Annotated in this window: 47 protein-coding genes (1 of these 47 cut by a window edge); 18 read left to right on the top strand and 29 right to left on the bottom strand. The window is 67.6% G+C overall.

What is annotated here, in order from left to right; all coding sequences use genetic code 11:
* Nucleotides 1–90: 90 nt before the first annotated feature.
* Nucleotides 91–2,493 (bottom strand): ribonucleoside-diphosphate reductase subunit alpha, encoded by a 2,403-nt coding sequence (locus ACW5IY_RS00990; RefSeq protein WP_049409985.1) that lies wholly within the window; start codon nt 2,491–2,493, stop codon nt 91–93.
* A gap of 530 nt (nt 2,494–3,023) precedes the next feature.
* Here ACW5IY_RS00990 and ACW5IY_RS00985 point away from each other — a divergent pair.
* Nucleotides 3,024–3,860 carry a DUF2884 family protein gene (locus tag ACW5IY_RS00985; RefSeq protein WP_049435479.1) on the top strand — a complete coding sequence of 279 codons (837 nt, stop codon included), beginning with the start codon at nt 3,024–3,026 and terminating at the stop codon, nt 3,858–3,860.
* A 102-nt stretch (nt 3,861–3,962) separates the two neighbouring features.
* On the opposite strand, the gene zapE is transcribed toward ACW5IY_RS00985, so the two are convergent.
* Together zapE and ACW5IY_RS00975 are read right to left on the bottom strand one after the other, a co-directional pair.
* Nucleotides 3,963–5,063 carry a cell division protein ZapE gene (zapE, locus tag ACW5IY_RS00980; RefSeq protein WP_029380119.1) on the bottom strand — a complete coding sequence of 367 codons (1,101 nt, stop codon included), beginning with the start codon at nt 5,061–5,063 and terminating at the stop codon, nt 3,963–3,965.
* A complete protein-coding gene (locus tag ACW5IY_RS00975; RefSeq protein ID WP_049435477.1) occupies nt 5,060–5,731 on the bottom strand; it encodes a CocE/NonD family hydrolase in 672 nt (223 codons plus the stop codon). The genes zapE and ACW5IY_RS00975 overlap by 4 nt, the downstream gene beginning before the upstream one ends.
* 43 nt (nt 5,732–5,774) lie before the next feature.
* Between ACW5IY_RS00975 and ACW5IY_RS00970 the strand changes: the two genes are divergently transcribed.
* On the top strand, nt 5,775–6,632 hold the full coding sequence (locus ACW5IY_RS00970; RefSeq protein ID WP_049435476.1) for an EamA family transporter: 858 nt from the start codon (nt 5,775–5,777) through the stop codon (nt 6,630–6,632).
* Between the two features lie 61 nt (nt 6,633–6,693).
* On the opposite strand, the gene ACW5IY_RS00965 is transcribed toward ACW5IY_RS00970, so the two are convergent.
* The 3 genes from ACW5IY_RS00965 to ACW5IY_RS00955 form a co-directional block, all read right to left on the bottom strand.
* Entirely contained in the window at nt 6,694–8,139 is a 1,446-nt protein-coding gene (locus tag ACW5IY_RS00965; RefSeq protein ID WP_049435475.1) for an ExeM/NucH family extracellular endonuclease, read from the bottom strand.
* A 208-nt stretch (nt 8,140–8,347) separates the two neighbouring features.
* Nucleotides 8,348–8,866, bottom strand: coding sequence for a c-type cytochrome (locus ACW5IY_RS00960; protein WP_005407662.1), 519 nt, complete (start codon nt 8,864–8,866; stop codon nt 8,348–8,350).
* Nucleotides 8,867–9,071: 205 nt separating this feature from the next.
* On the bottom strand, nt 9,072–9,686 hold the full coding sequence (locus ACW5IY_RS00955) for a TetR/AcrR family transcriptional regulator (protein WP_049435473.1): 615 nt from the start codon (nt 9,684–9,686) through the stop codon (nt 9,072–9,074).
* A 161-nt stretch (nt 9,687–9,847) separates the two neighbouring features.
* On the opposite strand from ACW5IY_RS00955, the gene ACW5IY_RS00950 reads away from it, so the two are divergent.
* Genes ACW5IY_RS00950 through ACW5IY_RS00940 form a run of 3 tightly spaced genes read left to right on the top strand, consistent with a single transcriptional unit; the run spans nt 9,848 to nt 14,656 of the window.
* Nucleotides 9,848–11,011, top strand: coding sequence for an isovaleryl-CoA dehydrogenase (locus ACW5IY_RS00950; protein ID WP_049435471.1), 1,164 nt, complete (start codon nt 9,848–9,850; stop codon nt 11,009–11,011).
* A 10-nt stretch (nt 11,012–11,021) separates the two neighbouring features.
* Nucleotides 11,022–12,632 (top strand): carboxyl transferase domain-containing protein, encoded by a 1,611-nt coding sequence (locus ACW5IY_RS00945; RefSeq protein ID WP_049435470.1) that lies wholly within the window; start codon nt 11,022–11,024, stop codon nt 12,630–12,632.
* Nucleotides 12,633–12,640: 8 nt separating this feature from the next.
* Nucleotides 12,641–14,656, top strand: coding sequence for an acetyl/propionyl/methylcrotonyl-CoA carboxylase subunit alpha (locus ACW5IY_RS00940; protein WP_457326871.1), 2,016 nt, complete (start codon nt 12,641–12,643; stop codon nt 14,654–14,656).
* Nucleotides 14,657–14,675: 19 nt separating this feature from the next.
* Here the strand turns inward: ACW5IY_RS00940 and ACW5IY_RS00935 are convergent, their stop codons facing one another.
* Nucleotides 14,676–15,842 (bottom strand): putative peptide maturation dehydrogenase, encoded by a 1,167-nt coding sequence (locus tag ACW5IY_RS00935; RefSeq protein WP_049435467.1) that lies wholly within the window; start codon nt 15,840–15,842, stop codon nt 14,676–14,678.
* 138 nt (nt 15,843–15,980) lie between these two features.
* Between ACW5IY_RS00935 and ACW5IY_RS00930 the strand changes: the two genes are divergently transcribed.
* Nucleotides 15,981–16,277, top strand: a complete 297-nt coding sequence (locus ACW5IY_RS00930; RefSeq protein WP_010487062.1) for an NHLP-related RiPP peptide — start codon at nt 15,981–15,983, stop codon at nt 16,275–16,277.
* A 7-nt stretch (nt 16,278–16,284) separates the two neighbouring features.
* Here ACW5IY_RS00930 and ACW5IY_RS00925 read toward each other — a convergent pair whose 3' ends face one another.
* The 4 genes from ACW5IY_RS00925 to aceB form a co-directional block, all read right to left on the bottom strand.
* Nucleotides 16,285–18,783: a putative peptide modification system cyclase gene (locus tag ACW5IY_RS00925; protein WP_049435465.1), complete on the bottom strand. Its 2,499-nt coding sequence runs from the start codon at nt 18,781–18,783 to the stop codon at nt 16,285–16,287.
* 4 nt (nt 18,784–18,787) lie between these two features.
* Entirely contained in the window at nt 18,788–19,828 is a 1,041-nt protein-coding gene (locus tag ACW5IY_RS00920; RefSeq protein ID WP_019337655.1) for a GGDEF domain-containing protein, read from the bottom strand.
* 417 nt (nt 19,829–20,245) lie between these two features.
* Nucleotides 20,246–21,547: an isocitrate lyase gene (gene aceA / locus ACW5IY_RS00915; RefSeq protein WP_019661879.1), complete on the bottom strand. Its 1,302-nt coding sequence runs from the start codon at nt 21,545–21,547 to the stop codon at nt 20,246–20,248.
* Between the two features lie 64 nt (nt 21,548–21,611).
* Entirely contained in the window at nt 21,612–23,234 is a 1,623-nt protein-coding gene (gene aceB / locus ACW5IY_RS00910) for a malate synthase A (RefSeq protein WP_049435463.1), read from the bottom strand.
* Between the two features lie 110 nt (nt 23,235–23,344).
* Between aceB and ACW5IY_RS00905 the strand changes: the two genes are divergently transcribed.
* The gene (locus tag ACW5IY_RS00905; protein ID WP_024956234.1) at nt 23,345–24,313 is read left to right on the top strand and encodes a LysR family transcriptional regulator; all 969 of its coding nucleotides are present in this window, start codon (nt 23,345–23,347) and stop codon (nt 24,311–24,313) included.
* Between the two features lie 313 nt (nt 24,314–24,626).
* Complete coding sequence (locus ACW5IY_RS00900) at nt 24,627–25,535, top strand: LysR substrate-binding domain-containing protein (RefSeq protein ID WP_049435461.1); 909 nt, start codon at nt 24,627–24,629, stop codon at nt 25,533–25,535.
* Nucleotides 25,536–25,618: 83 nt separating this feature from the next.
* Here the strand turns inward: ACW5IY_RS00900 and ACW5IY_RS00895 are convergent, their stop codons facing one another.
* Nucleotides 25,619–26,875, bottom strand: coding sequence for an MFS transporter (locus ACW5IY_RS00895; RefSeq protein ID WP_049435460.1), 1,257 nt, complete (start codon nt 26,873–26,875; stop codon nt 25,619–25,621).
* A gap of 124 nt (nt 26,876–26,999) precedes the next feature.
* Entirely contained in the window at nt 27,000–27,626 is a 627-nt protein-coding gene (lepB, locus tag ACW5IY_RS00890) for a signal peptidase I (RefSeq protein WP_049435459.1), read from the bottom strand.
* 257 nt (nt 27,627–27,883) lie between these two features.
* On the opposite strand from lepB, the gene ACW5IY_RS00885 reads away from it, so the two are divergent.
* Nucleotides 27,884–28,285 carry a hypothetical protein gene (locus ACW5IY_RS00885; protein WP_049410017.1) on the top strand — a complete coding sequence of 134 codons (402 nt, stop codon included), beginning with the start codon at nt 27,884–27,886 and terminating at the stop codon, nt 28,283–28,285.
* A gap of 3 nt (nt 28,286–28,288) precedes the next feature.
* Nucleotides 28,289–28,735 carry a 3-dehydroquinate dehydratase gene (locus tag ACW5IY_RS00880; protein ID WP_004153636.1) on the top strand — a complete coding sequence of 149 codons (447 nt, stop codon included), beginning with the start codon at nt 28,289–28,291 and terminating at the stop codon, nt 28,733–28,735.
* Nucleotides 28,736–28,889: 154 nt separating this feature from the next.
* Here the strand turns inward: ACW5IY_RS00880 and dcp are convergent, their stop codons facing one another.
* From dcp to arfB, 3 genes are all read right to left on the bottom strand, one after another.
* Nucleotides 28,890–31,046: a peptidyl-dipeptidase Dcp gene (dcp, locus tag ACW5IY_RS00875; RefSeq protein ID WP_049435457.1), complete on the bottom strand. Its 2,157-nt coding sequence runs from the start codon at nt 31,044–31,046 to the stop codon at nt 28,890–28,892.
* A gap of 111 nt (nt 31,047–31,157) precedes the next feature.
* Nucleotides 31,158–31,718, bottom strand: a complete 561-nt coding sequence (locus ACW5IY_RS00870) for a lysophospholipid acyltransferase family protein (RefSeq protein WP_224329368.1) — start codon at nt 31,716–31,718, stop codon at nt 31,158–31,160.
* Nucleotides 31,719–31,764: 46 nt separating this feature from the next.
* Nucleotides 31,765–32,196 (bottom strand): alternative ribosome rescue aminoacyl-tRNA hydrolase ArfB, encoded by a 432-nt coding sequence (arfB, locus tag ACW5IY_RS00865; RefSeq protein WP_019337436.1) that lies wholly within the window; start codon nt 32,194–32,196, stop codon nt 31,765–31,767.
* Between the two features lie 134 nt (nt 32,197–32,330).
* On the opposite strand from arfB, the gene ACW5IY_RS00860 reads away from it, so the two are divergent.
* Nucleotides 32,331–32,858, top strand: coding sequence for a DUF2059 domain-containing protein (locus ACW5IY_RS00860; RefSeq protein ID WP_010487093.1), 528 nt, complete (start codon nt 32,331–32,333; stop codon nt 32,856–32,858).
* Nucleotides 32,859–32,928: 70 nt separating this feature from the next.
* Here the strand turns inward: ACW5IY_RS00860 and ACW5IY_RS00855 are convergent, their stop codons facing one another.
* The 4 genes from ACW5IY_RS00855 to ACW5IY_RS00840 all read right to left on the bottom strand — a co-directional run bounded on the left by ACW5IY_RS00855 (nt 32,929) and on the right by ACW5IY_RS00840 (nt 36,651).
* Nucleotides 32,929–33,672 carry a pseudouridine synthase gene (locus ACW5IY_RS00855; RefSeq protein WP_049435455.1) on the bottom strand — a complete coding sequence of 248 codons (744 nt, stop codon included), beginning with the start codon at nt 33,670–33,672 and terminating at the stop codon, nt 32,929–32,931.
* A 107-nt stretch (nt 33,673–33,779) separates the two neighbouring features.
* Nucleotides 33,780–34,358 carry an O-methyltransferase gene (locus ACW5IY_RS00850; RefSeq protein ID WP_010487098.1) on the bottom strand — a complete coding sequence of 193 codons (579 nt, stop codon included), beginning with the start codon at nt 34,356–34,358 and terminating at the stop codon, nt 33,780–33,782.
* A 5-nt stretch (nt 34,359–34,363) separates the two neighbouring features.
* On the bottom strand, nt 34,364–36,019 hold the full coding sequence (ubiB, locus tag ACW5IY_RS00845; protein ID WP_010487100.1) for a ubiquinone biosynthesis regulatory protein kinase UbiB: 1,656 nt from the start codon (nt 36,017–36,019) through the stop codon (nt 34,364–34,366).
* Entirely contained in the window at nt 36,016–36,651 is a 636-nt protein-coding gene (locus tag ACW5IY_RS00840) for a ubiquinone biosynthesis accessory factor UbiJ (RefSeq protein ID WP_010487102.1), read from the bottom strand. The genes ubiB and ACW5IY_RS00840 overlap by 4 nt, the downstream gene beginning before the upstream one ends.
* A gap of 452 nt (nt 36,652–37,103) precedes the next feature.
* Between ACW5IY_RS00840 and ddlA the strand changes: the two genes are divergently transcribed.
* Entirely contained in the window at nt 37,104–38,198 is a 1,095-nt protein-coding gene (gene ddlA / locus ACW5IY_RS00835; RefSeq protein ID WP_049435454.1) for a D-alanine--D-alanine ligase, read from the top strand.
* 143 nt (nt 38,199–38,341) lie between these two features.
* Here the strand turns inward: ddlA and ACW5IY_RS00830 are convergent, their stop codons facing one another.
* The 3 genes from ACW5IY_RS00830 to oleC all read right to left on the bottom strand — a co-directional run bounded on the left by ACW5IY_RS00830 (nt 38,342) and on the right by oleC (nt 41,227).
* Entirely contained in the window at nt 38,342–38,497 is a 156-nt protein-coding gene (locus ACW5IY_RS00830; RefSeq protein ID WP_004153593.1) for a DUF1328 domain-containing protein, read from the bottom strand.
* An 82-nt stretch (nt 38,498–38,579) separates the two neighbouring features.
* Nucleotides 38,580–39,572: a 2-alkyl-3-oxoalkanoate reductase gene (gene oleD / locus ACW5IY_RS00825; protein WP_049435453.1), complete on the bottom strand. Its 993-nt coding sequence runs from the start codon at nt 39,570–39,572 to the stop codon at nt 38,580–38,582.
* Nucleotides 39,569–41,227, bottom strand: a complete 1,659-nt coding sequence (oleC, locus tag ACW5IY_RS00820; protein ID WP_049435451.1) for an olefin beta-lactone synthetase — start codon at nt 41,225–41,227, stop codon at nt 39,569–39,571. The genes oleD and oleC overlap by 4 nt, the downstream gene beginning before the upstream one ends.
* Before the next feature lie 104 nt (nt 41,228–41,331).
* Here oleC and ACW5IY_RS00815 point away from each other — a divergent pair, with 104 nt between their 5' ends.
* Nucleotides 41,332–41,763: a YkgJ family cysteine cluster protein gene (locus ACW5IY_RS00815; RefSeq protein WP_029380125.1), complete on the top strand. Its 432-nt coding sequence runs from the start codon at nt 41,332–41,334 to the stop codon at nt 41,761–41,763.
* A gap of 76 nt (nt 41,764–41,839) precedes the next feature.
* Here ACW5IY_RS00815 and ACW5IY_RS00810 read toward each other — a convergent pair whose 3' ends face one another.
* The 4 genes from ACW5IY_RS00810 to ACW5IY_RS00795 form a co-directional block, all read right to left on the bottom strand.
* A complete protein-coding gene (locus tag ACW5IY_RS00810; protein WP_049435450.1) occupies nt 41,840–42,730 on the bottom strand; it encodes an alpha/beta fold hydrolase in 891 nt (296 codons plus the stop codon).
* A 140-nt stretch (nt 42,731–42,870) separates the two neighbouring features.
* Nucleotides 42,871–43,887 carry a 3-oxoacyl-ACP synthase III gene (locus tag ACW5IY_RS00805; RefSeq protein ID WP_010487115.1) on the bottom strand — a complete coding sequence of 339 codons (1,017 nt, stop codon included), beginning with the start codon at nt 43,885–43,887 and terminating at the stop codon, nt 42,871–42,873.
* Between the two features lie 102 nt (nt 43,888–43,989).
* Nucleotides 43,990–44,307 carry a DUF4156 domain-containing protein gene (locus ACW5IY_RS00800; RefSeq protein WP_005407628.1) on the bottom strand — a complete coding sequence of 106 codons (318 nt, stop codon included), beginning with the start codon at nt 44,305–44,307 and terminating at the stop codon, nt 43,990–43,992.
* 178 nt (nt 44,308–44,485) lie between these two features.
* Complete coding sequence (locus tag ACW5IY_RS00795) at nt 44,486–47,335, bottom strand: M16 family metallopeptidase (protein WP_049435449.1); 2,850 nt, start codon at nt 47,333–47,335, stop codon at nt 44,486–44,488.
* A 415-nt stretch (nt 47,336–47,750) separates the two neighbouring features.
* Between ACW5IY_RS00795 and ACW5IY_RS00790 the strand changes: the two genes are divergently transcribed.
* Nucleotides 47,751–48,227 (top strand): XAC0231 family protein, encoded by a 477-nt coding sequence (locus ACW5IY_RS00790; protein WP_049435448.1) that lies wholly within the window; start codon nt 47,751–47,753, stop codon nt 48,225–48,227.
* Between the two features lie 68 nt (nt 48,228–48,295).
* Nucleotides 48,296–48,775 (top strand): tRNA (cytidine(34)-2'-O)-methyltransferase, encoded by a 480-nt coding sequence (locus tag ACW5IY_RS00785; RefSeq protein ID WP_049435447.1) that lies wholly within the window; start codon nt 48,296–48,298, stop codon nt 48,773–48,775.
* A gap of 99 nt (nt 48,776–48,874) precedes the next feature.
* Here the strand turns inward: ACW5IY_RS00785 and ACW5IY_RS00780 are convergent, their stop codons facing one another.
* On the bottom strand, nt 48,875–50,038 hold the full coding sequence (locus ACW5IY_RS00780; RefSeq protein ID WP_049435445.1) for an acyl-CoA dehydrogenase family protein: 1,164 nt from the start codon (nt 50,036–50,038) through the stop codon (nt 48,875–48,877).
* A 257-nt stretch (nt 50,039–50,295) separates the two neighbouring features.
* Between ACW5IY_RS00780 and ACW5IY_RS00775 the strand changes: the two genes are divergently transcribed.
* Both ACW5IY_RS00775 and ACW5IY_RS00770 read left to right on the top strand, forming a co-directional pair.
* Nucleotides 50,296–51,972, top strand: coding sequence for an electron transfer flavoprotein-ubiquinone oxidoreductase (locus tag ACW5IY_RS00775; protein WP_049435444.1), 1,677 nt, complete (start codon nt 50,296–50,298; stop codon nt 51,970–51,972).
* Nucleotides 51,973–52,037: 65 nt separating this feature from the next.
* Nucleotides 52,038–52,439, top strand: coding sequence for a c-type cytochrome (locus ACW5IY_RS00770; RefSeq protein ID WP_049435443.1), 402 nt, complete (start codon nt 52,038–52,040; stop codon nt 52,437–52,439).
* Here the strand turns inward: ACW5IY_RS00770 and ACW5IY_RS00765 are convergent.
* On the bottom strand, nt 52,433–56,029 hold the full coding sequence (locus ACW5IY_RS00765; protein ID WP_457326870.1) for an ATP-binding protein: 3,597 nt from the start codon (nt 56,027–56,029) through the stop codon (nt 52,433–52,435). The genes ACW5IY_RS00770 and ACW5IY_RS00765 overlap by 7 nt on opposite strands.
* A 74-nt stretch (nt 56,030–56,103) precedes the next feature.
* On the opposite strand from ACW5IY_RS00765, the gene ACW5IY_RS00760 reads away from it, so the two are divergent.
* A protein-coding gene (locus tag ACW5IY_RS00760) for a response regulator (RefSeq protein WP_010487129.1) crosses the window boundary here: on the top strand, nt 56,104–56,313 show its beginning. It continues 429 nt past the right edge of the window; 210 of the gene's 639 nt are visible here — the first part of the coding sequence; its start codon is at nt 56,104–56,106; the stop codon falls past the right edge of the window.

The following is a 56,313-nucleotide window of genomic DNA, read 5'->3' as shown; positions in this document are numbered from 1 at the left end:
GGTGTTTCCGTGCTGCAGCCGAGCATGGCTCGGCTCTACAGGTGCGAGGTGTTCGAGTGCCGACCAACGGTCGGCACCCACCGCGCGGTGTTACTGGCAGGCCTCGCAGGCTTCCGGGTTTTCCAGCGAGCAGGCGATGGCTTCGTCCGGGCTGAACACCTTGGCCGGGGCCGCGCTGCTCACCGTGGTCTTGGCGATCTTGGTGGCCGGGCGCGAACGCAGGTAGTAGGTGGTCTTGATGCCCTGCTTCCAGGCGTACATGTACATGGAGGACATCGCGCCGATGTTCGGGCTTTCCATGAACAGGTTGAGCGAGGCCGACTGGTCGATGAAGGCGCCACGCTCGGCGGCCATGTCGATCAGCGAACGCATCGGCAGTTCCCACGCGGTGCGGTAGACCTCGCGCAGCGTTTCCGGAATCTGCGCCACGCCGGCGATGGAACCTTCGGCCAGCTTGATGGCATCGCGCATGTCGGCGGTCCACAGGCCCAGCTTCTTCAGTTCGTTCACCAGGTAGCGGTTGACCTGCAGGAAGTCACCGGACAGGGTCTCGCGCTTGAACAGGTTGGACACCTGCGGTTCGACGCACTCGTAGCAACCGGCGATCGAGGCAATAGTTGCGGTCGGGGCGATCGCGATCATCAGCGAGTTGCGCAGGCCGTGTTCCTTGATGCGCTCACGCAGGGCATCCCAGCGTGCGGTGTCTTCCGGCACCACGTTCCAGGCGTCGAACTGCAGTTCGCCGCTGGCGGCACGGGTGTCGTTGAACGACGGGTGCTTGCCGCGTTCCTGGGCCAGCTCGCAGGAGGTTTCCAGCGCGTGGAAGTAGATCGCTTCGGCAATCTTCTTCGACAGGGCGCGGGCTTCGGCGCTGTCGAACGGCAGGCGCTTGCGGAAGAACACGTCCTGCAGGCCCATGCAGCCCAGGCCGACCGGACGCCAGCGCAGATTGGCGCGGCGGGCGGTTTCGATCGGGTAGAAGTTCAGGTCGATGACGCGGTCGAGCTGGCGCACGGCCAGGCGCACGGTCTCGGCCAGCTTCTCGAAGTCGAACTCGTTGTGCTCGTCGAAGTGGTTGCCCAGGTTGATCGAACCCAGGTTGCACACCGCGGTTTCATCGTTGGAAGTGACTTCCAGGATTTCGGTGCACAGGTTGGACAGGTGGATCACGTTGCCCGGACGCAGGGTCTGGTTGCTGGCGCGGTTGCACTTGTCCTTGAAGGTCATCCAGCCGTTGCCGGTCTCGGCCAGCGTACGCATCATGCGGGCGTACAGCTTGCGCGCGGAGATGGTGCGGTTGGCCTTGCCCTGGGCTTCGGCCTGCAGGTAGGCCTGCTCGAAGGCTTCGCCGAACAGGTCGGTGAACTCCGGCACGACGCGCGGATCGAACAGCGACCATTCCTGGTCGGCTTCGACGCGCTTCATGAACAGGTCCGGCACCCAGTTGGCCAGGTTCAGGTTGTGCGCACGGCGGGCTTCGTCACCGGTGTTGTCACGCAGCTCGAGGAAGTCCTCGATGTCGGCGTGCCAGGTTTCCAGGTACACGCAGGCCGCGCCCTTGCGCTTGCCGCCCTGGTTCACCGCGGCCACGGACGAATCCATGGTCTTCAGCCACGGCACGATGCCGTTGGAGTGGCCGTTGGTCGACTTGATCAGCGAACCCCGCGAACGCACGCGGGTGTAGCTGACGCCGATGCCGCCGGAGAACTTCGACAGCTGGGCGATGTCGCCGTACTTGGAATAGATCGACTCCAGCGAGTCCTGCGGCGAATCCAGCAGGAAGCACGAGGACAGCTGCTCGTGGGTGGTGCCGGAGTTGAACAGGGTCGGGCTGGACGGCAGGTAGTCCAGGTTGCCCATGCGCTTGTACAGCGCCAGGGTCTCGGACACGTCCTCGCTCAGCGCGCTGGCGATACGCAGGAAGAACTGCTGCGGGGTCTCGATCACCTTGCGGGTGTGCGGGTGGCGCAGCAGGTAACGGTCGTACAGGGTACGCAGGCCGAAGTAATCGAAGTTCAGGTCCAGCGAGATGTCGATGGCATCGTTGAGCTTGCGTGCGTTGGTCTGCACGAAGTTCAGCAGGCGGTCGTTGATCAGGCCCACTTCGTGGCCACGGCTGACCGACTGCGAGAAGGCGTAGATTTCCTGGCCCGAGACTTCCTTGGCGATGTAGTTGGCCAGCAGGCGCGCAGCGAGGCGACCGTACTCGGGCTCTTCACCGATCAGCAGGGCGGCGGTGCGGATGGACAGTTCGTCCAGCTCGCGGGTGGTGGCGCCGTTGTACAGGCCGGAAATGGTGCGGGTGGCCACGCGCATCGGATCGACGGCGTGCAGGCCTTCGGAGGAACGCTGCACCGCGCGCACGATCTTGTTCAGGTCCACCAGTTCGGTCGTGCCATTGCGCTTGGTCACACTCATCGCGTTGGCCGTCGGCGGCGACGTCAACAGGAATTCGCTTTCCTTCTCGATGGTGGCGCTGGATTCGGTGGTCACGGCGTGTGTCCTCTTGGCGTGATTGGTGGGTGCTCGATGCATCGGGTGACGCAGCCCGGGACATGACAGCCCAGGATGGCAGGACGGCGTCGCAGGGGATGAGACCCTGCGCCTGCCACTGCCGTTGGCGATCGCGGATGGGTACCCCTGGCACCCCCTGGAATTGGGGTTGCTGCGACCGACGGCCACAAGATAGTGGGGGTAATGGGGTCCGTCAACGCCAAATGTAGTGAAATTCGGCAATCCCTTGCGCCGCAAGGATCGTGCCATCGGCGCCCGGATCAGACGCTTCAGACCTGCCGGAACGGGCTGCGCAGTCAAGCCCGAAAGGCGTCATTGCGGTGGTACAACGCACCGCGAAAACGGAACAATGACAGCTTCACATGACAGTGATGAAACTGGCTAGGGACAACCCTGTGGATAGGTGGTGGGCAGCCGGTGGGAATCCGGTGGACGGGTGACTTCCGGCCGGTGACGCGCTCGGGCGGGCAGCGGATGCTGGCCACTCGCTCCCGGAAAAGGATGCTCCGATGCACTTGTGGTTGCCCGCGCTGGCCCTGCTGCCTGCCCTGTTCATTGCCCCGGCGCTGGCCGCCGAGGGGCCGGACCTGCGTTCGGACCAGTGCGGCATCCATACCGACTATGACGTGCTGGTGGACAGCGGCGGCATCTGGCTGCGGCATGGCCCGCAGGCGCCGCATGAAGTGGTGTTCCACGATGGCGAGCTGAGCCTGGACGGCACCATGGTGCCGGTCAGCGCCGCCGACGCCGCCCGCCTGCGGCAGATGGAGGCCGGTGCCCGCCAGTTGATGCCGGCGGCCACCGCACTGGCCCACGAAGTCTCCGGGGTCACCTTCGATGCGCTGGACGCTGCCTTCGAGGCCATCACCGGCAAGTCCCGCAACCGCCAGATGCGCGCGATGCGCGGCGAGATGCAGGACTGGATCGACGCCAGCCTCGGCCGCGGCTACTGGGAGCAGGACGCGTTCGGCGATGGCTTCGACGCGCACATCGAGCAGATGGCCGAGACGATGGCCACGTCGATGACCCGCAGCGTGCTGTGGCAGGTGTTCACCGGCCGCGCCGGGGCCATGGAGCGCCGCGCCGACCGGCTCGATGCCGAGGTCGACCGCCGCATGGAAGCGCGCAGCCAGCAGCTGGAAGCCAAGGCAATGGCCCTGTGCCCGCTGGTGCGGTCACTGGCAGAGGCCCACGATGCGCTGGAAGTGCGCTACCAGGGACAGCCACTGCGGCTGCTGGAACGCGGTGAGAGCGTGCGGGTGGAGCACGGCAGCGGTTCGGGGCTGCATGTGTCGGCCGGACCGGATGAGCGGCCGCGTGACGACTCCTTGGCGCCCTCCCGATAACCACGCGGCGCTGTTGTAGAGCCGAGCCCACGCTCGGCTGCTTTTCGGCACATTATGCAAAAGCAGCCGAACGTGGGCTCGGCTCTACAAACAGCACTACCCTCACGCCCGGTGCGGGGTACCCAGGTATTCAGCGCTCTGCATTTCGATCAGGCGCGAGGCGGTGCGCTCGAATGCACCCTGCAGGCGCTGGCCGGTATACAGCTCGATCGGCGAGGTGCTGGCGGTGCATACCAGGTTGACGTGGCGGTCGTACAGCTCGTCGATCAGGTTGACGAAGCGGCGCGCGGCGTCTTCGTTCAGGCGATCGAATGCCGGAATGCCGCCCAGCAGCACGGTGTTGAACTCGTGCGCGATCTCGATGTAGTCCGAGGGCCCGCGCGGGCCCTCGCACAGGGCGGCGAAGTCGAACCAGGCAATGCTCTTGCCACGGCCGCGGACCGGAATCTTGCGGCCCTCGATCTCGATGTTGCCAGCCTTGGCCGGTTGGCCGCCACTCAGTTCGTTCCAGCGCGTGGCCAGCCATTCATCGCTGTCGGCGGCCAGCGGTGCTCGGTACACCGGCGAGCGGGTCAGCGCGCGCATGCGGTAATCCTCGGTACCTTCGGCGTACAGCTCCACGCAGAAGCGCTGCAGCAGGCCGATCGCCGGCAGGAAGCTCTCGCGCTGCAGGCCGTTGAGATACAGGTTCTCCACCGCGGTGTTGGAGGTGGTGACCAGGGTCACGCCTTCGGCAAACAGGCGCTCCAGCAGCCGCGCTAGCAGCATCGCATCGCCGATGTCGGTGACGAAGAACTCGTCCAGCACCAGCACGCGCAGGTTGCTGCGCCACTCCTGGGCGATCTTCGCCAGCGGGTCGCTCTGCCCCTGGTGCTCGCGCAGGCGCTCGTGGACGCTGCGCATGAAGCGATGGAAATGCGTGCGGTACTTCTGCTTGATCGGCAGGCCGTCGTAGAACAGGTCGACCAGGAAGGTCTTGCCGCGGCCGACGCCGCCCCAGAAGTACAGGCCCTTGACCGGCTCGGGCTTCTTCCAGAACGAGGACAGGCGGTCCAGCCAACCGTCCTCGGCACTGTCCAGCAGGCCCAGGTGGATGCGGTCCAGCTCGGCCAGCGCCGCGTGCTGGGCCGGGTCGTTCTGCCAGTCGCCACGGGCAACCCCTTCCGCGTACCGCTGCGACGGGGTCAGCTCGGTTGCACTCATGCCGCTGCGCCCAGCCAGTGCTTGACGCCGTGGGTCAGTGCGCCGCGCAGATCGATCAGTTTGCGATGGAAGAAGTGGCTGGTCTCGGGCATGCGCACCAGCTCATGCGGGAAGTCCAGCGTGTCCAGCCACTGATAGACGGCCTGCGGGTCGACGATCTCGTCCTGCTCGCCCTGGATCACCAGCCAGCGGGCCGGCGGTGCGATGCCATCGAAATCCCAGCGGCCGGCCGGCGGCGCGATCGAGATCAGTGCTTCCGGCTGCAGCGCGGCAGCCGCCTTCAGCGAAACGAACGAGCCGAAGCTGAAACCGGCCAGCCATAGGCGGTCGTCCGGGCGCTGGCTGCGTACCCAGGCGGCGACGGCCTTCAGGTCATCCTGCTCGCCCACGCCGCCATCGAAGGTGCCAGCCGACGCGCCAACACTGCGGAAGTTGAAGCGCACCGTGGCGATGCCCAGCTCGCGCAGGGTAGTGGCGGTCATGGTGACCACCTTGTTGTGCAGGGTGCCGCCCTCAGTGGACAGCGGGTGGCAGACGATGGCCACGATCGGCTGCACCGGCACATCGGCCTTGGGCAGGTCGACGACCACTTCCAGCGGGCCGGCCGGGCCGTCCAGTTCGAGGCAGGCGGTTTCGCCGGGGGCGACGGGGAACGAAGGCTTGTGCATGGCACCATGATACCGTCCCCTGCCCCTGCCCTGTGCCCGCCCCATGCTCTACCTGTCCTTGGCCGTGATCTGCAGCGTGCTGGTTTCGGTGGTGTTGAAGGTGGCCGGACGCCGCCAGCTGGATGTCGCGCAGATGGTCACCTGGAACTATCTGGTGGCCGCGACAATGACGGCGGTGGTGCTGCAGCCGCCGCTGGACGCGCTGCGCGCGCCGCATGCGCCATGGCTGTCCTTGCTGGCGCTGGCGGTGGTGCTGCCGTCGATCTTCCTGGTGCTGGGCCGCGCGGTGGCGGTGGCCGGCATCGTCCGCAGCGACGTGGCGCAGCGGCTGTCGCTGCTGCTGTCATTGGCCGCCGCGTTCCTGTTCTTCGGCCAGACCGCCACGCCGTGGAAGTTGGTCGGCCTGGCGCTGGGCCTTGTCGCCATGGTGGCGATCAGCCTGCGCCCGCGCGGACCGGCGGTGGCGTCCTCACCCAGTGGCTGGGGCTGGCTGCTGGGCGTCTGGGCCGGGTTCGCGGTGGTCGACGTGCTGCTCAAGCAGGTGGCACTGTCGGGCACGCCGTCGATGGCGGCGGTGCTGGCCAGCTTCAGCGTGGCCTTCGTGCTGATGCTGGCACTGCAGCTGTGGCGGCACTTCAGTGGCCGCAGCCGGCTGGCCTGGCGCAACCTCGGCGCGGGTGCACTGCTGGGCCTGCTCAATGGCGGCAACATTCTTTTCTATGTGCACGCGCATCAGTCGATGCCGGAGAGCCCGGCCACCGTGTTCGCCGGCATGAACATCGGCGTGGTGGTGCTGGGTGCACTGGTGGGCGTGTTCGCGTTCGGCGAGGCGACCACGAAGTGGAACCGCGCGGGTCTTGCGCTGGCGGTGCTGGCGATCGGGTTGATCGCCTGGGGATGAGCGTGTGCATCGGGGTCGGAGCCCATTCCAACGGAATGGGCTCCGACCCCGGCGTTGGGCGTTATTTGTCGAAGCCCAGCAGCAGCGGGTCGTGGTCGGAGCTGCGCCACGGGCCCTGCACGTTGCGGCCCTGGTAGCCGCTGGCGTCCTGCTCGTCGGCGTTGCTGTGCCATTCGGCGGCGCCGCGCAGGCGCTTGGCCATGCCCGGGCTCAGCAGCGCGTGGTCGAGGCGGCCGGTATAGCCGTTGTAGACGTAGCTGTAGGGATGCTCGACCTTGGCGACCTTGAACGCGTCCTGCCAGCCCAGGTCATGCAGGGTGCGGATCGGGTCTTCCATCGCGTAGGCATTGAAATCGCCGAGCAGCACCGCGTCCTTGGCACCGGTACCGGTCGGGTCGGTCTGCAGCCAGGCATGCAGCTGCTGCGCCGAGGTCACGCGGGTGGCGTTCCAGCAGCCCTGGTTGTCGTTGCGGTCGGCGTCGGCACCGGCGGCGTCGCGGCAGCCCTTCGACTTGAAGTGGTTGGCCACCACCACGAACGGCGCGCCGTGCTTGCCCTGGAAGGCCTGCGCCAGCGGCACGCGGCTGTGCTCGACGAACGGGCCACCGGTCAGCGTGGCCGGCTTGCCGACCGGCTGCAGGCGCGCGCTGCGGTAGATGATGCCGACCCGGATCGGGTTGTCGCCGGGGCCGTTGCCCGCGTCGACGAAGCGCCAGTCGCCCTGCGCACCGCGGTCCCGGTTGAGCGCATCGACCAGTTCGGCGATGGCCGACTGCGGACCGTAGCCGTCGTTCTCCAGCTCCATCAGCGCGGCGACATCGGCGCCCAGCGCGTTGACCGTGGTGACCAGCTTGACCACCTGCGCCTTGTGCTCGTCCAGCGTGCGCGCGCCGCGCAGGGTCGGGAAGCCACCACCCTGGCCATCACCATTGAAGAAGTTCTCCAGGTTGAAGGCCGCCACGTGCAGGCTGCCCGGCACGGTCGGCACCGCCGGACGCTTCAGCTCCGGCAGCTTCAGCGCGCCTTCGACCTGCAGGCGTGGACGGCCCTGTGCGTCCACGCGCGCGATGCCCTGCACGTTGCGCAGCTGCATGCCGGTGCGCAGCACCGGGTTGGCCGGCAGGTAGGCCACGCTGGCCGGGTCGCGGGCATCGCTGCCGTCGTCCAGCACCAGGCGGCGGCGCTGGTTGTCGGCCATCACCTGTTCGTAGCCGGCAGTACCCGGCGCGGCCACTTCGGTCGGCTGCCAGAGGCGGCCATCGAAGGCCACGGTGAGCTGGCCGAAGCGCTCCAGGCCGTCGGTACCGGCCAGGGTCAGCGGTGCGGCGATGCGCACGCGCTGGCCATCCAGCACACGCCAGTCGGCCGGCGCAGCGGTCAGCACCACGGTGGCGCTGCTGCGCGCGGTGGAGGGCGACGCGACCGGTGCGGCCTGCGGCTGGGCCTGGGCAAAGGCGCCGGCCGGCAGCAGCAGGGACAGGGCAAGGGCGAGGGAACGGCGGCGCATCGACGGGCGACTCCATGGAAGAGGCGCACAGACTAACCCTGAAATGCGAAACCCCGCCTGCGCAGCGAGGTCATCTGAGCGATCAGGCCTCGGTGGGCAAAGCCTCGGGATCGTAGGGCCGAGCCCATGCTCGGCTGCACATGGCCACGCCGCGCGGAGAGCAGCCGAGCGAGGGCTCGGCTCTACAGGAAGCGGCGCGTTGGGGCGTCTACTTCAGGTTGCCCAGCATCCAGTCCACGGTGGCGTGGATCTGTTCCTCGGTCAGCGCCGGGTTGCCGCCCTTGGGCGGCATGATGCCGCCGTCCGGGCCGGTGTAGCCCTCGATGGCGTGCTTGTAGAGGGTGTCCTTGCCCTGTGCGATGCGCTTGTCCCAGTGCGAATGGTCCAGCGTCGGCGCCATGCCCACACCGGTGGTGTGGCAGGCGGTGCACAGGTTGTCGAAGATGACCTTGCCGTCCTTGGTGCCGCCGTAGGCTACCTGCGACGCGGCCTTGGCCAGCGCGGCGGCCTTGGCGGCGGCCTGCGCGGCGGCGCCGGTGCTGCCGGCATAGACCGCGCCGGTGGGCGAGATGCGCTGTTCGGTGCGCTTGGCCGCGGTCGGCGACACCTCGGGCGGAATCCGGGTGTGGATGTAGGCGGCAAGGAGGATGAGGCCGAGGGTGATGGTCGCCAGCAGCGCGATCACCATGGAGAAGCGTTTCAGGAACTCCAGATCGTAATTCCGCACTCTTCGTTACCCCTGGCTGATAGTCGTTGGACCACGGCTGAGCGACTGCGTGATGGACCGAGTATAGAACGCGCTTTGCGTGCGACAACAGGCGTCACTGCTGGTGCGGCGCAACATGCCGGGGGCCGGGGCCAGATCCCTTTTGCCGTGCAAAAGGGATCTGGCCCCGGCAACAGAAGCAAAAGCAGTCGAGCATGGCTCGACTCTACAAAACCGGGGCGCCGATCGCGCGCAGGCAGAAGCTGCAGATCGCATCCACCAGTGCGTCTTCGTCGCGGTGTGCTTCGCGGCTGGGCGCGGTCGGACCGACCATGGCTTCGGTGAAGGCGCCGACCAGGCAGGCGGCGGCCACATGCGCGTCCTGCGCCGGCAGCTCACCGGCCGCCACGCCCTCCTCCACCAGCCGCAGGAACACGTCACCGAAGGCGCGGCGACCGCGCATGCGCTCGGCTTCCACCTCCGGGTCGACCGGTTCAACGATGAAGGCGTGCGCCAGCCCCGGCCCGGCCAGGGCGCGGCGGACGAAGGCGGTGATCGCCAGCCGCAGGCGCTCGCTGGCCACCTCCGGGCCGCTGGCGATGCGCTCCATGATCGCAACCTCGTGGGCCACGGCGGCGTTGAGCACCTCCACGAACAACTCGGCCTTGGACGGGAAGTGCCGGTAGATCAGGCCGGTGGACACCCCCGCCTGGGTCGCCACGGCGGTTACCGGAGCATTGCGCCAGCCACCGGTGGCGACCAGCTCGCGGGTGGCCAGCAGGATCCGTTCACGGGCCCCGGCCAGGCGTTCTTCCATCAGTGCAGAGCGTTTGTAGGCCATGTTTTGATTCTATTTTCAATTTTTGAATTTGTATTCACTTCTTACCCGAACCCCGCTACGCTGGGGTCCAATCGCCCGTGCGGGCGGCGGTCCTGCAGACCGCCGCCCGCTCCCCCGCCGGGTGCGTCCATTTCCTGCCATCCCGCCGTGGAGCCACCACAATGCACGTGCCATCCCTGAACTTCGACCTTGGCGAAGACATCGACCTGCTGCGCCAGAGCGTGGCCCATTTTGCCGCCGCCGAGGTCGCACCGCTGGCCGCCGAGGCCGATGCCACCAATCAGTTCCCGCTGGCCCTGTGGCCGAAGCTGGGCGAACAGGGCCTGCTCGGCCTCACCGTGGAAGAAGCATACGGCGGCACCGGCATGGGCTACCTGGCCCACGTGGTGGCGATGGAAGAGATCTCGCGTGCTTCCGGCGGCATCGGCCTGTCCTACGGCGCGCACTCCAACCTGTGCGTGAACCAGCTGCGCAAGAACGGCAACGAAGAACAGAAACAGCGCTTCCTGCCGGGCCTGTGCAACGGCAGCCTGGTCGGCGCGCTGGCGATGAGCGAGCCGGGTGCCGGTTCGGACGTGGTGTCGATGAAGTTGCGCGCCGACAAGCGCGGCGACCGCTACGTGCTCAACGGCAACAAGATGTGGATCACCAACGGCCCGGATGCCGACGTGCTGGTGGTCTATGCCAAGACCGACATGGACGCCGGCGCCAAGGGCATTACCGCGTTCCTGGTCGAGAAGGGCATGAAGGGCTTCTCCACCGCGCAGAAGCTGGACAAGCTGGGCATGCGCTCCTCGCCCACCTGCGAGCTGGTGTTCCAGGATTGCGAAGTGCCGGAAGAGAACGTGCTGGGCCAGGTCGGCGGTGGCGTGCGCGTGCTGATGTCCGGCCTGGACTACGAGCGCGTGGTGCTGTCCGGCGGCCCGCTGGGCCTGATGGCCGCGGCGATGGACGTGGTGATGCCGTACGTGCACGAGCGCCACCAGTTCGGCGAGGCGATCGGCAGCTTCCAGCTGATCCAGGGCAAGATCGCCGACATGTACGTGGGCCTGGGCGCCTGCCGTGCGTATGTCTATGCCGTGGCGCGCGCCTGCGACCAGGGCCGCACCACCCGCCAGGACGCGGCCGGTGCCATCCTGTACGCCGCCGAGAAGGCGACCTGGCTGACCGGCCAGGCCATCCAGATCCTGGGCGGTAACGGCTACATCAACGAGTATCCGACCGGCCGTTTGTGGCGTGACGCCAAGCTGTATGAAATCGGCGCCGGCACTTCGGAGATCCGCCGCATGCTGATCGGCCGCGAACTGTTCCAGCGCACCCTGTAAGGCCACCGCGATGACCGTCCTGAACAGCCAGCTGCAACCGGGCAGCGAAACGTTTGAAAGCAACCGCGCGGCCATGCAGGCCGTGGTTGACGATCTGCACGCCACGCTTGCCCGCACCGCGCTGGGCGGCAGCGAGGCGGCACGCGCCAAGCACACCGCACGCGGCAAGCTGCTGGTGCGCGACCGCATCGACGCCCTGCTCGACCCCGGCAGTGCCTTCCTGGAAATCGCACCGCTGGCCGCGCATGGCATGTACGAAGACGCCGTGCCTGCCGCCGGCGTGGTGGCCGGCATCGGCCGCGTGAGCGGCGTGGAATGCGTGATCGTGGCCAACGATGCCACGGTCAAGGGCGGCACCTACTACCCGATGACGGTGAAGAAGCACCTGCGCGCGCAGGAGATCGCCGAGCAGAACCACCTGCCGTGCATCTACCTGGTCGATTCCGGCGGCGCGTTCCTGCCGCTGCAGGACGAAGTCTTCCCCGACCGCGATCATTTCGGCCGCATCTTCTACAACCAGGCCAACCTGTCGGCGCAGGGCATTCCGCAGATCGCCTGCGTGATGGGCAGCTGCACCGCCGGCGGCGCCTACGTGCCGGCGATGAGCGATGAAACGGTAATCGTGCGCGAACAGGGCACGATCTTCCTCGGCGGCCCGCCGCTGGTGAAGGCCGCCACCGGTGAAGTGGTGACGGCCGAGGAACTGGGCGGTGCCGACGTACACACCCGCATCTCCGGCGTGGCCGACCACATGGCCGACAACGATCTGCAGGCGCTGGCACGGGTGCGCGCGATCATCGCCCAGCTGAACTGGCGCAAGCCGGAGCCGGCGATGGCGGTGCAGGCGCCCGAGGAACCGCTGCTGCCGGCGCATGAACTGTATGGGGTGATTCCCGCCGATACGCGCAAGCCCTACGACGTGCGCGAGGTCATCGCACGCCTGGTCGATGGCTCGCGCTTTGACGAGTTCAAGCCGCGCTACGGCGCAACCCTGGTCACTGGCTTTGCCCATCTGAACGGCTACCCGATCGGCATCATCGCCAACAACGGCATCCTGTTCTCCGAGTCGGCACTGAAAGGCGCGCACTTCATCGAGTTGTGCACCCAGCGCAACATCCCGCTGGTGTTCCTGCAGAACATCACCGGCTTCATGGTCGGCCGCAAGTACGAACAGGGCGGCATCGCCAAGGACGGTGCCAAGCTGGTGATGGCGGTGGCCTGCGCCAAGGTGCCCAAGTTCACCGTGGTGATCGGTGGCTCGTTCGGGGCCGGCAACTACGGTATGTGCGGCCGCGCGTACTCGCCGAACTTCCTGTGGATGTGGCCCAACGCGCGCATCGGCGTGATGGGTGGCGAACAGGCCGCCAGCGTGCTGGCCACGGTCAAGCGCGATGGCATCGAAGCCAAGGGCGGCCAGTGGCCGGCAGCGGAGGAGGATGCGTTCAAGGCACCGATCCGCGAGCAGTTCGAGCAGCAGGGCCACCCGTACTACGCCAGCGCGCGCCTGTGGGACGACGGCGTGATCGATCCGGCCGACACCCGCCGCGTACTGGCCCTGGCGCTGTCGGCCAGCCTCAACGCCGCCCCGCAGCAGACGCGCTTCGGCGTGTTCCGCATGTAACCCATGCCATGACCGAGCACGCTCCCATGAAGCCCGTTGCCATGTTCACCAAAGTCCTGATCGCCAATCGCGGCGAAATCGCCTGCCGCGTCATCGCCACCTGCCGCCGCCTCGGCATCGCCACCGTGGCGGTATATTCCGATGCCGACCGCAACGCGCGCCACGTGCGCCTGGCCGACGAAGCCATCCACATCGGTCCGGCCGCTGCACGTGAAAGTTACCTGCGCGGCGATGCCCTGCTCGACGCCGCACGCCTGACCGGCGCGCAGGCGATCCACCCCGGTTACGGCTTCCTGTCCGAGAATGCCGACTTCGCCGATGCCTGCGCCGCCGCCGGCATCACCTTCATCGGGCCGCCGGCCAGCGCCATCCGCGCGATGGGCGACAAGAGCGCGGCCAAGGCATTGATGGCGAAAGCCGGCGTGCCGCTGACTCCGGGCTACCACGGCGACCAGCAGGAACCGTCCTTCCTGCGCGAACAGGCCGACGCCATCGGTTACCCGGTGCTGATCAAGGCCAGCGCCGGTGGCGGTGGCAAGGGCATGCGCAAGGTCGAGCGCAGCGAGGACTTCGTCGATGCGCTGGCCAGCTGCCAGCGCGAGGCGGCCTCGGCGTTCGGCAATGACCACGTGCTGGTCGAGAAGTATGTCGAGCGCCCGCGCCATATCGAGATCCAGGTGTTCGGCGATTCCCACGGTGATGCGGTGTACCTGTTCGAGCGCGACTGCTCGGTGCAGCGCCGCCACCAGAAGGTGCTGGAAGAAGCCCCGGCGCCAGGCATGAGTGCCGAACGCCGCGCGGCGATGGGCAAGGCGGCGGTCGATGCCGCGCGCGCGGTGGGCTACGTCGGTGCCGGCACGGTGGAGTTCATCGCCGGCCCGGACGGCGATTTCTACTTCATGGAAATGAACACCCGCCTTCAGGTTGAGCACCCGGTGACCGAATACATCACCGGCACCGACCTGGTGGAATGGCAGCTGCGCGTGGCCTCGGGCTTGCCGCTGCCGCTGCGCCAGGAGCAGCTGGCGATCCACGGCCATGCCATCGAAGCACGCCTGTACGCAGAAGATGCCGACCGCGGCTTCCTGCCCTCCACCGGTACCCTGCGCCGCCTGCGCCTGCCGGCGCCGTCTGCCCATGTGCGCGTGGATACCGGCGTGGAGGAAGGCGACAGCATCACCCCGTACTACGATCCGATGATTGCCAAGCTGATCGTCTGGGACGTGGACCGCGATGCCGCGCTGCGCCGCATGAGCCAGGCGCTGGCCGACTGCCAGGTAGTGGGCGTGACCACCAATGCCGGCTTCCTGCGCCGGCTGGTGAACACCGATTCGTTCGCGCACGCCAAGCTGGATACCGCGCTGATCGAACGCGAACAGGCGGCATTGAGTGCAGCGGGCGATACGGATGATGCCCTGTGGCAGCTGGCCGCCGTGGCCGCTGTTGCAAGCACTGCCGGTGCCGGCAGCGATGCGCGCGACCCGCATTCGCCGTGGCAGGCGCAGGACGGCTGGCGCCTTGGCGCGTCCGCGCCGCGCGTATTGCCGCTGCAGCAGGGAGAGCGCCGGCACACGCTGAAGGTGTGGGCGCAGGCCGATGGCTGGCGCGTGCAGTGCGACGATGCGGCGCCGGTGCAGGTGATCGGCACGGCCAATATGCAGGGCCTGACGGTGCAGCTGGGCGAGCGCCGCTGGTCGTTGCAGCTGCTGCGCGAGGGCGACCAGCTGTATCTGTTCGGCGCCGATAGCCAGCACCGCTTCACCCTGCATGATCCGGTGGGCGAATCGGACCACGCCGTGGCCGATGCCGGCAGCCTGCTGGCGCCGATGCCGGGCAGGATCGTCGCCACGCTGGTCGCCGCCGGTACCGAGGTCAAGCGCGGCACGCCGCTGGTGGTGCTGGAAGCGATGAAGATGGAGCACACCCTGCAGGCACCGGCGGACGGCACGGTGAAGGGTTACCGCGCCAAGGCCGGCGACCAGGTGGGTGACGGTGCAGTACTGGTGGACTTCGAGGCGGCGTGAACGCCGCGGCGGCGACCGCTCAGCGGTCGTCGCCCACCACCACCCGGCCAGCAGGATCGAATTCGGCCGTGTCCAGCGTGGCACTGCGCCAGCCCAGGCCGCAGATGGCCATCGCGCTCTGCCCGATGCCGTCGAAACCGAAGGCACGATCGACATCGGCATCGTTGATGGCTGCGGTGACGAATGCCGCCAGGCCACGCTCGGTCGCGCACAGGTACAGCAGCTGCGAGATGTGGCCGACATCCAGCGTCACCGCACGATACGCCTTGGCGTGGTTGCGGTACTTCCAGAAGCAGCGGTCGTACCGCGGTGCCAGCACCAGCAGCGCCGGTGCATCGGCGAACCACTCCTGACCGGACAGCATCCGCCGTGCCAGCGCGGGCAATGCATCGGGCGGCGGCGAGGGCAACGGCAGTACCGCGTGCTGCACGGGGTGGTAGTGGTACAGCCCTGGTACCAGCCCTTCCACGTTCTGTACCAGCAGGAAACCTTCGGTGGGATGCAGGCCGCCGCCGGAGGGCACGTTCTTCTTCAGGAACTCCGTATCACGCTCGACCTTCTGCACCGCGTGGGCCATCAGCGTGCGCTGCAGCACCTGGGCCAGCAGCGGCAATGGCAGTGCACGCTGCGGGTCGAAATTGCGGCAGGTCGTGCGCTGCGCCAGCAGCGCGTCGAACGCGGCCTCTTCGCTGCGCGGCAGCGGCTGGTAGTCGCCCTGCAGGGCTTGCACCACCGGTGGCGGCGGCCCCAGCCGCTGGCGCAGGCCGGCAGCGGTATCCAGACCCTGGCGACGCATGTCCTCCACGCTGTCCACCGCCTGCCAGCGCGCATGGCGATGGGCCAATGCGGCCAACGGCCACCACTGGCTGCGTCGCAATGCCTCATCACGCATCTGGTGCCCGACTTCATCCGGCGGGTCGGTCAGCAGCAGCCCCTGCTCGACCAGGCGCGCCAGCATCGCCGGAGAGGTGCCGGCCGGCGGTTCGCTCCAGCGGTGCGCGCTGAGCTCGCCCAGCAGCTGGCGCTCCTCGGCGTCCACCGGCAGCGGCTGGTCCAGATGGGCGGCCAGGGCCACCCAGCTGATCTGGCTGTCCATCTCGGCCTGGCCGGCCAGCATCGCGCGCAGGTCCAGGGTGACCGACTCGCGGGGCTCGAACATCAGGCTGGCGCAGCGGCGCAGGCGCATGGGTTTCCTTCCTTCTGCCGCACAACCGGCATAGCAGCAACGACCGCGACGCGGCCAACTTTAGCGACATGCACGCCACCGCCCTCAATGGCAGGCTGTCGCGGCCGATACGAGAAACTCAACCTACGGACGATCCCCATGAGCACCCATCCCCGCCTTTCCGCCGAAGACGCCAGCACCCTGCTGGACCACCTGATCGGCAACGACGACTTCCGCAACCACTTCACCGCATCGCCGGGCAAGGCCCTGGCCTCGATCGGCCTGGACGGTGCCGTTGGCGAGAACGACTGCATGAAGATCGGCACCCTGGCTTCGGTCGAGGAGCTGCGCCGCACCCGCGATTCGCTGCATGCGTACCTGAGTGCCTCAACCGCCTCGATGACGGTGGTGTTCTGCTTCGAAGCCGACCGGATCGACGAGCGCGTCAACGCCTGAGTCCGCATCAACGCGGCACCCGCACCGACGTCGCCTCCGTGGCGATGTCGTGCACATTCAGGGGCTGCCAGACCTGCATGGACGCCACCTCGGCAATGGCCTGACCGTGGTGCCGGGCCAGCCAGGCCTGCTCGCGGCGCACGCCGGCAGTGTCCTGCTCGGCACGCAATGCCTGCAGCAGCACAACATGGGCCTGCACCGGTTCGCTGCCATCAAAGGTGGGCTCGAGCAGGTGGCGTGCCGCTTGCGGACGCTGTTGCGCCAGTTCGGCCATCGCCAGCACAACCCGGCGCCACTTGCCCACCACAGGGCTGCGCTGCCGCTCCAGCAGTTCGCCGTGGTCACGCAGCCACTCTGCGGCCAGCGCATGCTGGCCCTGGCGCTGGGCCAGATAGGTCAGGGCCAGCAGCTGCAGACTGCGGCTACCCACGGCGGAGTCGTCGTTCTTCCGCAGCAGCGGTCGCAGCATGGCGGCGATGGATTCAAGCTCCTTCGCATCGCCGGCCGTGCACAACGTGGTCACGGTGGCGTGTTGCAGCCGTTGATGGATCTGGTAGTCGATCAGATCCGGTGCCGGGCCATCCGCAGCGATCGCGGCATGCAGGCTGCTGCAATCACGCTGCTCCGCAGCCACCAGCAGGTTTGCCCGCAGGCGCATGCGCTGTTGCAGGTCATCCCCCCGCGGCAACCGCATCAACAGCTGCTGTGCCTGTGCGTCCAGGCCCTGCGCAACCAGCACGTCCACATCCAGGTCGTCGGCCTCGTCATTGCCGCGCAGCATCTGTGCCTGGTGCAAGGTGCGCGTTGCCTGCTGCGGCAGGCCGAGGCCCAACTGTGCCCGCGCCAGATGGATCATCGGATACAGCCGCAACGGGTCCTGAGGCACCGTCGCGGCGCGCGCATAGGGCGCGGCCTCGGCGAAGCGATTGTCCTGCAGCAGCCCCCAGGAGGTATTGGACAGCCCCGCAAACGAATCCGGATAGATCTTGGCCAGTGCACGCCACTGTTCCAGCGGCCAGCCACCGGGTTCCAGTTCGGCCTGCCAGCCCTTCAGGTACAGGCGCTCACGCGCGGGCAAGCGCTGCTGCTGGGCCAGCGCGTGCTCCAGCGCGTCACGCGCGTCCGCAACCTGCGCAGTGCGGGCCAGCAGCTTGGCCACGCCCATGTAGGCCAGGGCGAAACCGGGATCGATATCGATCGCCGCCTGGTAGAGGTTGCGTGCTTCTTCGAAGCGACGCTGGCCCAGTGCGCTTTCGGCCAGGGCAAACGCACGCAGTGCGCGCAGGTCCTGGGTCGATGCCCGCGGCAGCGGCAACGACTGTTCCAGGCTCGCCACCGATTCGCCCAGTCCGCGCCGCAGGCGCCCGACCACGTCGTCCACCGCGAACACCATCTGATCGGATCGATCCACGGTGGCGGTGAACGTCTGGATCACCTGGCCGGTGCCGGGTGCGGCGACGTCGATGGCCAGCTCATAGCCACCAATCTTCTGCCGCACGGTCGGCAACAACACGGCGCGCGCGCCCTCGCGCACCGCCACCTCGGCCGCGGTATCGCGGTTGAGCCGGGTATCGCCCGAGAGCCGCGCCATTTCCAGGCTCTCGCGGATCTTGCCCTCCGACAGCACGTTCACGTAACGCGACTGCTCCAGCGCAATCCGGATGGCGTGCCGCATCGAGTCGTCGAAGATCGGGTCGCCAGTGAGGTTGTCGACATCGCCGAGCACCACCCAGTCGCGCTCGGCGAACGCGATCGCCGGTTCAGGTCGCAGCAGCAGCCAGCCGCCCAGCACCACCACCGTCAGTACCAGACCTTCAGCGGCCAGCACCAGTGGCTGCCGCCACAGCGGCAGGTCACGGCGCGCCTTGGCATTGGCACGCGGCATGCGCAACGGCGCCGAGCCGATCTCGCCTACTTCGATCACTTCCTGCACCACCGGCACGCCCTTGAAGCGCCAGCGCCCGTGCGACTTCCACAGCAGGCGCGCGCCGCGCTCGCCCAACGCATCGGTGGCGCGGCGGGTCAGTGATTCGGCCACGGCCGACAACAGGATCTGGCCAGGCCGTGCCAGCATCATCAGGCGCGCCGCCATCGGCTTGGCCAGCCCTTCCACTTCCATCGACTTGGCGCCGGCGCGCACCGCTTCGGGACTGTTGTCCCAGGTCAGTACGTCACCCACATGCAGGCCGGCACGCGCACGCAGTTCAATCGAACGCTGCTGGCCCAGCGTGTGCAGTTCGCACTGGTAGTCCAGCGCGAAACCGAGCGCATCGATGGCGCGCTCGAACAGCATGAACAGACCGTCGGAGCGATCGATCAGCTGGCCATTCCAGCGGTGCTGCAACACCAGCACCAGGCGGTCGTGTTCCTGGAACAGGCTCGCGGCCGCGACGTCGCCGATCCGCTCGACCAGCTGCAGCGAATCACACAGATCGGTGAACAGCAGGGCGCGTAGCTGGGGGCTATGCGGGGCTGACGTTCCGTTGTCGCCATTCATCGCCTGCATCTCCCTATGGGCCGTCCGGAGCATCCACCCAGCGCAGGCAGTTGCCGCCATCGCGCTTGGCCTGGTACAGCGCGCGGTCCGCACTGGCATACCACTCGCTCCAGCCGGCCTCCGGCGCCAGCAGGCTGGCACCGATGCTGACCAGGCTGACATGCGGCGTGCCATGACTGCGTTCGAGCAGGCCATGCACCGCGCTGAGGATGAACTCGGCCGCGTGCTGCACGATCTCGTGATTGCCACGGCGCAGGATCAGGCAGAACTCATCGCCGCCGAGGCGGCAGGCCAGGTCCTGCTCACCGGCCATCGAGCGCAGGATGTTGCCCATGCTCTGCAGCACACGGTCGCCGGCCTGGTGGCCGTGACGATCATTGATCTGCTTGAAGCGGTCGCAGTCGATCAGCAGCAGGGCCTGCGGCAACCCGTCACCGTCGGCGCGGCACTCCTGCAGGTACAGGGTCAGGCCACGGCGGTTGTGCAGCCCGGTCAGTTCATCGGTACGCACCAGCTCACGGGTGTGGGTCAGCTGATGGGTGGTGATGTACAGATTGTCCAGCGCGGTTTCCAGATCATGGTTGCGCCGGCGCAGCTGGCTGATCAGGGCCTGCTCGTTGGTCAGCACGCGCATGATCGTGCGCCGCAGGAAGTAGGCGACCAGGCCGGGATCGGATTCCACCAGGCGATGGAAATCGGCCGGGCCCAGCTCCAGTACTTCGCAGTCGGCCAGCGCGCGTGCACTGGCGCTGCGCAGGTGATCACCGACCAGCAGGCCAAGCTCACCGAAGAACTCATGCTGGCCGAGCGTCTTGATCACCAGGTCCTCGCCGAAGTCCAGTTCGATCTGGCCCTGGAGGATCACATACATCCGTTCGCCGCGATGGCCACGCTGGAACAACCACTGTCCGGCATGAAGCTTGCATGGACGGGCAAATCTGGCGAACAATGCCACCTCGGCAGCGGACAGCAGCGCGTGCACGATCTCGGCCATCGCCACCCGGGCGATACCTGACGTCACATCACTGTTCTCGGCCGCACCCCTGCCGGTCATTCCCTGCACCCGCCGCCAGCGTCCCCTGGTGAGCCGCGGAGCATAGCACCGCTTTAAAGTGTGCGCCCTATCTCATTTTGACCCTTCTGCCGATCTTGATTGATGTGAAGATCGATGGTGGCCCGTTCTGGTCACGGGTGTCCGGGCAAAACCCCTGCTGGATCAATCCGATGCCGGGTTTCACAGGGTTTCGGCCAAGTTGCCGGCACACGGGGTGCGCCTGATTGACGCTGCCTGCTGGCCGCGCCTTTGCATCGATACAACAACGCCGGCAGGTCCCCCGACCGGCCGGCGTTGTCTGGCCCTTCCCTGGCCACCCTGATCGCTCTGAGGCCCGGTAGTGCCGGCCGCTGGCCGGCAACCATCTGGACCTCGGGAACATCGACGGGTTGCCGGCCAGCGGCCGGCACTACCGCATCACGCAGCGCGTTCGCTGCGCCCGCCGTGGAACTGCTCTTCCTCGGTCGAGCCGGTCAGCGCGGTGGTCGACGACTGGCCCTGCTGGATCGCCTGGGTCACCGCGTCGAAGTAGCCGGTACCGACCTCGCGCTGGTGCTTGACCGCAGTGAAGCCACGCTCGGCCGCTTCGAACTCGGCTTCCTGCAGCTCCACGAACGCGCTCATCTGGCGGCGTGCATAGCCGTGGGCCAGGTTGAACATGCCGTAGTTCAGCGCATGGAAGCCGGCCAAGGTGATGAACTGGAACTTGTAGCCGTAGCTGCCCAGCTCGCGCTGGAACTTCGCGATGGTGGCGTCGTCCAGGTTCTTCTTCCAGTTGAAGCTGGGCGAGCAGTTGTAGGCCAGCAGCTTGCCCGGGAACTTCGCATGGATCGCCTCGGCGAACTTGCGTGCGAATTCCAGATCCGGCTTGCCGGTCTCGCACCACACCAGGTCGGCGTAGGGTGCATAGGCCAGGCCACGGCTGATCGCCTGGTCCAGGCCATTGCGGGTCTTGTAGAAGCCTTCGACGGTGCGCTCACCGGTGGTGAACGGCTTGTCGTTGCCGTCGATGTCACTGGTCAGCAGATCCGCTGCTTCGGCATCGGTGCGCGCGACCAGCAGGGTCGGCACGCCCAGCACGTCGGCGGCCAGGCGCGCCGCGTTGAGCTTCTCGATCGCCTCACGGGTCGGCACCAGCACCTTGCCGCCCATGTGGCCGCACTTCTTCACCGAGGCCAGCTGATCCTCGAAGTGCACGCCGGCGGCACCGGCCTCGATCATCGCCTTCATCAGTTCGAAGGCATTGAGCACGCCACCGAAACCGGCTTCTGCATCGGCCACGATCGGCTGCAGGAAGTCGATGTCATCCTTGCCTTCGGCATGGTGCAGCTGGTCGGCGCGCAGCAGCGTGTTGTTGATGCGCTTGACCACTGCCGGCACCGAATCGGCCGGGTACAGCGACTGGTCCGGGTACATCTGGCCGGCCAGGTTGGCGTCGGCCGCCACCTGCCAGCCGGACAGGTAGATGGCCTTCAGGCCAGCCTTGACCTGCTGCATGGCCTGGTTGCCGGTCAGCGCACCCAGCGCGTTGACGAACTCGCGCTCATGCAGCGACGCCCACAGCTTCTCCGCACCCAGGCGGGCCAGTGAATGCTCGATGTGGACGGTGCCGCGCAGGCGCACCACGTCGGCGGCGCTGTAGTTGCGCTGGATGCCTTCCCAACGCGGGTTGGTATCCCAGTCGTGCTGGATCTGTTCGGCAGTGGGCAGCTTGCTCATGTCTTTCTCCAGTTCGGTTCGTGCGTGCAGCGGGGAGGGAAACGGCGGGTTTGCGGGCAGTCGGTCAGTCGATGCGCGCGTAGGCCGGCAGGGTCAGGAAATCGGTCAGTTCGTCGCTGCGGCTCAGTTCGCCGAGCAGGGCGATGGCTTCGCTGATGCGCGCACCACCAGGCAGCGCGGCGGTATCGCCCAGCCGTGCCGGCAGCTGCGAGAGGGTGGAATCCAGCAGCGCCAGATCGATCGCAGTGCCATCGTCCAGCTGCTGGCCCGGTGTGTGCAGCCACTGCCACAGCTGGCTGCGGCTGATCTCGGCGGTGGCCGCGTCCTCCATCAGGTGATGGATCGGCACGCAGCCGTTGCCATCCAGCCACGCCGCCAGATAGCGTACGCAGACTTCCACGTTGCCCTCGAAGCCGGCGCGGGTGATGGTTCCTGGCGGCCGCGCGATCAGTTCGTCGCGGCCGACGCGCACATCCTGGCGCAGCACGCTGTGCTGGTTCGCACCGGGCATGTGTTCGTCGAAGATGGCCATCGCCACCGGAATCAGCGCCGGATGCGCAACCCAGGTGCCGTCATGGCCGGCGGTGACTTCGCGCAGCTTGTCGGCGCGCACCCGGGCCATCGCCTGTTCGTTGGCGGCGGCATCGTTGTTGATCGGGATCTGCGCGGCCATGCCGCCCATCGCATGCGCACCGCGGCGGTGGCAGGTCTGGATCAGCAGTTCCGAATACGCCTTCAGGAACGGCTGGGTCATGGTCACCTGGCCGCGTTCGGGCAGCACGCGGTCGGCGTGGCGGCGGAAGGTCTTCAGGTACGAGAAGATGTAATCCCAGCGCCCGCAGTTCAGGCCGACGATGCGGTCACGCAGTGCGTGCAGGATCTCGTCCATCTCGAACACCGCCGGCAGCGTTTCGATCAGCACGGTCACCTTGATCTGGCCGTGCGGCATTCCGAGCATGCCTTCGATGTGCGACAGCGCGGTCTCCCACAGCGCCGCCTCTTCCATGCTCTGCAGCTTGGGCAGGTAGAAGTACGGGCCGCGGTCCTTGGCCTGCAGGGTGCGGGCGTTGTGGAAGGCGAACACCGCCGCGTCGAACAGGCCGCCGGCGATGAACTGGCCATCGATGCGCACGTGCTTCTCGTCCAGATGCCAGCCGCGCGGGCGCACGATCAGCACGGCCTGTTCGTCGTACGGGCGCAGGGTGTAGTGCTTGCCATTGGCGGCGGTGAATTCCAGATCACCACGCACCGCCGCCGCCAGCGACTGCTGGCCGGCCAGCAGATTGCGCCAGGTCGGCGAGGTCGAATCCTCGAAGTCGGCCATGAACACCTTGGCACCCGAGTTCAGCGCGTTGATGACCATCTTCGGGTCGGTCGGGCCGGTGATCTCGACGCGGCGGTCCTGCAGCGCGGCCGGCAGCGGCGCGACGGTCCAGTCGCCGCTACGGATCGCGAGGGTGTCTTCACGGAAGTCCGGCAGGCCGCCCTGGTCGAAGAACGCCTGGCGCTCGCGGCGGGCCTGCAGCCGTGCCTGCCGGCCCGGTTCCACCGCACGGTGCAGCGACACCAGCAGGGCCAGCAGCGGCGCCGGCAGCACGGTGTCCTGGCCGGCCACGTGGGTCGCCAGGGCGATGCCGGGGGTGGCCTTGCTGGCAGGGGTGGGAACAGCGGAAGCGACGGCGGACATGGGGCAACTCCAGCGGTGGGGGAACGCCTCCACGGTGCCGCCCGGGCCGAGTATTTGGCAAAACAGTTTTTGCAATGCTCTACATAAGTTGTGCTAATACTTGTAACGCCATGACCACGCGCCCCTCACCAAGTCCGCGTTTTTCCTACAAATCCGACCGGTTGAAGCCGCTGCGCGCGTTCTGCCAGACGGTGCGCCTGGGCTCGGTCTCACGGGCGGCTGAGGCACTTTTCGTCAGCCAGCCGGCCATCAGCCTGCAGTTGCAGGCGCTGGAACGGGAGCTGGGGGTGCCGTTGTTCGAGCGCAGCGGGCGGCGCCTGGTGCCCAGCCGCGAGGGCCAGCTGCTGTACGAAATGGCACAGCCGCTGGTGGAGAACCTGGACGGGCTGGAGGCGCGGTTCCGCGACAAGGTGCGTGGCCTGGACGCGGGCGAGCTGAACATCGCCGCCAACAGCTCGACCATCCTGTACCTGCTGCCGAAGATCGTCGAACGCTTCCGCCTGCATCATCCGGACGTGCGCCTGACCCTGCACAACGCGATCAGCGCCGACGGCACCGACCTGCTGCGCGAGGATGCCGCCGACCTGGCGATCGGTTCGATGACCGATGTGCCGGCCGACCTCAGCTACGCGCCGGCCTACCGTTTCGAGCAGGTGCTGATCGCCCCGCATGACCATCCTCTGGCCAGCGGAGGCGAACTGGAACTGGCCGACATCGCGCGCTATCCGCTGGTGCTGCCACCGAAGCGGCAGATCACCTACCGGCTGGTCGACCAGGTGTTCCAGCGCCACCGCATCGCCTACACCGTGGCGCTGGAGGTGGGCGGCTGGGAAGTGATCAAACAGTACGTGGCGATGGGCATGGGCATTTCCATCGTGCCGGCGTTGTGCCTGAACGAGGCCGACCGCGAGCGGCTGGCGGCGCGGTCGATGAAGCGCTGGTTCCCGGAGCGCAGTTACGGGGTGATCGTGCGCCGGGGCAAGGCACTGTCGGCGCAGGCGCGGGCGTTCATCGAGCTGATCCAGCCGGAGTTGTTCAGCCCGCGCGATTACGACCAGAGCGGGCATTCGGAGCGGTGAGGGGTGTTCTGGTTTGCAGGGCTGCCGCCCTGCACCTGCAGAGGCCGAAGCAACGGCAACGTCAACGGCAACAGCGGGCATTCCGTGGGATGGCGGGGTGGGTCCGGTTGCGGGGGACGCCGTGAACCCGTCCATGGGGGCTTGGTCGCGGCATCCATGCCGCTCACACCCCCGCAACCGGACCCACCCCGCCTTCGACAGTTGGTCGCTGCTGTTGGTGCCAGCTGCTGTTGGTGGGTGCCGACCGTTGGTCGGCACGGGATCGGATCCCATCTCTGATTCATTTCCGGCTGACGATGAATAAACTGGCCCCATGTCCATCGAACTCCGTCACCTGCGCTACTTCCTCGCTGTCGCCGATACGCTGCACTTCGGCCAGGCGGCCGAGCGGCTGGGCATGTCACAGCCGCCGCTCAGCCAGCAGATCCGGCAGCTGGAGGAACTGATCGGTGCGCGGTTGTTCGTGCGCAGCCATCGTCGTGTGCAGCTGACGCCTGCCGGTGAGCTGCTGCAGGAGCGTGCACGCGCCATCGTGCAGCAAGTGGAAACGGCGGTGGATGAGGTGCAGCGCGCGCAGCGCGGCGAGCAGGGTGAGCTGCACATCGGCCTGACCCGGGCCACGCCGCTGTCGCCGCAGATTCCGCGTTCGATCCTGCGCTACCGCCAGCAGTACCCGCAGGTGCGCCTGCAGCTGAGCGAGATGAACACGCTGCAGCAGATCGATGCGCTGCTCGACGGTTCACTGGACGTGGGCATCATCCGCAAGCGCGCGTTGCCGCCGGAACTGGTGGCGCACAGCCTGTTCGTCGACCCGCTGGCGTTGATCGTGCATGCCGACCACCCCGCCCTGCGCAAACTGTCGAAACAAGGAACGCTGTCGCTGCGCGACTTCGCGCAGGAGCCGTTCGTGGCATTTCGCCGCAGCGCGGGTGCGGGCATCCATGACCACATGATCGCGTTGTGTGCGGCTGCCGGATTCACGCCACGCATCGTGCAGGAGGCGGGTGAAGCCTCGACGCTGATCAGTCTGGCCGCCGCGGGCCTGGGCGCAGCCATCCTGCCGTCGTCGTGCGATCACATCCGGGTGGAAGGATCGCGCTTCGTGGCACTGGCCGATGCTGGCGCGCATTCGGAAGTGCAGCTGGCCTGGCATCGCGAACGGGTGACGCCGCTGATCCGCAACTTCGCTGGGCTGCTGCGCGGGGCGTTCGTGGAGGGCTGAGCGTGCAACCCACCGGGTAGTAGCCAACCTTGGTTGGCCCACGACCACAGCGCCGACCAAGGTCGGCCTATACCAGAGTAGGATCACGCCGTCACCGGCTGCGGGGCGCGCTGCTGCAGCGCCCAGACAATGCCACCGCCGATCAGGGTCAGCACGGCGGCGAACAGGCACACACCCAGCCAGTCCCACGCCGCATAGGCCAGGCCGCCTAAAGCACCGAGCACACTCGAACCCAGGTAATAGGCAAACAGGTACAGCGCCGAGGCTTCCGCGCGCATCGTGCCGGCACGGCTGCCAACCCAGCTGCTGGCTACCGAGTGACCGCCGAAGAAGCCGAACGTCACCAGCGCGATGCCGAGTGCCATTGTGCTCAGCCAAGGCAGTGCCAGCAGCGCGATGCCGGCGCCGATCAGTGCGAACGAGATCGACAGGATGCGACCGCGGCCGTAGCGCGTGGCCTGCTGGCCCATCCACGCCGAGCTGAAGGTGCCCACCAGGTACACGCTGAAGATCAGCCCGACCACGGTCTGGCTGAGGTGGTACGGCGGCGCCAGCAGGTGGTAGCCCAGGTAGTTGTAGAGGGTGACGAACACGCCCATCAGCACGAACGAGGTGGCGAACAGCCACGGCAGCCCCGGGTCGGCGAACAGCGTGCGCCAGCGCGACGGCAACTGGCGCAGGCCGTCACGGCGGGGATGGAAATGGCGCGACGGCGGCAGCTGCAGCCACAGCAGCACGGTGCTGGCCACCGCGATGATCGAGACCACGCCGATGCCCCAGCGCCAGCCCCAGTGGTCAGCGATGATGCCGGCCAGCAGGCGCCCGCTCATGCCACCAATGGCATTGCCGCCGATGTACAGGCCCATCGCCAGGCCCAGCGCGCGGCTGTCCATTTCCTCGACCAGGTAGGTCATCGCTACCGCCGGCACGCCGCTCAGCGCCAGGCCGAGCAGGGTGCGCAGCACCAGCAGCGTGGTCCAGTCATCCACCAACGCCGTGCTCAGCGACAGCATGGCCGAGGCCAGCAGCGCAGCGATCATCAACGGGCGACGGCCGACCGCGTCGGACAGCAGGCCGGCCAGCAGCATGGCCACCGCCAGCGTGCCGGTGGTCAGCGACAGCGACATCGCGCTGCCGGCGGCGGACACGCCGAAGTGGCGGCTGAATTCGGGCAGCAGCGGCTGCACCGTGTACAGCAGGCCGAAGGTGGAGAAGCCGGCCAGGAACAGCGCCAGCGCGGTGCGGCGGAAGGCCGGTGTGCCCTGCTGGATGCGGGTCTCGGCGTCTGAGTCGACGGTGTGGGGGCGGCGTTCGACGGCCACCGTGGTTTCGCCAGTCATGGAGTCAACGGGCCGGTGGGGACGGCCGGGCGTGGGAGGGAACGGGCCTCAGACTAGGCCCGTCCATCCAGTCGATCCATAACCTGATAGGTCAGGATTGATATACAGGAAGTATCAATTCAGCTTACAGGCGCTGCCACTCGAAGCCGGCGCCCCGGCGGTAATACACCGCCACGGCGCGGCCGTAGACCTTGTCGGCATCGACGAAGCCGAAGAAGCGGCCATCGAAGCTGTTGCCACGGTGGTCGCCCAGCACCAGCACCTTGCCGGCCGGCACCACCAGATCGGCGATGTCCGGACCACCGCCCATGTCCAGGTCGAGGCGGGCGCGACGCTCACCGAAGGCTTCCACGTCCTGCAGGTCGGCGGTCTGCAGCGGCTGGCCGTTGATGCTCAGGTGCCCTTCGTGCAGCTGCACATGGTCACCGGCCACCGCGGCCACCCGCTTGATCAGGCGGGTGCCGTCGGCCGGCGAATCGAATACCGCCACCTCGCCGCGTTGCGGGGTGCCGGTCGCCAGCAGTTCCTTGGCGGTGAACGGCAGGCGCAGGCCGTAGGCGCGCATGTCCACCACCACCCGGTCGCCGGGCTGCAAGGTCGGCTGCATCGAGCCGCTGGGCACCACGTAGTGGTTGGCCAGGGTGTCGCGGGCGGCGGCCAAGAGGCCGAGCATCACCAGCAACGGCAGCGCCTCTTTCTTCAGCCAGGCCAGCGCGCGTTCGGAAAAGGGAGGGCGGGCAACAGCGTCCATGGCAGGCTCCGGGTGAGTGGTAGCTGCATCAGACCACATCCGGGCCGAAGAGGTTCCCGAGCCGGCGTGTTGTAGAGCCGAGCCCGCGCTCGGCTGCTCTTCGAGCGTCGGTGCACGCCAGCCGAGCGTGGGCTCGGCTCTACAGGAAGGATTACGCAGGTTTTACGCCCCGGCCCGGCCGCGGGCATCGCACCTTTACGGGCAGCACGCGCATCGTGTGCCCACCGCGCCACAGGGCGCATTCCGCAAGGTGTTGTATGACCCTCCTGGTGATCCGCCACGCGTCTCCGTCGGCGCCGCGCCCGCAGCTGCCGGCGCAGCTGAGCGGCCATCGCGTGCTGTGCAGCGACTGCGCCAGCCTGTCCGAGGTACGCCAGTGCCTGTGCCAGCCGCAAGCGCGCTCGGCCGACTGGGTACTGCTGGATGTCGGCGCCGCCGACGAGGCGCAATGGCAGGCCGAAGGTGGCGCGCTGCAGGCGGCGCTGGAACGGCTGCCGGCGCAGTACATCGAGCTGCAGGCGCCCAGCGAGCCCGGCCTGGAGGCACGCCTGCGCCTGCAGCATGGCCCCGCCGCAGTGGTGGTGGACCAGCGCAGCCAGCAGGCCGGTTACCCGTTGTCGCTGGCCATCGTTGGCCGCCGCCTGGCGCAGGAGGGCTGAGCCATGTCGATCTTCATCATCCGCGGCCCGGAGGCGGCCGGTGCGTTGATCCGCACGGCGATGCCACTGCCGGCGCCGGTACTGAAGTCGCTGGTGCATCGCGCGATCGATGCCGGCACCAGCGTGGCGATCCGTGCCTGCGGTTCGGAACAGGAGCTGCTGGATGCGCTGCGCGTGGCTGATCACAGCCGTGGCGAGGTGACGCTGCTTGATCCGGGTGCGTGTGCCAACAGCCTGCGCCTGCAGCGCCTGCTGCCCTACCTGCACAACGCCTACGTGGAAGTGCACGACGACGGCGCAGTGGCCGAGCCGTGCCTGCCGGCCGGTGTCGGCCAGCGCCTGGGCATCGCCGCCGGCTATGGCGCGCAGAGCTATGTGCTGGCGCTGGACATCGCACTGGATCACCTGGGACTGGCCGAGCAGGCCAACCGGGTGCACGTGGGAACGTAACGCTGTCTGTAGAGTCGAGCCATGCTCGACTGGCTTTTCCGCCTTTGTAGAGCCGAGCCCATGCTCGGCTGCCTTTCCAGGAAACATCAGCCGAGCATGGGCTCGGCTCTACACAAAGAAAAACGGCGAGGTTGCCCCCGCCGTTTTCGTTTTCTTATTTCAGCCCGCGGAACTTCAGCAGCGGTTCCACCGACGGGTCCTTGCCGCGGAAATCGCGGTACAGGGTCGACAGCTCCACACTGTTGCCGCGCGAGAGGATCTTGTCGCGGAACTCCTGGCCATTGGCCGCGGTCAGGCCACCGTGCTCGGTGAACCACTGGTAGGCGTCATGGTCCAGCACTTCGGCCCAGAAGTAGGCGTAGTAGCCGGCCGAGTAACCGCCACCCCAGATGTGGTCGAAGTAGGTGGTGCGGTAGCGCGGCGGCACCTGCGGCAGGTCGACCTTGAACTTCTTCAGCGCGCTGGCTTCAAAGGCGCCGACATCCTGCAGCGGCGCATCGGCCTTCTGAGTGTGCCAGGCCAGGTCGAGCAGTGCGGCCGACAGGTACTCGGTGGTCGCATAGCCCTGGTTGAAGCTGCGTGCCTTGAGGATCTTGTCGACCAGTTCCTGCGGCATCGCCTCGCCGGTCTTGTAGTGCTTGGCGTAGTTGGCAAACACCTTCGGATCCAGCGCCCAGTGCTCGTTGAACTGCGACGGGAACTCGACGAAATCACGCGAGGTGGCGGTGCCGGCAATCGACGGGTACTTCACGTTCGAGAACATGCCGTGCAGCGCATGGCCGAACTCATGGAACATGGTGGTGACGTCGTCGAAGCTGATCAGCGCCGGCTGGCCGGCGGCCGGCTTGGTGAAGTTGCAGACGTTGTAGACCACCGGCTTGGCACCGGTCAGGCCGTCCTGCTCGACGAACACGTCCATCCAGGCGCCGCCGGACTTGCTGTCACGCTTGAAGTAGTCGGTGTAGAACAGCGCCAGCGAGGTGCCGTCCTTGTCGAACACTTCGTACACCTTCATGTCCGGGTTGTAGGTCGGAATGTCGGTACGCGGCTTGAAGGTGATGCCGTACAGCTGGGTGGCGGCGTAGAAGACGCCGTTCTGCAGCACGTTGTCCAGCTCGAAGTACGGCTTGATCTGCGACTCGTCCAGATCGTACTTGGCCTTGCGCACCTGCTCGGCGTAGAAATCCCAGTCCGAAGCGGCGACCTGGAAACCACCCTTCTGCGCGTCGATCACCTTCTGGATCTCGCCGGCTTCGGTGCGCGCCTTGGCGGTGGCGGCCGGCACGGTGTCGGTCAGCAGCTTGAGCGCGGCGGCCGGGGTCTTGGCCATCTGGTCGCCCAGCTGGTAGTCGGCGAACGTGTCGAAGCCAAGCAGCTTGGCCTTCTGCGCACGCAGCTGGGCCAGGCGCTGCACGGTCTGCCGGGTGTCGTTGGCATCGCCGCGCTCGGCGCGGGTTTCCGAGGCCTTCAGCACAGCGGCGCGCTGGTCGCGATCGCTCAGCGAACCGAGCACCGGCTGCTGGGTGGTGTTCTGCAGCGGCAGCAGGAACTTGCCATCCAGCTTGCGATCCTTGGCGGCGGTGGCAGCGTTGTTGATCGCATTCTCGTCCAGGCCGGCCAGCTTGGCCTTGTCGTCAACGACAACGGCCGCGGCGGCGGTGGCAGCCACCAGGCGGGTATGGAACTGGGTGGAAAGGGTGGTTTCTTCCACGTTGAGCTTGCGCAGGCTCGCCTTGTCGGCGTCGGACAGCTGCGCGCCAGCGCGCACCAGGCCGTCGTAGTAATGCTCGACCAGGCGCTTCTGCACCGGGTCCAGTTCCAGCGTGTCACGCTGGTCGTACAGCGACTTCACGCGCGCGAACAGCTTCGGGTCGAGGTTGATCTCGTCCTGGTGCGCGGCCAGCTTCGGCGCCACCTCTTCCTGGATCTTCTGGCGTGCATCGTTGGTATCGGCCTGGACCAGGCCGAAGAAAATGCGCGACACGCGGTTCAGGGTCTCGCCGCTGCGCTCCATCGCCACGATGGTGTTGTCGAAGGTGGCCGGTTCGCTGCTGTCGGCGATCTTGCGCACGTCGGCCAGGTGCTGGCGCATGCCTTCCTCGAACGCCGGCAGGTAGTCGCTGTCCTTGATCTTGTCGAACTGCGGCGCCTGGAACGGCAGCGTGCTGGCGCTCAGCAGCGGATTGGTGGAGGCTTCGGCCGGCTGCTGGGCCGGGGCTTTCTGGGCATCGGACACGGGGGTGGACTCCTTGCCGGAACAGGCCGCCAGCGCCAGGCTGATGGCGGCGGCCAGGACTACGGTACGCGACATGTAAAACGCTCCTTGGGCAGACGGTACGGGATACCAGCCCTCCACCCTACTCCTGTCGCGCTCGCCCGGCATGTGCCGGACGTGGCGTCTATGCGGCGACCTGCGGCCGGCTCAGACCGTACCGCGGGTCTTGCCCATCCACGGCCGGTAGAACTCACGGATGGCGGCCATGTCGGCGGCGTCATCGCCGCTGGGCGTGAACAGCGGGCCGATGCCGATGGTCTTTTCCGGATAGTGGAAATACGCGGCCAGGATCGGCACGTCGGCCATCCGGGCGATCTTCAGGAAGCCGGCCTTCCAGTCCTTCACGGCCTTGCGGGTGCCCTCGGGCGTGATGGCGAACCACATCTTCTCGTTGTTGCGCAGCAGGTCCACCGCCTGGCCCACTGTGCCCTGCGGCGAGCTGCGGTCCAGCGGGATCACGCCCAGCTTGTGCAGCAGTGGGCCCAGCGGCCACCAGAACAGCGATGCCTTGCCCAGCACCTTGACCTTCATGCCCAGTGCGATCTTGGCCGCCATGCCCCACAGGCCATCCCAGTTGGACGAATGCGGGGCGATGATGAAGACCAGCCTCGGGATGTCAGGCAGGGTACCGGTCACCTTCCAGCCGCCCATGCGCAGGGTGCAGCGCGCCAGCCAGCGCAGGAAGGCGTTGGGTTTGACCTGCGGCATCTGCGGCGGCACAGCCGGCAGCAACGAAGTCGGGTTGTTCAAGCAATCACTCCCAGTCACGTGATGAGCGCCCGCGCTTGATCTGCGCGCGCCCGCGTTTGGCGTCCAGACGACGCAGTTTCGACCCGAGGGTCGGCTTGGTGGCCTTGCGCGGTTTGGGCACGCTCAGCCCGGCCTGGATGAAGGCCGCCAGCCGATCGCGCGCATCCTCGCGATTGCGATCCTGGGTCCGGAAACGTTGCGCGTCGATGACCAGCACGCCTTCGCCGGTCATGCGCCGGTCACGCCGCGCCAGCAGGCGCATGCGCAACGGTTCGGGCAACGAGGGCGAGTTGGCCACGTCGAAACGTAGTTCCACCGCGGTGGAGACCTTGTTGACGTTCTGGCCACCGGCACCACTGGCACGCACGAACCGCTCGACGATCTCGCCGTCGGGGATTTCAAGCTGCGCGCTGATGGTGACCGGTCCACTGCCCATCCGCGCATTGTAGCGGCAGCCACGTGCCGGAGTGCGGCATCGCGCACCGTATGCCGCCGATCAGGTACCGAACACGCCGCCTTCGCCTTGGCTGCGGGTATGCTGGCCGTCCCATGTACTGCAGGAAGCCCCGCATGACCCGCACCGCACCCGCCCTGCCGTCCCTGCTGCGCCGCGCCGCCCTGCTGCTGGCGCTGGCCGTGGCCAGCGTTCCGGCCCTGGCCGCGCCGCCGACCGATGGCGACATCAACCGCCTGCTGTCCGCGTCACGTGCGCAGAGCATGATCGACACCATGCTGCCGCAGATCGAGGCGATGCAGCAGCAGCAGTTCCAGCAGGTGGCCGCACAGCGCCAGCTCAACGCCCAGCAGCAGGAACAGCTGAAGCGGATCCAGGCGCGGACCAGCCAGACCCTGCGCCAGGCCTTGTCGTGGCAGCAGCTGCGGCCGATGTACGTGGACCTGTACAAGAAGACCTTCAGCAAGGAAGACGTGCTGGCGATGGCCGAGTTCTACGAGAGCGCGGCCGGCCAGAGCCTGCTGGACAAGACCCCGGCGCTGATGCAGAACGTGATGGTGGCCATCCAGGCCCGCATGCAGCCGCTGTTTGCGGACCTGCAGAAGGATCTGGAAGCAATCGTCAACGAGCCGGAAAAGAAATAACGGGGTGCGCCGGGCCACGCCCGGCCGCTGGCTGTAGAGCCGAGCCCACGCCCGCCTTACCGCAGCAGCATCAGGCGTCGTCCACCTGCCAGCCGAACAGGTCCAGCGCCTTCTGGAACTCGCGGTCCAGCGGCGCACGCACATCCACCGTGCCACCGTCCGGATGCGGGAAGCGCAGGCGCTCGGCGTGCAGCAGCATGCGGTGCACGCCCTGCATGCGGAAGATGCGGTTGTGGCGGCCATCACCGTGGCTGGTGTCACCGATCATGTGATGCGACAGGTGCTTGAGATGCCGGCGGATCTGCCGGAAGCGCCCGGTCTGTGGCTGGCAGCGCAGCAACGCATAACGCGAGCTGGTGAACTCACCGACCGGCACCGACAGCTCGCCGGTGGCCAAGCGCTGGAAGTCGGTGACCGCCGGCTTCTTCACCGGCTTGCCGGGGCCGCCATCCAGGTCATGGTCGACCTGCCAGGAGAGCTCGGCCGGCCAGCCCCGGCAGACGGTCAGGTAGTCCTTCAGCACCTCGCCGCCCATCAGGGCCTTGCCCAGTGCACTGGCGGTCTCGCGGTCGAAGGCCAGCAACAGGCAGCCACTGGTGGCGCGATCCAGCCGGTGGACCAGGAAGATCGGGCGGCCCAGCTGCTCGCGCAGGCGGTCGGCCAGGAAGTCATCTTCGCCACGGGCCAGCTTGCTGTCGTGGACCATCAGCCCGGCAGGCTTGTTGACCACGGCCAGGCGTTCATCCAGGTGCAGCAGCTGCAGGGGCGCGGTGTCGGTCTCGACCGCGGCGAGGGTCTCGGGTTCGGTGCTCACCGCGGGATTATAAAGGCCTGCCTTCTGTAGAGCCGAGCCCACGCTCGGCGGCTCTGCGCGACCGGCAACAGCCTGCCAACCAAGGTTGGCACCTGCCTGTAGAGCAGTCAGGCGCTGCGTACGGCCAACAGCTCCCCATTGCCCACCGGCACCAGGCTGGTGCTGAAGTCCGGATCAGCCTCCAGCAGCGCCCGCAGCGGTTCCATCTGTTCCGCATGCGAGGTGGCGTTGTCCACCACCAGCAGGCCACCCGGGCGCAGCACGCGACGCAACTGCGGCCACCAGCCAGCGTATTGCCCGCGGTCCGAATCGAGGAACAGCAGGTCGACGCTGGCATCCGCGGCCAGCGCCAGCCACGGTCCTGCATCGTCGTGGACCAGCGTGATGCGATCGGCCAGGCCACTGCGCGCGAAGGTGTCACGCGCCATCGCCACCTTGTCCTCCGCGTATTCCAGCGTGGTCACGTGGCCGTCGATGGCGGCGGCGGCCTCGGCCAGCCACAGCGTCGAATAGCCGTTGGAGGTGCCGATCTCCAGCACCCGGCGCGCAGCGCCGAAGCGGACCAGCACGGACAGGAATTCACCTGTCTCCGGCGTGATGTTGAGCATGCGGCGGCCACGCGCGCTTTCGCGGGCGTCGTTGTCTGCGCCGAAGCGGGTCAGTTCGTCCTTGAGTGCCTGCAGCATGGGGCCTACTTCCACCACGCGCGCAGCAGCGCCACTGCGCCGACCGCACCAGACAGCCAGCTCCACGCCGGCACGTCGCCCCAGTACCAGCCCGGTGGCTGCAGCACATACATCAGTGCGGCGATGGCCAGCAGGCCGACGCCGGTGATCGCGCCGACCGCATGCTTCTGCAGGCGCTGCACGCTGGCATCCAGTGCGGCCAGGTCGCGCGAGCGCATCGACAGTTCGTGGCGACCTTCCACCTGCTGGGTCAGCCAGGCATGCACCAGGCGCGGCATGTCCGGCGCGTGGGTCATGATTTCCGGCAGGCGCTTGCCGATCTCGCGTACCACCCGGCGCGGGCTGTAGCGCTCGCGCAGGATCTTCGCCAGCACCGGCTTGGCCACTGCCCAGATGTCGATCTGCGGATCGAGCTGGCGGCCGACGCCTTCGATGTTCAGCAGGGTCTTCTGCAGCAGGATCAGCTGCGGCTGCAGGGTCAGCTGGTAACGCTGCGCCACGCGGAACAGCTTCATCAGCACTTCGGCCAGCGAGATCTGCGACAGCGGACGGGTGAAGTACGGCTCGCACACCGAGCGCACGGCCGCTTCCAGGTCATCGATGCGCACGTTGTCCGGCATCCAGCGCGCCTGCACATGCAGTTCGGCGATACGGCGGTAGTCGCGGTTGAAGATGGCCATGAAGTTCTCGGCCAGGTAGTACTGATCTTCCTGCGAGAGCTGGCCCATGATGCCGAAGTCCAGCGCGATGAAGCGCGGGTTGGCGCGACGCGACGGATCGGTGTCGACCCAGATGTTGCCGGCGTGCGCATCGGCATGGAAGAAGTTGTCGCGGAACACCTGGGTGTAGAACACCCGCACGCCCTTGGCGGCCAGCGCCTTGCGGTCGATGCCGGCCTTGTCCAGCGCGGCGATGTCGTCGGACGGAATGCCCCACACGCGCTCCAGCGTCAGCGCGCGCTCGGCGGTGTGGCTCCAGATCACTTCCGGCACGTACAGGTCGTCGCTGTTTTCCCAGAAGCGGCGCAGCACGCTGGCATTGGCGCCTTCGCGCTGCAGGTCCAGCTCGGCGGACAGGGTGTTTTCGACCTCGGCCACCACTTCGCGCGGACGGATCTTGTCGGCGCGCGGATGGGTGCGCTCGACCAGCGCGGCCAGCGAATTGAGCAGGGCGATATCGGCGTCGATCTGCTTCTCGATGCCCGGGCGCAGCACCTTGACCACGACCTGGCGGCCATCGGCCAGCGTAGCCGCGTGCACCTGCGCGATCGAGGCCGAGGCCAGCGGTTCGGTGTCGAAGCTGGCAAATGCCTCGCTGACCGGCAGGCCGAGCGCTTCCTCGACGATGCGACGCGCGGTCTCGCCATCAAACGGCTTGACCCGGTCCTGCAGCAGGGTCAGTTCGTTGGCCACATCCGGTGGGACCAGATCGCGGCGGGTGGACAGGATCTGGCCGAACTTGACGAAGATCGGGCCGAGATCCTGCAGCGCCAGGCGCAGGCGCGCACCACGCGACTGTGCGGCGATGTCGGCCGAGGCGCGCGGCACGAACGGCTTGGCCAGGCGCAACCAGCGCTCGGCCGGTGTGCCCTGCAGCAGGTCGTCGAGGCGGTAACGCAGGATCACCCGGCCGATGCGGCTGGCGCGCAGCACGGCCTTCATGCGGCACCCCGCAGGCGCTGTACGCGTGCACCCAGTCGCTCGACGTCGTCGCGCAGCACGTCCACGTCATCGTGGAAGGCATCCAGTTCAGCGCGCGGCACTACATCGCGCGATTCCTCGGTGATGAACTCGGCGGCGCTGTGGGCCAGGTCGACCGCGCTCTGGCGCGCGTGCTGCAGGGCGCTGCGCAGGGTGTTGGCGACCTGCACGCCCAGTACCTCGCCGAACACGCTGACGAACGGTTGCTGCCAGTCGGGGTCGAAGCCCTTGGCGAGCTGCTGCAGGCGGCGTGCCAGTTCGGCGTCGCCGGCCACGCGCACGCGACCCTTGCTGTTGGTGTCGCCGCGCCGTGCGTTGGCCAGCAGCGGCAGCTGCGCGAGCACGCCGGCCAGGCTGCTGCGCACGGCCAGGTCGGCTTCCTGCGCGTCCACCGGGCCGACCCGCAGCTGGTCGCCGTCGACGCTGATGCGCATGGCCAGCGACGGCGCTTCCAGGGTCAGATCGATATGCCGGCCATCCAGGCTGGTCAGCGCATGGCGGGTATCCGGATCCAGCGCCAGCGCGCGGTTCAGGGCGATCTGCAGGGCGCGGCCAGCGACCGGCTTGAGGGACTTGAGCAGGGAGAGAGCCATGTGTGCATTCTACCTGCGTGGGTGGGGGGCTTGGGCCGGGCTGCCGCCCGGCACCCGCAGAGGCACCGGCCGCTGGCCGGCAAGATCAACATCAAAAGCGGGCTATCCGTGGGATGGCGGGGTGGGTCCGGTTGCGGGGGACGCTGCAAGTACGTCCATGTAAGCTCGGTCGCCGCTTGCTCGTGTGCGCTGTCCTGCGCACACGGCAAGACCGGGGTTGGGCGTCCTGCCCAACCCGCCCGAGGCATGCCTCGGGCCCATGCGGCTCACGCCCCCGCAACCGGACCCACCCCGCCTTCGACAGGTTCCTGCTGCTGTTGGTGGGTGTCGACCTTGGTCGACACGGCAGATCGCCATGCGTGGATGGATTTCTGGTTCATCTGTGCCTCACGCGGAGGGCCGATGAAGGTTCATGCTATGAGGCCACGCAATGCACAGGACATCGCAACACCATGGCACGGACCCGGGTCGGCATCATCTTCGGTGGCAAGTCTTCCGAGCACGAAGTTTCGCTGCAGTCGGCGAAGAACATCCTCGATGCGCTCGATCGCGAGCGCTTCGAGCCGGTGCTGGTCGGTATCGACAAGCAGGGCCAGTGGCATCTGAGCCAGCCGGATACCTTCCTGATCAATGGCGATGATCCGTCGCGCATTGCGCTGCATCGGTCCGGCACGTCGCTGGCGGTGCGCCCGGGTGCAGAGCAGGGGCAGCTGCAGCCGCCCGATGCGGCCAGCGCGCTCGGTCAGATCGATGTGGTGCTGCCGATCGTGCACGGGCCGCTGGGCGAGGACGGTGCGCTGCAGGGGCTGCTGCGCATGGCCAACCTGCCCTTCGTCGGTTCACCGGTACTGGGCTCGGCGGTGGCGATGGACAAGGACGTGACCAAGCGCCTGCTGCGCGACGCCGGGCTGCAGGTGGCACCGTGGCTGTGCATCCGTCGCCATCAGGCGGCGGCAGTCGATGTCGATGCGGTGATCGCGCAGCTCGGCCTGCCGTTGTTCGTGAAGCCGGCCAACCAGGGTTCGTCGGTGGGGGTGAGCAAGGTCAAGGATGCAGCGGGCTTCGCCGAGGCGCTGGCATTGGCGCTGCGCTACGACCACAAGGTGCTGGTGGAATCGGCGGTGGTCGGCCGCGAGATCGAGTGCGCGGTGCTGGGCAACGAACATCCGCAGGCCAGCCTGTGCGGGGAAGTGGTGGTGCACGACGAGTTCTACGCCTACGACACCAAGTACATCAACGCCGATGGTGCCGAGGTGGTGGTGCCGGCGGATATCGATGCTGCAAGCCAGGCGCGGATCCAGCAGACCGCGCTGCAGGCCTACCAGGCGCTGGAGTGTGCGGGCATGGCGCGCGTGGATGTGTTCCTCACCGCAGACGGTGAGATCGTCATCAACGAGGTCAACACGCTGCCGGGCTTCACCCGCATCAGCATGTACCCGAAGCTGTGGGGCGCCAGCGGTGTGGACTACACCACGCTGATCACGCGGCTGATCGAACTGGCGCTGGAGCGCCATGAAGCCGATCGCGGCTTGCACAGCGCCGTGTAGCGGCGCTGTGTGTAGCGTCGAGCCATGCTCGACCCTGGAGATGCAGCCGAGCATGGCTCGGCTCTACAGGAGGCGTGCCGACCAACGGTCGGCACCCACCGGGAAGCGACGTGCCGGCCGGTGACCGGCACGTCCTGCAGGTTCTATCCGCGCTTGCGGAACATCGAGATCACTGCCAGTACCAGGAACACAACGAACAGGATCCAGGCAATGTTGCTGGCAGCACCGGCAATGCCGGAGAAGCCGAGCACGGCGGCGATGATGGCGATGACGAAAAAGATGACGGCGTAATGCAGCATGGCGCTCCTCGCAGATGTCCGGGCCGTTGGATGGCGTGGGTCCATCCTCCCGATCTGGCGGTGTGCAGCCAGTGACGGCGATCTATGCAGCAGATGAAGCCTTCAGCCTGCGCAGCCCTTCCTCGATGCTGACCCGCGGCACGTAGCCGAAGTCGCGGCGTGCCGGCTCCATGCTGTACCAGTGCGGCGTGCACAGCTGCTCGGCCAGGAAGCGGGTCAATGGCGGCTCGCCGCGCAGGCGCAGCAGCGGCCACAGGCGCTCGCAGACCGCACCGATGCGGTAGGCGGTCTTGAAGCTGATCGCCTTGTTCACCGTCGGCGCACCCACGGCGGCCAGCAGCTTGTTGACCAGCTCGCGCATCGGCAGCGGCTCACCGTTGGAGATGAAGTAGGCCTTGCCCGCACACGCGGCACCCGGCGCCAATGCCTCGAAAGCGAGGAAGTGCGCGAGCGCGGCGTTGTCGATGTAGGTGGTATCGACCTTGTTGCTGCCATCGCCCACCAGGCGCAGGCGACCCTGCCGTGCACGTTCGGCCAGGCGCGGCACCAGCTGCTGGTCGCCCGGGCCCCAGATCAGGCGCGGGCGCAGCGCCACCGTCGCCAACGCTGCGTCGTTGGCGGCCAGCACGCGCTGTTCGGCAATCGCCTTGGTCGCCGCATACGGGGCCTGGAAGTCCTCGCCGTAGGGCACTTCATCCGCGCCCAGGCCTTCCACTGGATGGGTGGCACGGTGCGTCACGCTGGGCGTGGAGGTATAGACCAAGCGGCTGATGCCATGCGCACGGCAGGCGGCGATCACATTGTCGGTGCCGACCACGTTGGCCTGGTGGTAGCTGTCATAGCTGCCCCAGGCGCCGGCCTTGGCACCGTTGTGGAACACCGCATCGACGCCGGCCACCGCGTGCAGCACCGCCTGCGCATCGGCCAGGTCGCCACGGATCTGGCCCACGCCCATCGCCTGCAGTTCCGGGTAATGGCTGCGGTTGAACGCCAGCACCTGGTGGCCACGCTCGACCAGCCCGCGGCACAGCGCCTGGCCAAGGAAACCACCACCACCGGTGACCAGGATCTTCATGCGCGCTTCTCCAGTTCGGCGCTGGCCCAGACGGCGAGCTTCTCGCGGCCGATCTTGGCGTTGTGACGGATATCGACGGGGAACGCCGGATGCACCAGGAAATGCTGCAGGCCGGCCTCAGGCGTGCGCGCTGCGGCATGCGCACGCAGCGCTTCCTGCAACGCCGGGCTGTCTGCCTGGCCACGCTGCAGTTCCACGCACAGCACCGGCACCTGTGCACCCGGGGCGCCGACACCGACCAGTGCAGTGCGCGCCACCCCGGCCACGGTGTTGAACACCGGCTCGACCTGCTCGGTGTATAGCGGTCCGCGCGCGGTTTCCACGCGCTGCGTCTTGCGTCCGCAGAACCACAGGCGGCCCTGCGCATCGAAGTAACCCACATCGCCCATGCGATGGACCACGCGCGTGCTGCCATCGGCCAGCGTCTCGCGGATCTTCGCTGCCGCCGTCGCCTGCGGGCGGTTGAAGTAGGTGTCGGTGGCGGTCGGCCCGGCTACGGTGATCTCGCCCACCTCGCCGGTGGACAGCACGCGCGCCTGCGACCAGTCCGGCAGCGGCGCGTCATCGATGGCGATGATGCGCACTTCGTTTGGCTCGACCACGCTGCCCACGCAGGTACCGGCACCTGCTTCGGTAGCAGCACGGGTGCGCTCCAGCTCGCGGCCCTCGACCACCGCCACCGGCAGGCACTCGGTGGCGCCATAGGGCGTCCAGAACTGCGCGTCGGCCGGCAGCAGGCTGCGGATGGTGGCGACCACGTCCGGCGGCACCGGCGCGCCCGCCGAGGTCACCCGGGTCACCGTCGGCAGCGGCCGGCCATGCTTCGCCAGCACCCGCATCAGCGCCGGCGAGCCGAACAGCTGGGTCACGCCGAAACGCTGGATGGCGTCGTGCAGGCGCGCCGGGTCGGCCTGCGCCGGCCGGGTCGGGTCCATGTCCGGGATCACCGAGGTCAGGCCCAGCGCAGGATCGAACAGCGCGAACGGCGGGAAGGTCGGCAGGTCCACCCCGCCCGCTTCCATGCCGAAGGCGCTGCCCAGCAGCTGGATCTGCCCGACGAAGTGGCGATGGCGGTAGACCACGCCCTTGGGCACGCCGGTGGAGCCGCTGGTGAACAGGATCGCCGCCATGTCCTCACCGTCGGTGGCGGCCAGCATCGCCCCCCCATTGGCGCCGGCGCGCTCCAGCGCGGCCAGGGTGGTTCCGCCCCAGCCGAGGCGGCGGCCGACGGTCACCAGGCGCGCCGCCGACGGTGCCCAGCGCAGCACCAGCCGCGCCACATGGGCCAGCGGAATGCCGATGAAGGCTTCCGGCTGCGCCTCGTCCAGGCACTGTTTCAGCGCGCGCCTGTCGATGCCCGGGTCGACCAGCACCGGCACCGCGCCCAGCTTGAACAGCGCGAACATCAACAGGAAGAACTCCGGCGAGGGCCGCACCATCACCACCGTGCGCACCCCGCGGCCGATCCCGTAGCCGGCCAGGCCGGCGGCCATGGCGTCGCTGCGGGCGTCCAGCTGGCGGTAATCCAGGGTGACGTCGTAGGCGGCCATGCCGTTGCCGGCGCCCCGGCGGCCGGGGCAGCGGATGGCGATCTGGTCGGGGCGTTCACGCGCCAGTTCAGGCAAACGGGCCGCAATATTGCAGGGTCGGTTCATCCGTTCATTGTCGCCGCTAACGGAATTTCTTGCGCGGCGGCCCACTTCGTGGAAAATCCGCACCCTCGTTCCTGATTCCGACTGCCGCCCGAGGCGGCTTGCCCATGCAACATCCCTGCATGACCTGCGGCGCCTGCTGCACCCAATACCGCGTGGCCTTCCACTGGATGGAATCAGACGAGGTCACCCCCGGTGGCGTGCCACACCAGCTCACCGAGGTGCTGGACCCGCATCGCCTGTGCATGCGCGGCACCCATTCCAAGCCGGTGCGCTGCGTGGCGCTGGATGCGCAGATCGGCGTGTATTCGCGCTGCACCATCCACCCCAACCGGCCCAGCGTGTGCCGTGAGGTGGATGCATCGTGGGAGTACGGCAAGGCCAGCCCGCAGTGCGACAAGGCGCGCATCGCCTATGGCCTGGATCCACTGACGCTGGCCGACTGGCGTTGGCGCGATGACGCCGACAATGATGACGATCATCCGGACGACAACGGCAACAGCCCGTCTTCGCCGCCGCAGGCGCCGGTCGCCGCATAATCCGGTGTGCCGACCAACGGTCGGCACCCACCCATACCTTCCACGTGTGGGTGCCGACCGTTGGTCGGCACACCTCTCAGATCGGGTTCTTGTCCAGGAACGCGCGGATCTCCGGCACCAGCACCTCGTGCTTGTCTTCCAGCACGTAATGCCCGGCATCCTCGAAGGCATGCACCTGGGCCCGCGGCAGCGCGGCCTGGAAGCCCTTCAGGAAGTGGTGGTCGAACACGAAGTCGCGCAGGCCCCAGCCGAGGAAGGCGGGGCGGTCGGCGAACGACGGCAGCGCCTTGCCGGCACGCTCCAGCAGCGACCACGCCCTGTCGGCCGGCGACAGCGGGATGTCCTGCATGAAGCGGATGGTGCTGATGCGGTTGGCGTAGCTGTTGTACGGCGACACGTAGGCGCGGCGCACGTCGGCCGGCATCTTCCGCTCCACGCCCAGCCACGAGGCGCCGGACGAGAATGCGTTGAAGCTGCGGATGATCCACTCGCCGATCTTCCAGTGGCGGCCCAGCGCGATCTGCCACGGCATCTTCTTCGCGGCCGGCATCGGGAAGGCGGCGGTGTTGAGCACCACCAGGCGCTTCACCTGGTCGTGGTGCGACAGCGCCCAGCCGAAGCCGATCATGCCGCCCCAGTCGTGCACGGCCAGGGTCACCGGACCGGTAATGCCCAGGTGCTTCAGCAGCGCATCAAGGTCGTCCACGCGCGACTGCAGCGTGTATTCGTAGCGGCTGTCGTCCGGCTTGTCCGACAGGCCCATGCCGATGTGGTCCGGCACGATGCAGCGGTACGTGTCCGAGAGGCCGGCCACCAGCGTGCGCCAGTAATAGCTCCACGACGGGTTACCGTGCACCATCACCACCACCTCGCCGTCGCGCGGGCCTTCGTCGAGATAGTTCATCGACAGGCCAGGGCGCACTTCGAAGCGCTGCGGGTGGGCGGGGTAACCGGGGAGATCGCGCATGCGGAGCACCTAAGGAGAATCGCGGCGCGGTATAGAGCCGAGCCGATGCTCGGCTGCTCTCCGGTCCGCTGCGGAAGAGCCGCGCTGCGCGCGTGAGCCGAGCATGGCTCGGCTCTACAGGAGGTCGGGCAGCGGGCTGCTTACCAGACCACTTCAGCCATCGAACAGTTCAGGCCCGAGCCGATGCCCAGAAGCGCGATGCGATCGCCCTTCTTCAGCTTGCCCAGCTGCTTGAGCTTGCTCAGCACGATCGGCACCGAGGCCGGGCCGATGTTGCCGTGCTCGCCGAAGATGGTCATGACCTTCTTCGGGTCGATGCCGAAGTTCTTGATGAACGCGGCCGTGTGCGGCTGGCTGACCTGGTGGATCACGAACTGGTCCAGCTCTTCCACGGCCCAGCCGAGTGCAATCTTGGCGGCGCTGAAGGTCTTCTGCGCCAGCTTGATGCCTTCGATCAGCAGCAGGCGGGTATCGGTGACCATGCGGTCCAGGTTGCCCAGGCACAGCTGGTTCCACTCGGTGGCCGAGCGGGTCACGCCGCCCTTGTAGCGCGGGGCGTCCGGCACCAGCTCCGAGCGCGCCATCACCATGGCCGCAGCACCCGAACCGGTGGTCAGCGCCGCCAGCTCGTTGCGGAAATCGTCAGCGGTGACGTCCGGGGCGGTCATGCGCTCCAGGGTCTTCTCGTACACCAGGTTGGCGGTCTCGCCATCCACCACCAGCGCGTAGTCGATATCACCGCGCTCGATCATGCGCGCCGCGATATCCATGCCGTTGATGAAGGCCAGGCAGGCATTGGCGACGTCGAAGGTCATGCATTCGTCGCTGACGCCGAGGTTGCCGGACACGATGGAGGCCGTGGACGGCTCCAGGTAGTCACGGCTGACCGAGGTGTTGACCAGCAGGCCGACCTGGGTCGCGGTGATGCCCGCGTCTTCCAGTGCCTTGCGGCCGGCCATGGTGGCGGCGTCCGACGCCAGCACGCCGTTGTCCCACAGGCGGCGGGCATGGATGCCGGCGATATCGCCGAGCACGTCGGTGCGGATACCGAGGCGATCCAACGTCGGCTGCAGGCGTTCGTTGATTTCCTTGGTCGTCAGCGTATGCGGCGCGTCGACGTGTGCCAGGCCGGCGATCGAGACATTCTTGAAGAGCATCGAGGTTAGCGCCAAGGCTCAGGCAAAAGGGGGCGCTATTCTATAACCCCCGGGCTTTCACCGCATCTTTACGAATTCAGCCTTGCCCGTATGGTGAAGCGTTCAGCGCGGCGGGCACTGGAAGGCGGCGAAGCGCTGGCTGCCATCGGCCGGGGCCGCAGCGGCCTGCACGGCATTGGCGCCGGCGCTCGGGGCCTCGTTGCGGGCCAGGGTTTCCAGCTCTTCCTGCACCCGCAGCGGGTTGCGGTTGTAGAAACCGACCTTGCTCTTCACGGTCACCACCACCTCGCCCTTGGCGATGCAGCCGGCGGGAACCGGGCCTGCCGGCAGCACGCGGGTCGCCTTGCCGGCCGGTTCGATCGGCACCCAGGTACAGGCGGTGACGGTGAGCAGCAGGGAGGAAAGCAGCAGAACGCGCATGGGCAGATCCTGGAAGGGTATGGGGGGGATTCTGCCTGAACAGCCTGAATCGGGGGTAGCCGGTGGGGGACGGATCCCCCGCAGGGCGCTCTGGCCCGTCTTCGGGTCAAGGAGTTGCCGGCCAGCGGCCGGCACTACCGGGGGAGCCGGCCCGCCCCATGGCGGGCCGGGTCTTGCCTTACTTCTTGACCGGGTTGCCTTCGGCATCGATCACCGTCACCTCGCCCAGGTTCAGCGCACGCACGGCCGCTTCGGTCTGCTTGAGGTCACCCACCACCACCCAGGTCAGGGCCTGCGGCTTGATCTCGGCGGCGGCCTGCTGCACCTGTGCCGGGGTCATCGACTCGATCTCGGCCTTGCGGCGCAGCACGTAGTCGTCCGGGCGCTTGAACTGCACGATCGAACCGATGGTCGACGCTACCGCGCTGGCGGTCTCGTAGGCACCGGGCAGGCTCAGGGTCTGGATGTTGCGGATGCGGTTGACCTCGGCGGCAGTGGCCGGCTTGCTGCCATCGGCGAACGCGGCGATTTCCTTGCGCATTTCCGCCATCGCCGGACCGGTCTTGTCGATCTGCACCGGCGCGCTGGCCATCCACGGGCGCTGGCCCACCGAATTGACCGCGCTGCTGCGTGCACCGTACGACCAGTGCTTGTCTTCACGCAGGTTCATGTTCAGGCGCGAGGTGAAGTCACCGCCGATCACGCCGTTGGCGATGTCGAAGCGGGTCGAGCTGGCAGCGCTCGAAGGCGCCACCACCTGGCCGGCGAACAGGTTGGCCTGCACCGCGCCCGGCTGGTCGATCAGGAACACGCGCGGGCCCTTCGGCAGCGCTACGTCGGTGGCCGCCTTCACCTGCGGGGCGTCGCCACTGGCCTTCCAGTCGCCCAGCTGCTTGTCCAGCAGCGGCACGATCTCGGCCAGGGTGGTGTCACCGACCACGATCAGGGTGCCGTTCTGCGGGCGCAGCCAGTCGTGGTGGAAGTCGACCAGGTCTTCGCGGGTCAGGCCATTGATCGCCGCTTCGTCACCGCTGCCGGTGAACGGAATGGCGTACGGGTGGCCCTTCCCGTACAGCAGCGGCGGCAGCACGCGCATCGCCACCGCACCCGGGTTGACCTTCTCCTGCTGGATGCCGGCGATCCAGCTCGCCTTGACCCGGTCGATCTCGCCCTGCTCGAAGCGCGGCTCACGCAGCAGGTCGCGGTACAGCGCCAGCGACGGTGCCAGGTTTTCCTTCAGCGCCGACAGGTCCACGCTCATCGAGTCCAGGCCGGCCGAGGCATCCAGGCTGGCACCCAGCGCGTCGGCGGCATCGGCGAAGGCCAGCGAGCCGAGCTTGCCGGCGCCTTCGGTCATCAGGCTCATGGTGAAGTTGGCGGTGCCCGGCTTGCGGCCCTGGTCGGCGCTGAAGCCGCCCGGGAACTGGTAGCTGAACTGCACCACCGGAATCTCGTGGCGCTCGGCCAGGATCACCTGGGTGCCGTTCTTCAGCGTGGCGCGCTGCAGCGCCGGGAACTTCAGCTGCGGGAACTCGCGGGTCTGCGGCACGCCGGCCTTGCGGTCGACCTGCTCGGGCAGGGTGCTGTACTTGGGGTCCACCGCCGGCACGTTGAACGGCTTCGGCGCCTGGCTCGGCTCTTCCTTCAGCGCCACGCGCTCACCCGGTGCGATCACCAGGGTGTGGCTGCCCGTGTCCAGCCACTGCGCGCCCAGCCGGCTCAGATCAGCAGCACTGGCCTTCTCGATGTTGGCCAGCGAGGTGCGGAAGCAGCCCGGGTCGCCGGTGAACACCGCGCACTCGGCCAGTGCGTCGGCCTTGCCGCCGAAGCCACCAATGCGCTCGATGCCGCGGATGAAACCGGCGCGGGCACCGGTCTTGGCGCGCTCCAGCTCGGCCGCGGTCGGGCCCTGCTTGATCAGGCGGTCCAGTTCCTCGTCGATGATCTTCTCGACCTTGGCCGGGTCCTGGCCCTGCTTGACCGTCGCCATGATCACGAAGTTCGAACCCAGCTGCGACGTCGACAGGCCCGACGCGATGCTGTCCACCAGCTTGTCCTGGTGCTGCAGGCGCTGGCTCAGGCGCGAGGACTTGGCACCGCCCAGCACCTGCGCGAACAACTGCAGCTGATCGACATCGGTGGTGCCGACCTGCGGCACGTTCCAGGCGCGGTAGATGCGCGCCTGCGGCACCTTGTCGGTCATCGTCTCGCGCGTGTCGGCGCTGCGCTTGGCCACGTTCACTGCCGGCTGCGCCATGGTCGGGCCGGCCGGGATGGCGCCGAAGTACTTGCCGACCTTTTCCTTGGCGGTGGCCAGGTCGATGTCGCCGGCCAGCACCAGCACCGCGTTGTTCGGGCCGTACCAAGTGCGGAACCAGGTCTTCACGTCATCCAGCGACGCCGCGTTCAGATCGTTCATCGAACCGATCACGCCGTGGTGGTACGGGTGGCCAACCGGGTACAGCGCCTTGTTGAGCTGGTCCCAGGCCTGGCCGTAGGGCTGGTTCTCGCCCTGGCGCTTCTCGTTCTGCACCACGCCACGCTGCTCGTCCAGCGCCGCCTGGTCGATCGCACCGACCAGATGGCCCATGCGGTCCGATTCCATCCACAGCGCCATGTCCAGCGCGGTGGTGGGCACGTTCTCGAAGTAGTTGGTGCGGTCGGTATTGGTGGTGCCGTTCTGGTTGGTGGCACCGACCTGCTTGAACGGTTCGAAGAATTCGCCGTCGTGGTTTTCGCTGCCCTGGAACATCAGGTGTTCGAACAGGTGCGCGAAGCCGGTACGGCCAGCCGGCTCGTCCTTGCTGCCCACGTGGTACCAGACATTGACCGCGACGATCGGCGCCTTGCGATCGGTATGCACGATCACGCGCAGGCCGTTGGGCAGGGTGAACTGCTCATACGGGATATCGACCTTGGCCGGTGCGGCCGGCTTGGCCGCCAGCGCATGGGAAGGCACAAGCGTGCCCAGGGCGGTGCTGAGGGCGACGGCCAGCAGTGCAGCGCGCGGGCGAAGGGCGAGAGACATATCCGGATCCTTGGTCACATAGGTGAACCCCGATCCTAGCCTGCGCACGCAGCGGCAGGAATCGGCCAGCAGTCACTGGGGGTGTTTGCCCCTGTGCCCCATCCGCGGCGCCGATCTGCCCTGCCTGACCCGTCACATGCGCCCGCCAGGAACGTCCGGACAGTGTCCGCGGCGCATCGAATGGACAGGTGTCCGCCCACCGGACACTTTCCGATCCGAACAAAACCCTTGCAAATCAACAACTAAAAGTTGGCACGAGGATTGCTTGGTACTTCCTGCGCCAGGAAGGGCTTCAGACGAAAGCTGACTGAAGACTGAACAAATGCAGGAAATCGAAAATTTTCCTTGCATGCCCAGAATCGGTGTACTACCTTACTACCACACCGCTGATCACCAACACTAAACAGGCCCCGTCATGAACGCCAAGACCATTGCCATCGCCATCGCCCTGATTGCCGGCACCGCGGTTGTTTCGTCGGTGCAGGCCTCCGAATCCATCAAGACGCTGTCCACCGTGCAGGTCCGCCCGGCCGCCGACCAGCTGGCCCAGCAGGCCTGGGAACAGGCCAGCGGCATCCCGACCCTGGCCACCGTGGAAGTGCGCCCGAGCGCCGACCAGCTGGCCGAGCGCAACGGCTACGTCGCCACCCCGGTTGCGGCCGCGATGCCGATCACCACCCTGGCCTCGGTGGAAGTGCGCCCGAGCCTGGAACAGCGCGTCGCCCTGGCCGCCGAAATGGAAGCCCAGCGCTACGCCGCGACCCTGGCTGCCGCCGCCACCAACGTCGCCAACTCGGTCATCGTCAACCTGCCGGCCCTGCAGGTGCGTCCGAGCGCCGCCGACCTGCAGGCCCTGGCCACCGAAACCGCCCAGGTCCTGCTGCGCCCGTAAGCGGTGCCGCCCTGCCAGCGCAGGGCGTGCGCCGTAAAGGCAGCCGCCGTCGCAGGTACACTGCGCCGATGAATGCCGCGCCCCAGTTCCACGTGATCCTGTTCCAACCGGAAATCCCGCCCAACACGGGCAATGTGATCCGGCTCTGTGCCAACACCGGCGCGCAGCTGCACCTGGTCGAGCCGCTCGGCTTCGCACTGGAAGACAAGCAGCTCAAGCGCGCCGGCCTGGACTACCACGAGTACTCGCGCCTGCAGGTGCACCCCGACCTGGATACCGCGCTGGCGCGGATCGCACCAAAGCGGTTGTTCGCCCTGAGTACGCGTGCCAGCGTCCGCTATGACAGCGTGGCGTTCGAAGACGGTGATGCGTTCCTGTTCGGCCCCGAAAGCCGCGGCCTGCCGCAGGACGTGCTCGATGCATTGCCCGATGGCCGCCGCCTGCGCCTGCCGATGCGGCCGGACAACCGCAGCCTCAATCTTTCCAACACCGTGGCCGTAGTGGTGTACGAAGCGTGGCGCCAGCACGGCTTCGCCGGCGGCGCGTGAAAGAAACCAGCCGAGCATGGGCTCGGCTCTACACGTACGCTCCTGTAGAGCCGAGCCCGCGCTCGGCTCCCCCGTATCGCGTCCGGAAACCGGATAGCGTCAAAACGCGTTGATGCCGGTCAGCTCACGCCCGATCACCAGCTGGTGCACGGTCTCGGTGCCTTCATAGGTGATCACCGATTCCAGGTTCAGCGCATGCCGGATCGCCACATGCTCGGTGGTGATACCGGCGCCGCCCAACAGGTCGCGGCATTCGCGGGCGATGTCGATGGCCATGCGGCAGTTGTTCCACTTGGCCAGGCTGACCTGCTGCGGCTGCAGCTGGCCGGCTTCCTTCAGGCGGCCCAGCTGCAGGGCCAGCAGCTGCGCGGTGGTGATGCGGCGGGCCATCTCGGCCAGCTTGATCTGCGCACTCTGCGTGGCCGCCAGCGGGCGGCCGAACAGCACGCGCTCCTTGGCATAGCCCAGTGCTTCATCCAGGCAGGCAATCGCCGCACCGATCGGGCCCCAGCTGATGCCGTAACGGGCCTGGGTCAGGCAACCCAGCGGCCCCTTCAGTCCCTTCACGTTCGGCAGGCGGTGGCTGTCGGGGACGCGCACGTCGTCAAAGAACAGCGCGCCGGTCAGCGACGCGCGCAGGCTCATCTTGTGCTTGATTTCCTGCGTGGTGAAGCCGGCCATGCCCTTTTCCAGCACAAAGCCCTGGATACCATCCTCGGTCTGTGCCCAGACGATGGCCAGATCGGCTACCGGGCCGCTGGTGATCCACATCTTGCTGCCACTGATGCGCCAATCACTGCCATCGCGCACCGCGCGGGTCTTCATGCTGGCCGGGTCGGAACCGCCGTGCGCCTCGGTCAGGCCGAAACAGCCGATCAGCTCGCCGCGTGCCATCGCCGGCAGCCACTGCTGGCGCTGTTCCTCGCTGCCATAGGCGTAGATCGGGTACATGCACAGCGAGCTCTGCACCGAGACGAAGCTGCGTAGGCCGGAATCGCCGCGCTCCAGCTCCTGGCAGATCAGGCCGTAACTGACCGCACCGAGGTCGCCACCGCCGTACTGCGCCGGCAGGGTTGCGCCAAGCAGGCCCAACGAAGCGATCTCCGGCACCAGTTCGTCGGGGAAACGCGCCTGGTCGAACGCATCGCCGATGATCGGCAGCACGCGTTCGTTGGTGAAGCGGGCGACGCTCTCCTGTACGGCGCGCTCTTCCTCGTTGAGCAGGGAACGGACATCGAACAGATCGTACGGATGCAAAGCCATGGCACTCACACGCAGTCAGGACCCGGCCATTGTCGGTCATCCGGGCAGAGCGTGCCGACCAGGGTCGGCACCCACCAGAGCTGCACCGCTACGCTGCACCGCAGCAATCATGACGTGAACATCGCCGATCTAGCTCGATCACGCGCGGCCCGGTACCCTGACACATTCAAACAACCGTTTCGCCCGTGGCCGCACGCGCGATTCCCAGGCACCGCCGGTGGCCCCGATGCCGGCCCTACCCACGAGTCATGCAATCGATGAGCGCTGAAGCCAACGCCCTGCCCCCGCGTGAAGTAATGGAGTTCGACGTGGTGATCGTCGGCGCCGGCCCCGCCGGCCTGGCCACCGCGATCCGCCTGCGCCAGCGCGCGATCGAAGCCGGCCGCGAGCTGTCGGTGTGCGTGCTGGAAAAGGGCTCCGAACCGGGCGCGCACGTACTGTCCGGTGCGGTGATGGACCCGCGCGCACTGACCGAACTGTTCCCGGACTGGGCCGAACGCGGCGCACCGCTGAAGCAGAAGGTCACCCGCGACGAATTCCTGTTCCTCAGCGAAACCGGCGCACGCAGCACGCCCAACGCACTGCTGCCGGAGTGCTTCCACAACGAAGGCAACTACATCATCAGCCTCGGCGAAGTGACCCGCTGGCTGGCGCAGCAGGCCGAGGCGCTGGAGGTTGCGATCTTCCCCGGCTTCGCGGCCGCCGAAGTGCTGTACGGCGACAACGGCGAAGTGATCGGCGTGGCGACCGGCGACATGGGCATCGAGAAGGACGGCAGCATCGGCCCGGCGTTCGAGCGCGGCATGGCCCTGCAGGCCAAGTACACGATCTTCGCCGAAGGCGCGCGCGGCCACCTCGGCCGCCAGCTGATCGCCCGCTACAGGCTGGATGAAGGCAAGGACCCGCAGGCCTACGGCATCGGCATCAAGGAACTGTGGCAGATCGACCCGGCCAAGCATGAGCCGGGCCTGGTGGTGCATGCCGCCGGCTGGCCGCTGGACAGCGATACCTACGGCGGTGCGTTCCTGTACCACGCCGACGGCGGCAAGGTCGCCATCGGCTACGTGGTCGGCCTGGACTACAAAAATCCGTGGCTGAGCCCGTTCGAGGAATTCCAGCGCTTCAAGACACATCCGTCCATCCGCAAGCACCTGGAGGGTGGCACCCGCATCGGTTACGGCGCGCGTGCGATCACCGCCGGTGGCCTGCTGTCGCTGCCGAAGACGGTGTTCCCGGGTGGCGCACTGGTCGGCTGCGAGGCCGGCTACCTCAACGCCAGCCGCATCAAGGGCAGCCACGCGGCGATCAAGACCGGCATGCTGTGCGCCGACGCCGCGTTCGACGCGCTGGCCGCCGACCGCCAGCACGATGAACTGAGCGCCTACCCGAAGGCATTCGAAGCCAGCTGGCTGTTCACCGAACTGCAGCAGGCCAAGAACTTCAAGCAGTGGTTCAAGAAGGGCCAGACCGTGGCCACGCTGATGACCGGCGTGGAGCAGTGGCTGCTGCCCAAGCTGGGCGTGCGCAATCCGCCGTGGACGCTGCACCGCACCCAGCCGGACCACGTCTGCCTGGAACCGGCGTCCAAGCACACCCGCATCGCCTACCCCAAGCCGGATGGCGTACTGACCTTCGATCGTCTCAGCTCGGTGTTCCTGAGCAGCACCAACCACGACGAGAACCAGCCCAGCCACCTGACGCTGAAGGATCCGAGCATTCCGGTGAAGGTGAACCTGGCCGAGTACGCCGGTCCCGAAGCACGCTACTGCCCGGCCGGCGTGTACGAGTTCGTCGGTGAAGCCGACAGCGCGCGCCTGCAGATCAACGCGCAGAACTGCGTGCACTGCAAGACCTGCGACATCAAGGACCCGACCCAGAACATCGTCTGGGTGACCCCGCAGGGCGGCGGCGGCCCGAACTACTCGGGCATGTGATCGCCACGGGCTGCGACCGCGCGTCGCAGCCCGTCGGTTGCCGCGCAGCGCTATCCTGCCCGCCCATGCGTGCTTCCCGCCTGCTCATCGCCGTTGCCGTGGCGCTGGTCGCCACGGCCTGCCAGCGCCCGCCTGCAGCACCCGCCACGCCGGAACAGGCGCGCCAGCAGGCCATGCAGCGTGCGTTCGAACTGTGTGCCGGCTGCCACACCGTACAGCCCGGCGGCATCCACCGCTTCGGGCCGAACCTGCACGGCGTGATCGGTCGTCGCGCCGGCAGCCTGCCCGACTACGGCTATTCCGACGGCATGCGCCGCGCCGACATCACCTGGACCGCGCAGACCCTGGATGCGTTCCTGCAGTCGCCCACCCACGTGGTGCCCGGCACGCGCATGTACAACGCTTTCCCCAGCGCAGAACGCCGCGCGCTGGTGATCGCCTACCTGCAGCAGCAGCCGGCTCAGTGAGCCAGGCGCTGCAGTTGCTGCTGCAGCCGCGCGACGAACCCCGCCACCGCCTCGAACAACGGCTCCGGATCGGTCTCGGCTGCGTCCTGCAGGCGCTCGACCAGGGCATTGGCCTGCCCGGCCAGCACCGTCGCTCCCACCGCGCCCAATCCACCGGCCTGACGATGCAGGTGCAGTGCGGCAGACATGCGGTCACCGGCCTGCACGGCGCGCTGTACGCCCGCCAGATCACCTTCGCTGGCCTGCACCAGGCTGTCGCGCAGCTGCTCGGCCAACGCCCGCGAGCCGAAGCGCCGCTGCAGGCTGTCCAGATCGGGCAGCGTCCCACCATCGTCGGCAGCGGACTCGGCCAGCTCCTCGAACGACTGTCCCTGCGCCTGCGGCAACCAGCGCAGCAGCGCGGTACGCAGCGTGGCCAGTGACAGCGGCTTGGCCAGCACTTCGTCCATGCCGGCCTCGCGGCAACGACGCGCATCGTCGTCCAGCACACTGGCGGTCAGCGCCAATACGGTCAACCGCGGCTGGCCGTTGCGGCCCTCGCGTTCGCGCAGCAGGCGGGTGAATGCGAAGCCATCCAGCACCGGCATCCGGCAATCGGTGATGACCAGATCGAACGGCTCCGACGCCAACCGATCCAGCCCCTGCTGGCCATCGCCGACCAGCACATGCGGCACGCCCAGTTGCTGCAGGCGCCAGGCCATCATCGCCTGGTTGGTCGGATGATCTTCGATCACCAGCACGCGTGCCTCGCGCAGCGCCGGCGGCAGCAGCGACGCCTGCTCCTGCTCAGCGACCAGCGCCTCAACATCACCACTGCCGGCTTCCACCAGCGACAGCCGCACCTCGGCGCGGGTGCCCTCACCCAGCGTGCTGTGCAGCTCCAGCTCGCCGTCCATCATCTGCACCAGGCGCTGGCAGATGCTCAGGCCCAGGCCGGTACCACCATGGTCGCGCTGGATGTACGCACCGGCCTGGGTGAACGGCGCAAACAGGTGCTGCAGCTGTTCCGGTGCGATACCGATGCCGGTGTCGGTGACGCTCAGGCACAGCGGCTGGCTGCCGTCCTCGGCGGTCGGCCCCAGCACTTCCAGCCGCAGCCGCACTTCGCCGCGCACGGTGAACTTGATCGCGTTGCTGAGCAGGTTGAACACGATCTGACGCAGGCGCACACCATCCACTTCGTGCGCGGCCGCCAGCTGCGGGTCGATCTGCACGTGCAGGTCCAGCCCGCGCGCACTGGCCTGCGCCGACAACAACCGGCACACGCTTTCCAGCAATGGCCGCAGCGGCTGCGGCACCGGTTCCAGGCGCAGCGCGCCGGCCTCCAGCCGCGAGTAATCGAGGATATCGTCGAGGATCTGCCGCAGCATCTGCGCCGAATCCTCGATCACCCCCAGGATGCGCTGCTGCTCGGCATCCAGCGGCGAATGCGCCAGCACTTCCAGCATGCCCAGCACGCCACTCATCGGCGTGCGGATCTCATGGCTCATGGTTGCCAGGAAACGCGACTTGGCTTCCGCGGCCTGTTCGGCGTCGGCCTTGGCCGCAGTCAGGGCCTCGGCCTGCGCACGCGCCTCGCTGACATCCACCCAGTAACCACTCCAGGTCACCGCACCTGCTTCGGCCGCATAGGGATGGGCCTGGCTGCGCACCCAGCGCGCGCCGGCACCTTCAGGTCGCAGCCGGAATTCCAGAATGAGCGGTGCGAACTGGCGCGCCGCCTGCTCGACCGAATGCAGGATGTGCTCGCGGTCGTCTTCCTCGATGCGCTCCAGCAGGCACCTTGCATCCTGTTCGGCCTGCTGCCGGCTGATTCCGAACAACGCCTGCAGGTCACCGGCAATGAACGGGAAGCTGAGGGTTCCGTCTGCCGCACGGCGCGCCTGATAGACCACGGCGGGCAGGTTGTCGGTGACTTCGGCCAGGCGCTGTTCGAGATGACGTCGCCCGGCCACCTCGCGGCGCAGCCGCCAATGCCCGATGGCGTGCACCAGCAGCGCGGTGAGCAGCACCAGCAGCAGCGGCACGCCCCAGCGCGCCACGCTGGTCCAGTCGAGCCCGTTGCGATACTCGACGGCCAGCCAGTCGCCGCGCAGGGCCTCGCGCTGGCGTGGGGTCATCTGCAGCAGCAGGCGGTCGAAAGTGGTGGCCAGGGCGGCATGGCGGCGCTCGACAGCCAGCACCAGCTGATCGTTGAAGCCAGCCGGTGCGGCCACCTGCAGGCGCCCCGGGAAGCGGCTGCGCAGCAGATGGTCAACCACGGCCAGATTGCCTACATAGGCATCGGCGTCGCCATTGATCAGGCGCTGCAGGGCCTGTTCCACGCTGCGCGCCGCGATGATCCGGGCCTGCGGTGCCTGCTGCAGCACATAGCCACGCACACGCTCCGGATCGGACAGCAGCACCCGCCTGCCCTGCAGGTCGGACAGGCCCAGCAGCGCCGGGCTGTCACGCTGGCTGACGATCACGTTCGGCACGCTGATGAAGGGCTGGCTGAACACCCAGTCCGGGCCCAGGTAGCGCGAATCGGCAGGAATGCCCATTACCGCCTGCAGCTCGCCGCGGCGTGCCTTCTCGCGCACCTCGTACCAGTCATGGCTGTTTTCCACCTGCAGGTTGGCGCCGGCCTGCAGCAAACGCCGCAGGTATTCGCTGGCCAGGCCGCTGGGTCTGCCATCCTGGTCCGCGAACGACAGCGGCGCCGCGTTCGGCGCGAAGCCGATCTTCAACGGCTGCTCCAGTACCCGCTTCTCGGCCTGGCTCAGCGCCAGCTGTGCCGATGCCGACCACCGCGGAGGTGGCAGCCAGCGCTGCACCAGCGCATCGCGCTGGGCCTGGCTGGTCGCGGCCAGCGCCAGGTCCAACGCTTCGGCCAGCGGCTGCTTGCTGTTGGGAATGCCGAAGTGCAGCCGTTCGGGCGGCAGATCGCTGGGGCGCAGCAGCACGACCCCCTGCAGGTCCTCGCGGGCGATCAGTTCGGTGGCTACGTAGGCATTGCCGATGTAAACGTCAGCCTTGTCGTCTCTGACCATCTCCAGCGCCGCCAGCGAGCTGTTTGCGACAAGCTGTCGTGCCCGGGGGAAGCGCGCCCGCACCTGCGGGCCGGTCAGGAAGTCCTGCTCGATCACCACCCGCAGTCCATCCAGGTCGGGAATGTCGGAGGCACGCAGGTCATCCGGGCGTCCCACCAGGGCCAGCGGCGCCTCGCCATAGGCGGCGGTATAGACCATGCAGCGGGTGCGGTCGGCACTGAGACCGACATTCATCACCACGTCGATCTCACCACGACATGCCGCATCCAGCACGGATGTCCAGTCGGAATAGCGCCTCGCCTCGACCTTCATGCCTAGCTGACGGGCGAGAAGCGACAGATAATCGGGTCCCAGGCCGACCTGCTGGCCATCACGGAGGGACTCGAACGGCGGCCAGCCACTGTCATACTGGCCCACGACGATGCTCGGATGCGCGGCAAGGTACTCGCGCTGCAGCGGCGTGAGCGACAACGGTCCAGGCACCGCCTGTGCCAGCGCCGCAGGCAACGCCAGCACGGCCAGCAGCAGGACCAGCCCGCGAACAGCCCAGCTACGCATCGGCGTCGATCTCCTAGAATCTGCCAGGAACCGCGATGGTCGCGGCCCGGCCTGCCCGGTGGTCATACTAGAGCATGAGCTTGCGCATCATCATCGCAGACGACCACCCGGTGGTCCGTATCGGTACCCGCGCCGTCATCGAATCGAGCGGGGTTGGCCGCGTGGTCGGCGAAGCCGACAGTGCACAGGCGCTGATGGCCCTGCTCGGCAGCCAGCCCTGCGACCTGCTGGTGACCGACTACTCCATGCCGGGCAGCCCACAGGCCGACGGTTTCGCCATGATC

This window comes from Stenotrophomonas sp. C-A, from assembly GCF_054030835.1.
Note: the sequence above shows the minus strand (reverse complement) of the source record. Positions and strands in the feature narration are given on the sequence as shown.

What these genes read in the sequence shown, in the direction of transcription:
- ACW5IY_RS00860 (WP_010487093.1), top strand. Translation starts at nt 32,331, where the DNA reads ATGACCCGCACCGCACCCGCCCTGCCGTCCCTGCTGCGCCGCGCCGCC.
- ACW5IY_RS00940 (WP_457326871.1), top strand. Translation starts at nt 12,641, where the DNA reads ATGACCGAGCACGCTCCCATGAAGCCCGTTGCCATGTTCACCAAAGTC.
- dcp (WP_049435457.1), bottom strand. Translation starts at nt 31,046, where the DNA reads ATGTCGCGTACCGTAGTCCTGGCCGCCGCCATCAGCCTGGCGCTGGCG.
- ACW5IY_RS00950 (WP_049435471.1), top strand. Translation starts at nt 9,848, where the DNA reads ATGCACGTGCCATCCCTGAACTTCGACCTTGGCGAAGACATCGACCTG.
- ACW5IY_RS00830 (WP_004153593.1), bottom strand. Translation starts at nt 38,497, where the DNA reads ATGCTGCATTACGCCGTCATCTTTTTCGTCATCGCCATCATCGCCGCC.
- ACW5IY_RS00885 (WP_049410017.1), top strand. Translation starts at nt 27,884, where the DNA reads ATGACCCTCCTGGTGATCCGCCACGCGTCTCCGTCGGCGCCGCGCCCG.
- lepB (WP_049435459.1), bottom strand. Translation starts at nt 27,626, where the DNA reads ATGGACGCTGTTGCCCGCCCTCCCTTTTCCGAACGCGCGCTGGCCTGG.
- ACW5IY_RS00930 (WP_010487062.1), top strand. Translation starts at nt 15,981, where the DNA reads ATGAGCACCCATCCCCGCCTTTCCGCCGAAGACGCCAGCACCCTGCTG.
- ACW5IY_RS00870 (WP_224329368.1), bottom strand. Translation starts at nt 31,718, where the DNA reads ATGCCGCAGGTCAAACCCAACGCCTTCCTGCGCTGGCTGGCGCGCTGC.
- ACW5IY_RS00920 (WP_019337655.1), bottom strand. Translation starts at nt 19,828, where the DNA reads ATGACCGGCAGGGGTGCGGCCGAGAACAGTGATGTGACGTCAGGTATC.
- ACW5IY_RS00970 (WP_049435476.1), top strand. Translation starts at nt 5,775, where the DNA reads ATGCTCTACCTGTCCTTGGCCGTGATCTGCAGCGTGCTGGTTTCGGTG.
- ACW5IY_RS00840 (WP_010487102.1), bottom strand. Translation starts at nt 36,651, where the DNA reads ATGGCTCTCTCCCTGCTCAAGTCCCTCAAGCCGGTCGCTGGCCGCGCC.
- ACW5IY_RS00790 (WP_049435448.1), top strand. Translation starts at nt 47,751, where the DNA reads ATGAACGCCAAGACCATTGCCATCGCCATCGCCCTGATTGCCGGCACC.
- oleC (WP_049435451.1), bottom strand. Translation starts at nt 41,227, where the DNA reads ATGAACCGACCCTGCAATATTGCGGCCCGTTTGCCTGAACTGGCGCGT.
- ACW5IY_RS00800 (WP_005407628.1), bottom strand. Translation starts at nt 44,307, where the DNA reads ATGCGCGTTCTGCTGCTTTCCTCCCTGCTGCTCACCGTCACCGCCTGT.
- ACW5IY_RS00935 (WP_049435467.1), bottom strand. Translation starts at nt 15,842, where the DNA reads ATGCGCCTGCGCCGCTGCGCCAGCCTGATGTTCGAGCCCCGCGAGTCG.
- ACW5IY_RS00815 (WP_029380125.1), top strand. Translation starts at nt 41,332, where the DNA reads ATGCAACATCCCTGCATGACCTGCGGCGCCTGCTGCACCCAATACCGC.
- ACW5IY_RS00895 (WP_049435460.1), bottom strand. Translation starts at nt 26,875, where the DNA reads ATGACTGGCGAAACCACGGTGGCCGTCGAACGCCGCCCCCACACCGTC.
- ACW5IY_RS00770 (WP_049435443.1), top strand. Translation starts at nt 52,038, where the DNA reads ATGCGTGCTTCCCGCCTGCTCATCGCCGTTGCCGTGGCGCTGGTCGCC.
- ubiB (WP_010487100.1), bottom strand. Translation starts at nt 36,019, where the DNA reads ATGAAGGCCGTGCTGCGCGCCAGCCGCATCGGCCGGGTGATCCTGCGT.
- ACW5IY_RS00955 (WP_049435473.1), bottom strand. Translation starts at nt 9,686, where the DNA reads ATGGCCTACAAACGCTCTGCACTGATGGAAGAACGCCTGGCCGGGGCC.
- ACW5IY_RS00775 (WP_049435444.1), top strand. Translation starts at nt 50,296, where the DNA reads ATGAGCGCTGAAGCCAACGCCCTGCCCCCGCGTGAAGTAATGGAGTTC.
- ACW5IY_RS00765 (WP_457326870.1), bottom strand. Translation starts at nt 56,029, where the DNA reads ATGCGTAGCTGGGCTGTTCGCGGGCTGGTCCTGCTGCTGGCCGTGCTG.
- ACW5IY_RS00985 (WP_049435479.1), top strand. Translation starts at nt 3,024, where the DNA reads ATGCACTTGTGGTTGCCCGCGCTGGCCCTGCTGCCTGCCCTGTTCATT.
- ACW5IY_RS00880 (WP_004153636.1), top strand. Translation starts at nt 28,289, where the DNA reads ATGTCGATCTTCATCATCCGCGGCCCGGAGGCGGCCGGTGCGTTGATC.
- ddlA (WP_049435454.1), top strand. Translation starts at nt 37,104, where the DNA reads ATGGCACGGACCCGGGTCGGCATCATCTTCGGTGGCAAGTCTTCCGAG.
- ACW5IY_RS00785 (WP_049435447.1), top strand. Translation starts at nt 48,296, where the DNA reads ATGAATGCCGCGCCCCAGTTCCACGTGATCCTGTTCCAACCGGAAATC.
- ACW5IY_RS00965 (WP_049435475.1), bottom strand. Translation starts at nt 8,139, where the DNA reads ATGCGCCGCCGTTCCCTCGCCCTTGCCCTGTCCCTGCTGCTGCCGGCC.
- ACW5IY_RS00900 (WP_049435461.1), top strand. Translation starts at nt 24,627, where the DNA reads ATGTCCATCGAACTCCGTCACCTGCGCTACTTCCTCGCTGTCGCCGAT.
- zapE (WP_029380119.1), bottom strand. Translation starts at nt 5,063, where the DNA reads ATGAGTGCAACCGAGCTGACCCCGTCGCAGCGGTACGCGGAAGGGGTT.
- oleD (WP_049435453.1), bottom strand. Translation starts at nt 39,572, where the DNA reads ATGAAGATCCTGGTCACCGGTGGTGGTGGTTTCCTTGGCCAGGCGCTG.
- ACW5IY_RS00925 (WP_049435465.1), bottom strand. Translation starts at nt 18,783, where the DNA reads ATGCAGGCGATGAATGGCGACAACGGAACGTCAGCCCCGCATAGCCCC.
- aceA (WP_019661879.1), bottom strand. Translation starts at nt 21,547, where the DNA reads ATGAGCAAGCTGCCCACTGCCGAACAGATCCAGCACGACTGGGATACC.
- aceB (WP_049435463.1), bottom strand. Translation starts at nt 23,234, where the DNA reads ATGTCCGCCGTCGCTTCCGCTGTTCCCACCCCTGCCAGCAAGGCCACC.
- arfB (WP_019337436.1), bottom strand. Translation starts at nt 32,196, where the DNA reads ATGGGCAGTGGACCGGTCACCATCAGCGCGCAGCTTGAAATCCCCGAC.
- ACW5IY_RS00850 (WP_010487098.1), bottom strand. Translation starts at nt 34,358, where the DNA reads ATGCTGCAGGCACTCAAGGACGAACTGACCCGCTTCGGCGCAGACAAC.
- ACW5IY_RS00780 (WP_049435445.1), bottom strand. Translation starts at nt 50,038, where the DNA reads ATGGCTTTGCATCCGTACGATCTGTTCGATGTCCGTTCCCTGCTCAAC.
- ACW5IY_RS00905 (WP_024956234.1), top strand. Translation starts at nt 23,345, where the DNA reads ATGACCACGCGCCCCTCACCAAGTCCGCGTTTTTCCTACAAATCCGAC.
- ACW5IY_RS00945 (WP_049435470.1), top strand. Translation starts at nt 11,022, where the DNA reads ATGACCGTCCTGAACAGCCAGCTGCAACCGGGCAGCGAAACGTTTGAA.
- ACW5IY_RS00795 (WP_049435449.1), bottom strand. Translation starts at nt 47,335, where the DNA reads ATGTCTCTCGCCCTTCGCCCGCGCGCTGCACTGCTGGCCGTCGCCCTC.
- ACW5IY_RS00805 (WP_010487115.1), bottom strand. Translation starts at nt 43,887, where the DNA reads ATGCTCTTCAAGAATGTCTCGATCGCCGGCCTGGCACACGTCGACGCG.
- ACW5IY_RS00975 (WP_049435477.1), bottom strand. Translation starts at nt 5,731, where the DNA reads ATGCACAAGCCTTCGTTCCCCGTCGCCCCCGGCGAAACCGCCTGCCTC.
- ACW5IY_RS00810 (WP_049435450.1), bottom strand. Translation starts at nt 42,730, where the DNA reads ATGCGCGATCTCCCCGGTTACCCCGCCCACCCGCAGCGCTTCGAAGTG.